Below are 57671 nucleotides of genomic sequence, written 5' to 3' on the forward strand. Positions count from 1 at the left end.
AAAACAGGTTATAACTGTCCCGATACCGAAATAAACCAGTCAGGAAAGCGATGTTGTACTCCGTACCGCCTTACCAACCTCAGTAAAAAGTATAAGTTTTCTTATTTCACAACTCATTGGGCAATAGCACAGCATTCCCTGTCGAAATGCAGATTAAATATGTCATTATCACAGGCCAATGGGAGGTGTTTCACGAAAACCGGGCAAAGCGAATTTCCGCCTTATAAACACCGAAATACGTCTTCCCAGCAGCCGATTTCACAGAGATAAAACCCGGATTTCCATGAAGTAAATAAACGGCAAGCCTATACCCTAAATAATTCGAGTTTCAGGCAGGCGGCAAGAGAATGAGTCCCGATGAGCTTACTCAAGTAAGTGATTCGGGTGAGTGACAAATCTGCAAGAGGCAGGTTTGAACGCTGCTTGCAGCGGCCCCAACGGGGCGAGGTCCACGTAAGTGGACCGAGTAGCGCAGCCAACGCACATGCAACGTGAAGTATGACGGGTATATAGCGAAACGCTGCGCCATCAGTACGATAGCGCAGCGTTTCGTGTTATTGCCTATATTCAGATGAATGCAGTAACGAATGACCTTAATTCTTAACGAACGGCTTCAATTCGATACGTTTAATATCTTTCACGATGAACAGGTAGCTGAAGATCGCAACCAGCGCATGGATCCCGACATACACCAGACCCCCGTTGAAGGAACCGGTCATTCCGATGATGTAGCCAATCGCAATCGGCGTCACGATACCAGACGCGTTACCGAACATATTGAACAGCCCACCGCTCAATCCGCTGATTTCTTTCGGTGCGGTATCGGCCATAACCGCCCAGCCCAGCGCACCAATGCCTTTACCGAAGAAGGCTGCGGACATCACCGCAATAACCACCCACTCGGTTTCAACGTAGTTACAAATCACCATCGACATGGAGAGCAACATACCGAGAACGATGGGTGTTTTACGGGCAAAGGTCAGGGAGTTGGTCCGGCGCATCAGGTAATCGGAAATAATTCCGCCCAGAACGCCCCCGACAAAACCACAGATAGCAGGCACCGAGGCGACAAATCCCGCTTTGAGGATCGACATACCACGAGCCTGAACCAGATAAAGCGGGAACCAGGTGATGAAGAAGTAGGTCAGTGCGTTAATACAGTATTGACCGATATACACACCCAGCATCATGCGAGACTGCATTAATTGCTTGATCTGATGCCATTTTTCGCCTTTCTCAGTCGCTTTTTTCGTCCCTTTGGCGTCCATATTGATCAGTGCGCCACCGGCTTCGATGTAGTCCAGCTCGGCCTGATTCACACCTGGGTGATCTTTCGGATCGTGGATCACTTTCAGCCAGATGAAGCTCAGAATGATACCCAAGCCGCCCATGAACCAGAACACGTGCGCCCAGCCAACTGCCTGCGTCAGCCATCCCATGATCGGTGCAAAAATGACCGTGGCAAAATACTGTGCCGAGTTGAATATCGCGACGGCAGTACCACGTTCTTGTGCAGGGAACCAGGCAGCCACAATGCGGCTATTTCCCGGGAAGGAAGGCGATTCACACAAGCCGACCATAAAGCGCAGGAGGAACAGAGAAATAACGATGCCCGCGCCGCTGAAAACGTCGACAAAGCCTTGTAATAAAGTAAAAAGCGACCAGGTCAAGATACTGTAGAAGTAGACTTTCTTTGAGCCAAAGCGATCGAGCAGCCAGCCCCCAGGTATTTGTCCAATCACATACGCCCAGGAGAACGCTGAGAAGATATAACCCATCCCCACCGCATCCAACCCAATTTCCTTAGACATTGCTGAACCAGCAATGGATAAGGTCGCACGGTCTCCATAGTTAAATGACGTGACAATAAACAACATCACGACAATCCAGTAGCGGGCGTTTGTTCTCTTTTGTATCGCGCCAGCTGCTGAGCTTACTGTATTCATGATGAACTCCTGCTTCAATCGCGGTTCGCTCATTCATTCCGAATAACAGATAACGGTGTAGGGTTATCAGAATGAAGATCAGTGGATAGTTAACATTCCCATTTTTATTTTTTTTGCGAATAGCCAGGCTATATAGCATCAGAGTAATTAGCTGACATCTTCAACTCGCAGGAACATTATAATTTTTACCCGCTGACTGCTCACTAGCTAAAAGCACAACATTAAAAATGTCCTTTTGAATATGTTGGTGCACTTGCACGATATAATGCGAGGTATTTCACGAAAAACACCGCCATTCTCTTTTTACATTTATACACATTATTGTTATTTCCTCCTGAAAAACCGTGCGCAGTCAGAATGTGATCAAACTCACCGAAAATTGGGTCTTCGCCTGATAAATCAGAAACAAAAAGCGCTGGCTTAGGTCAATTGCATAATGTACGAGAAGAGAACCTCACGTATACTCGTTAGCGAGCAATGAAATAATAGCGTGATAATAGTTATCACCGCGTTTCTGATAAACCAATAATAAAGGCTTGCATCATGTCAGATAAATCAGAAAGTAATGCTGCACAAGAGCAGCCACTTTATATTAAGGTCCACGATTCTGATAATGTTGCCATTGTTGTTAATAATAATGGCTTACGTGCCGGAACCCGCTTTAACGATGATCTGGAATTAATTGAGCATGTTCCGCAAGGTCATAAAGTGGCCCTTGTGGATATCGCCAAATCAGGCGCCATCATCCGCTATGGTGAAATTATCGGGTATGCGCTGCGTGATATTGCCAAAGGAAGCTGGATCGATGAATCGCTGGTCGAGTTGCCTCAGGCTCCCGCGCTGGAAACCCTGCCGCTAGCGACCAAAATTCCCCCCGCGCTACCTGCGCTGGAAGGTTATACCTTTGAAGGTTACCGCAACGCCGACGGCAGCGTAGGCACGAAAAATCTGCTGGGCATCAGCACCAGCGTGCACTGCGTCGCGGGCGTGGTCGACTATGTCGTCAAAATTATCGAGCGCGATTTATTACCGAGATATCCCAATGTGGATGGCGTTGTCGCACTCAACCATCTTTATGGCTGTGGCGTAGCAATCAATGCCCCTGCTGCGGTGGTTCCTATCCGTACTATTCACAATCTGGCGCTGAACCCAAATTTTGGTGGCGAGATACTGGTGGTTGGTCTGGGCTGTGAAAAATTACAGCCGGAACGCCTGCTGGAAGGGACGTCTGACGTACAGGCCATCTCCCTTGACGACACCAGCATTGTCCGCTTGCAGGATGAACACCACGTTGGTTTCAGATCGATGGTGGATGACATTCTGACGATGGCAGACAAGCACCTACAGCGGTTGAACAAACGTCAGCGTGAAACCTGCCCAGCCTCTGAGCTGGTTGTCGGCATGCAGTGTGGCGGCAGCGATGCTTTCTCCGGCGTCACCGCGAACCCAGCCGTGGGTTTTGCATCCGATCTGCTGGTACGCTGCGGCGCAACCGTCATGTTCTCCGAAGTGACCGAAGTGCGCGACGCCATTCATCTGTTAACGCCACGCGTCATCAATGAAGAAGTCGGTAAACGCCTGCTGGAAGAAATGGCCTGGTACGATAACTACCTCGACAGCGGGCAGACCGATCGTAGCGCTAACCCATCGCCGGGCAACAAAAAAGGTGGCCTCGCGAACGTGGTGGAAAAAGCGCTTGGCTCCATCGCCAAATCCGGCACCAGCGCGATTGTCGAAGTCCTGTCCCCCGGACAGCGCCCAACCAAACGCGGGCTGATTTACGCCGCAACGCCGGCCAGCGACTTTGTGTGTGGCACGCAGCAACTCGCTTCCGGTATCACCGTGCAGGTCTTCACTACTGGTCGTGGTACCCCCTATGGCCTGCTGGCGGTACCCGTCATCAAAATGGCGACCCGCACCGCACTGGCAAACCGCTGGCACGATCTGATGGATATTGATGCCGGTACCATTGCTACCGGAGAGGCTACGATCGAAGACGTAGGCTGGCAGCTTTTCCACTTCATTTTGGATATCGCCAGCGGCAAGAAAAAAACCTGGTCCGATCAGTGGGGGCTGCATAATGCTCTGGCCGTCTTCAATCCAGCGCCGGTAACCTGATTACCGTTCTCCGCAGGCCAGCGTCATTATCTGGTCTGCGGATAGCGTTATTTGATCTACAATAACTTTAGCAGCAATAAAAATGAAATAAAGGCCGTAATTAAAAGAATAAACAGCAGGGTAGCAACATTTAATTTCATTCATGCAAAGAAAAAATAAAAAAAACTTAACAAGTTATTCTTTTTAGCGTCAAATTCATCAATTCCAAAATACCTATTAAGAATAATCCCTATTTTTTAACACCCACCTATTTTTAATCATTTTTTAGCAATTATTTATTGCTAATAAAATGAATCAATTGACAGATAATCATCCTCATCATAAATTTACGCGTGCTGAAAAAGCGTGCTAACACTGATGACATATTTGTTACAAAAATATATACCCTAAATAATTCGAGTTTCAGGCAGGCGGCAAGAGAGGGAGTTCCGATGAGCTTACTTGAGTAAGTGATTCGGGTGACTGAACGCAGCCAACGCACATGCAATTTGAAGTATGACGGATACAGTTACAAAATCTCCATCACGCACAATATAGGGTCAATAGCCCACTCATAAATAATGCATAACATTATTTTATATAAATGAGTAAGCCACCCAAAAAATTTCAGTATACCCATTTGAATAACTTGAATATTTACACAGCAATATGCCTGACAGATTTCACGGGACGAACCATTTGGCAGCGACACTGCGTTTCAGCCTCTGTAATAACCAGAGCGTCTGAGGCGAGAAAAGCGGCCAGCGTGTCTGAACCTGGAAACTGAGCGGGATACGTACGCCGGGGTTTCTAATGAGATTAAATACACCTGTTACACAGCAGGAGTATCTGTTAGACATGGACACCATATTGATGTCCACGACAAATATTCACAGCCACATTACCTATGCCAACTCTGCCTTCATTACGGTCAGTGGTTTTTCCGAAGAGCAGCTCATCAACCAGCCTCACAATATTGTGCGCCATCCCGATATGCCCGTTGAAGCCTATGCCGACATGTGGTTTACGCTGAAACAAGGCGATAGCTGGACTGGATTAGTTAAAAATCGTCGCAATAACGGTGACCACTACTGGGTTCGCGCCAACGTTACGCCGGTTTATCAGCAGGAGCAGCTCGCAGGCTATATATCAGTACGTAACACGCCCAACGCCGAAGAAATCAAGCATGCCGAAACGCTGTATAGCGCCGTGCAGAAAAAACAGACGGGCAGCCGTAAGTTCTACAAAGGGTTAGTCGTTCGCACCGGACTCTTTTCACCACTGTCGCTCTTGCAGAAATTATCAGTCCGCTGGCGTTTGCGCCTGGCAGTCTTAGCGGTGGGCCTCATTCCCGCACTGCTTGCGTTCACTGGCATGAATCCGCTGTGGCTATTGGCACTGACGCTACTGCTCATCGTCATCATGGATCAGTTTCTGCAAAGGCAAATTGCCCAGCCAATCAGGATGATACTGAAGCAGGCTCAGCATGTGGTATCGGGCCGTAAAGTAAAGCATGTCCACCTGAACCGAGTCGACGAAATCGGCTTGCTGCTACGCTCTGTTAACCAGTTTGGCCTGAACCTGCATTCGCTTGTCGACGACGTTAGTACGCAGGTAAACGGCATCACCAACGTCAGCCATAAGCTGGCGGAAAACAATGTCGACCTGAATACCCGCACGGAAGAGACATCGGCTAATCTGCAACAAACTGCCGCCGCCATTGAAGAAATTACCGTTGCCGTGCAGCAGAGTGCAGAAACAGCGGCACAGGCTACCACCATGGCAGAAGCCGCCAGCAGCACCGCGTTTAAAGGTGGCAATATCATGAAGGAAACCATCGGCATGATGGATTCCATCTCCAGCGCCAGCGATAAAATCGTTGATATCATTGGCGTGATAGACAGTATTGCCTTCCAGACCAACATCCTTGCGCTGAATGCGGCCGTTGAAGCCGCTCGTGCGGGCGTACAGGGGCGCGGATTTGCGGTAGTGGCCGCTGAGGTTCGCAATCTGGCGCAGCATTCCGCCTCTGCGGCCAAAGAGATTAAAACGCTGATCGACGCCAACGTCGAAAGTGTGAAACAGGGCAGCATAATGGTCGAGAACGCCGGCAAACATATCAGCGACATCGTTGATGAAGTCTTGCAGGTCTCCACTATGATCAAAGAGATCAGCAACGCAACGCATGAGCAAACCTCGGCATTGGGCCTGATCAATACCTCTATTGCACAGATAGAACAAATGACACAGCGCAACACCGATATGGTGACGCACTCAACAGAAGCCGCTGAAGGTCTCAACCTTCAGGCAAGGCGGCTAACGAGCGCGATTAACGTGTACGGTAGTTAGCTAACGTCATCTCATCCATTAGGGCAAGGGAGTAGAAAGCCCCTTGCCCCCCTTTCTTTCCCTCCAGCAAGCGCATATCATCCCCGTAGTTTTGTAAATTTTTCGTAAAGAACAGGGCGAGACTGCCGATAATCACTGCAGAATTGACTTATTTCAGGAGGAAGTGATGGCTAATGATATCAGCCGGATTACCATGAATACGGTATCAAACGTAGCGACGGCCTCTACGGCCAGTAAGTCTACAGCTAATACAGATAATAAGGCTGCGTCGGCGGGTGAGAGTAAGTCTGCGCCTGCTGGCAGTAGTGGTGCTCAGCAAAAGATTGCCGCATTACAAAATCAAATCAAACAGCTGACCAAAAAGCTACAAGAACTGGGCACAGATGCCGCCAATGCGCAAAGTGAAGACGAGCGCAAACTTATCAAACAGCAGCAGCAAATGATCTAGGCGCAAATCCAGGCGCTCTATGCCGAAATTGCCCGCATCCAAAAAGAAGAAGCGGAAAAGAAAGCGATGGAAGCCGTATCAAAAACAACATCACAACCAACTGAAAATAAAGCCAAAAAAGGCGGTGTTGATATCTACGTCTAACTACAATATCTGGCGTATTCCCCTCTTTCTTTTCCTCCCTTTCCTGACTGATACATTTTGTTACATGAGCTGTCAGGAAAGTGAGCATTTCATGTTTCATTGCCAACAATATCCCCTTCGAGAAAGTGCTTAAATTGCCGTTGCACAGGCATGTAGCCCAAGTCATTCGGGTATCAACCCTAAATAATTCGAGTTTCAGGCAGGCGGCAAGCGAGGGAGTCCCGATGAGCTTACATAAGTAAGTGATTCGGGCGACTAAACGCAGCCAACGCACCTGCAACTTGAAGTATGACGGGTACATCGGCATCTTTTCAGGAGGGAAAATGTCAAACACCATCAGCAGTATCAGCGTATCGACAACCACGGCAAGCAGCAGTAAAAGCAGCAACACCTCGGAGCAACAGATTGCGCAGCTCACCAAGCAGGTTCAGGCGCTTACCAAACAGGTGAGTAAACTGACCGAATCGGCCTCCAGCGCAGAAAGCGATGATGAACGTAAACTGATCGAACAACAGCAGCAGGCCATTCAAGCGCAGATCCAGGCGTTACAGGCACAAATTGCCCGCTTGCAGAGTGAAAAATCAGAACAGCAGTCTGATTCCTCAACTTCGACTCAAAGTGCTAAACAAGAAGGCGTTAACCGCCCGACAGCAGACAACCAGATTAATATCTACGTCTAGCCTGCGTCAGGGATGGGTAGCCAGTTAACGTGAAAGGTCGCTTCAATGAAGCGACCTTTTTCGTCAGAGGTTACGACAGGAAATGATAATCAGGGACGAGGCCGCTTCAGCGGCGTGACCAACCCTTGCAGACCCTCTATCTTGATTGCCAGCGTAATCTGCATCAATTCCCCTAAGCGACCTTTAGGAAATTCATCCTTGCGGGAGAACCACAGCAGGTACTCTTCTGGTAAATCGATCAGCACTCGCCCTTTGTATTTACCAAACGGCATCTGCATCGTGGCAATGTCTATCAGGTCTTCTTTTTCCATCCGTTTACGCCCCCAATAGTCGGATCATTTCCGCCTCATCGATCACTGGAATCCCCAATTCTTGCGCCTTCGCCAGTTTAGAGCCCGCGGCTTCACCAGCAATCACCATATCGGTTTTCTTCGAGACGCTGCCGCTTACTTTAGCCCCTAACGCCGTTAGCCGATCTTTGGCTTCGTCGCGGGACAGAACACTTAGCGATCCGGTCAATACCACCGTTTTCCCCGCAAATGGGCTGTCGATCTCTTCAGCATTGACGACCTGAACCTCAGGCCAGTGAATGTTGATGCCAGCGGGATCGGTCAATTCGCGGATCACGGTTTGGTTGTGCTCTTCCTCAAGGAAATGGCGCACATGCGCGGCGACGACTTTACCGACATCCGGCACTTCCAGCAGCGCGTCTTCATTGGCAGCAAAAAGGGCTTCCAGCGAACCAAAATGCGCGGCCAGATTAGCCGCCGTCGATTCGCCAACGTCACGGATCCCCAACGCATAGAGGAAACGTGCCAGCGTGGTGCTTTTCGCCTTTTCCAGCGCATTGACCAGATTCGTCGCGGATTTCGGCCCCATGCGATCCAGCCCCGTCATGATCCCTGCACTCAGACGAAACAGATCGGCTGGCGTCTTGACGTACTCTTTTTCCACCAGTTGATCGATGATCTTATCGCCCATGCCTTCCACATCCAATGCGCGACGAGAAACAAAATGCTTCAGTGCCTCTTTGCGCTGGGCACCGCAGATCAGGCCACCGGTACAGCGCGTGACGGCCTCACCTTCTACGCGTTCAACGTCAGATCCACATACGGGACAGGCCGCAGGGAAAACGATCGGGCGCACCGTTTCTGGCCGCTCAGATTCCACGATGCCGACGATCTGCGGGATCACATCCCCCGCTCGACGCACAATCACGCGATCACCAATCTGCAAACCTAGCCGCTCAATTTCATCGGCATTATGCAGCGTGGCGTTGCTGACGATAACCCCAGCCACAGCGACGGGTTCCAAACGCGCAACCGGCGTAATCGCACCTGTACGCCCGACCTGAAACTCAACATCGCGCACCCAGGTCAGTTGCTCCTGCGCTGGGAATTTAAAGGCCACCGCCCAGCGAGGCGCACGGGCAACAAACCCTAACCGCTCCTGCAGTTCCAGAGAGTCAACTTTGACAACGACGCCGTCGATATCAAAGCCTAACGAACTGCGGGTCTGCTCAACCTGACGATAAAAATCGAGTACTTCAGCCGGACCCGTGCATAGTTTAATTCTGTCGCTAACCGGCAATCCCCACGCCTTGAACTGCATCAGCCGCTCCCAGTGGCTCGTAGGCAACTCACCGCCCTCCAGCAGGCCTACGCCATAGCAGAAGAAGGTCAGTGGACGCTTAGCCGTAATGCGCGGATCAAGCTGGCGCAGCGATCCGGCGGCAGCGTTACGCGGGTTAGCAAAAACTTTACTCCCCGTACGACGAGCCTCTTCGTTCAGCTTTTCAAAACCGCTGTGCTTCATAAACACTTCACCGCGTACTTCAACACGACGCGGAATATTGTCACCCTCAAGGCGCAGTGGAATCGCTGCAACGGTACGAATGTTACTGGTGATATTTTCCCCGGTCGTGCCATCCCCGCGCGTGGCCGCCTGTACCAAAACACCCTCTTCATACAACAAGCTGACGGCTAAACCATCCAGTTTCAGTTCGCAGCAGAATGTCAGATCGTCACCGTTTTTAAGCCTGTCGCCAATTCGCTTGCTGAAGGCCAAATAGCTCTCTTCATCAAATACGTTATCCAGCGATAACATCGGCACTTCATGACGTACCTGCTCAAATGCCGCCAGCGGTGCCGCGCCCACGCGCTGCGTGGGAGAATCACTGGTCACCAACTCGGGGTGATCCGCCTCTAACGCTTTCAGTTCCTGCATGAGCTTGTCATATTCGATATCAGGAATGTCGGGCGCATCTTCAACGTGATATTTGTATTCGTGATGGCGTAAGACCCGGCGCAACTCCGCTACCCGCAGTGCGGCCGCATTCACTTCGGCTGGTTCTTTCTTCACTGGTTTCATACCTGTTTTATCTGACGTGTCGCCCTGTCGGCGTCGTGATTGTTATGATTCTCGCTCGTGATCTACCAGAGCGAGAATCATTAGCTTGCGGCCTAACGGTGCCGAAATCTTGCGAGCACCGTCAGTTTTATTTCATTTAAGATTGAGACGTGTTGGCTTTAATCGTGTTGATGATGTTCGTCGTGGAACAGCCGTCCTCAAAGTTCAGGACTTTCACTTCACCGCCGTTGGCCCAGACTTCTTCACTACCGGCGATTTCATGTGACTGGTAGTCTCCACCTTTCACCAGAATGTCCGGCAGAATGCTGGCAATCAGGCGCTGCGGCGTATCTTCTTCAAACGGCACGACCCAGTCGACGGCTTCCAGTGCACCCAGCACGATCATGCGCTGCGGCAGCGGGTTGACGGGACGAGTCGGCCCCTTCAGGCGTTTGGTCGACGCATCGCTGTTTACTGCAACGATTAACCGGTCACCAAGTTTGCGGGCGTTTGCTAGGTAAGACACGTGTCCGGCGTGCAGAATATCGAAGCAGCCGTTGGTCATCACAATCTTTTCGCCACGCTGACGCGCCAGTTCAACGGCATGTTTCAGCTGTTCTTCGGTCATGACACCAAATCCAGTGTCGGCACGGCCGCGGATAGCATTTTCCAATTCAATCGGCGTGACCGTGGACGTACCCAGCTTGCCGACGACGACGCCTGCGGCAGCATTCGCCAGGAAACAGGCTTCTTCCAGCGGGTTACCTGCCGCCAGCGCAGCGGCCAACACACCGATGACGGTATCGCCCGCACCGGTCACGTCGTACACTTCCTGCGCCTGCGTCGGCAAGTGCAGCGGTGCTTTGCCCGGTTGTAGCAGCGTCATCCCTTGCTCGGAACGGGTAATCAGTAACGCGGACAGATCGTAATCGGCCACCAGTTGCATACCGCGCTCAACCAGCTCGTCTTCCGTTTTGCAACGCCCAGCCACCGCTTCGAACTCAGACAGGTTTGGCGTCAGCAACGTCGCGCCACGGTAACGGGCAAAATCCGTGCCTTTCGGGTCGATCAGTACCGGAACGCCAGCCGCTTTTGCCGTCTGAATCATGGTTTGTACATGCGCTAATGCGCCTTTTGCATAGTCAGACAGCACCAGCGCGCCAATTTTTGGCAGCGCCAGTTGAATACGCTCGATGATCGGCTGAGGATCAATCCCTTCAAAGCCCTCTTCGAAATCCAGTCGGATCAACTGCTGATTACGTGACAACACGCGTAGCTTGGTGATCGTCGGATGCGTAGGAACAGCGACAAAGTCACACTTCACGTTCACTTCGCCAAGTTTGGCATTCAGTGCGCGAGCAGCATCATCAATGCCCGTTAACCCCACCAGACGCGATCCCGCGCCCAATGCAGCGATGTTCATTGCGACGTTCGCCGCGCCGCCTGGGCGCTCTTCGATCGTATCAACCTTGACCACAGGCACCGGTGCCTCTGGTGAAATTCGGCTGGTCGGCCCATACCAGTAACGATCCAGCATGACATCACCGACCACTAATACACCCGCTTGACGGAAATCAGGCAGCGTCACTTTCATCCTCTACTCCAGGCTTATTTCGCATAATGCGCGTAATAATATCATAGGCACGTATCATACACGCCACTGCTGTGCGGCTCTAAACCGCACAGCACATTTGACCATATAGATAGGTGGAACTTACGCTCCTACCAGCCACTTATTCCAACTCACCAGCACCTGCTCCCGCTCCGCAACAAATCGATCCTTGCTGACCCGACCGGACAACTCCTGCAAGGCCAGATGGTGCAGTTCATTGCGCATGGTGACGTAGGCCAGCTTGAGCGCATTGGCTTCGCTCTCTTCCATTACGCCATATTGCGCCATCAGTTCCAGAATACGCACGTTGTCCGACCAACGGGTCAAACGCGGTTCCTGAGCGGCGTAACGCAGCATCAGATACTGAGCAATGAATTCGATATCCGTAATGCCGCCCGCATCCGTTTTGATGTCAAAGAGTGCTTTATCTTTGTTCGCCAGATGCTGACGCATTTTTTCGCGCATTTCGCGCACTTCGGTTCGCAGCGTCTCCGCGTCACGCTCTGCACATAGAATGCTGCGACGAATAGACTCAAATGTTTGCTGCACACCGCTTTCGCCGTACACCATACGCGCACGCACCAGTGCTTGATGCTCCCACGTCCATGCCTCATTGCGTTGATACTCATCAAACGCTTCTACCGTACTCACCAGCATACCCGCCGCGCCCGATGGCCGCAGACGGGCATCCACTTCATACAAAATGCCTGATGACGTCCGGGTACTAAACAGATGCATCACTCGCTGTGCGAGGCGCAAATAAAACTGACGACCATCAATACTGCGTTCGCCATCCGTCATCACGTCCGATGGACAATCCAGCAAGAATACCAAATCCAGATCGGAGCTGTATCCCAGCTCCCAGCCGCCGAGTTTGCCATAGGCAATAACCGCAAACCCACGGCCTTCACGATGCTGCAAATGAGACGGCTGGCCATAGCGCGCCACCATCTGTCCCCACGCCTGCTGAACCACGGCCGCGATAATCGCTTCCGCCAAATACGTTAAGTGATCGCTCACTTTCATCACGGGCAGTACACCACCGATATCCCCTGCGGCGATGCGTAGCTGCTGCGACTGCTTGAACTGGCGAACGGCTTCCAACTGCTGTTCTTCATCATCTTCAGGGACGCGCATCAAATACTGGCGTAGCTCATCGGCATACGCACCCGGTGCCGTCGGCTGATACAGCGTTGACGCATCGAGCAATTCATCCAGTAGCAGGGGATAGCGTGCCAGTTGGCTGGCCACCATTGGCGACGCCGCGCACAGGCGAATCAGTTGGCCGAGCGCAGCGCGAGACTCCAGCAGCAGTTCAAGATAAGTGGTGCGTGTGACGATCCCCAGCAGCAGCGGCGTCAGACGAGACAGCACCGTATCCGCTTCCTGACGAGCGCAGACTTCCGCCAGCAAACACGGCATGAGCTGATCCAGCACGTCTCGCCCGCGCGGCCCTATCGTGCGTTTCGCCACATCGTGACGGAATTCCACAATCGTCCGCATCAGCTTTTCACGCACGCTTTCCGAGAGATGCGGCGTCAGCGGAGCCAATTCGCCGCCATCCAGCGTGTCCTGCCATAGACTGCTATAGCTGCTATGTTCGGGGATGTCATTATTGTCCGGCGCATCATCGCCAATCAGGTCATCAAAGACGTGACGCACCGCCTGCATATGCTGTTCCAGCATGGATTGCAGCGTGTCCCAGTTGTCAAAACCCATTCCCCATGCCAGCCGCTGCTGATTCAGCTCATCACCCGGCAAGGTTTGTGTCTGTTCATCGGCAATCGCCTGCAACAAGTTTTCTAAACGACGCAGAAACAGATAAGAGGTACTGAGATCGAGTACCTGCTGCGGCGTTAATAATCCCAGCGTTCCTACATGCTGTAGCGTAGGCAGCAGCGAGCGCCCCTGCAATCCTGGTTCACGCCCGCCACGAATCAGTTGGAAAACCTGCGTGATAAATTCGATTTCACGAATGCCGCCCGCACCCAGCTTGATGTTATTGCGCAGATCCCGTCGACGCACTTCGCGGGCAATCATGCCCTTCATATTTCGCAGCGACTGGATCACGCTGAAATCGATATAGCGACGGAAGACAAAGGGCTTCAGCGTACTGCGCAATTCCTGACTGTAGTCATCGTCCATTCCCCCCATCAAGCGCGCTTTGACCATGGCATAGCGTTCCCAATCACGGCCCTGCTCCTGATAATAATCTTCCATGGCCGCAAAGCTGAGCACCAGCGGGCCGCTGTCACCAAAGGGACGTAGCCGCATATCCACACGGTAAACAAAACCATCGACGGTCGGCTGGTCCAGCACCTTAATCAGCCGTTGCCCCAAGCGCGTGAAGAATTGCGCGTTATCCAGCTCGCGTCGCCCGCCTTGCGTATGACCATTTTCGGGATAGACGAAGATCAGGTCGATATCCGAAGAGAAGTTAAGTTCTCCCCCACCCAGTTTTCCCATGCCAAGAATCAGCAGAGGCTGAGCCACGCCCTGCGCATTGCAAGGTGTGCCCCACTCGCGACAACAAGCTTGATATAGCCAGCTTCTGGCCGCTACGATCACCACCTCAGCCAGCTCACTCAACTGACGTAGCGTGTGTTCCGTCGTACTGGTTTGCAGCGCCTGCGACCACGCAATTCGCGTCAACATATGGCGACGAAACCGGCGCAACGCGGCCATCAACGCATTTTCATCGTGAACATCGGCCAATGCATTGTTCAACCAGTCGGCATAATGCTGCCACTCTTCGGGCTGCGGCGGTTGCTGATGAATCCCTTGCCACCAGTCAGGATGGAGCGCAAGCGCATCGCTGACAAAATCGCTCAATGCCAGCACAGCAGAGTCACTGTCAGTTATCGGTTCATCAGGTGCAGCTTCCCGCAAACGCGACAGAGCACGCTGAGAGTGTTCCGTCAGAAGCACAGGTAAAGCGGGCAAAGGAAGTATCGACATAGGGGTTCCCTTGATGCGCCGCCTATCCTCACTGACAAGCGGCAGTTAACGGTTACTGTGATGGTCCGCCGCTATGTAGCCAGAACGGGGGCAAGGTCAACGCCTCTTTACGGTAGGCTTCCAGATAGGCAGAAGGAGCCTGCCCAGCAGCGAGCCGCTCAATTTCCTGGAGCAACACCCGCCAGTGTGAAATGTAGGCTTCCACCTGCTCCGCCGGATAAGCGCCGGATAAGAGAAAAAACGCGCAAATATTACGTTGCAGACGGGGGATTTGCTGTTCGTACTGCGCTTCCGTCAATTTAGAGGAAAAGGCGCTTTTCAGATCCGCCGTGCTACGGCTTAACATAATGTCGGCAAAGCGTTTGAACGATCCCTGTAGCTTAATACGATCTTTATTATCCATATGGTCACGCCAGCCAGACTCGATCAGCCAGGAAGTCAGTACCAACTTACTTTGCAGGTAGTCAACGCTGTAGCACACTTCCGCGCCGTCAGAGCCTTGTAGCCGGGCCTCCAGCGTCGCGAGTGCAGAGCGAAAAAGCGTGGTGACCTTGCGTAACACAACGCCTCCCACCAGCACCAACATTTCGCGCATCATCGCACTGGCCTCTGGCAGGGCTTCACGGGCAGAGGCATTCCCTCTTACCCACAGTTCTTCGTGGTATTGCCAGTGACTCAACCCCAGTTCCAGCGCCGCGCGGATGGCCTGATCGATATTGGTTTTTGGATCCACAACCAGTCGATTAAGAGCCTGACACTCGCGAACTGGGTTACCTTTAGCCAGATGGTATCCACGCGCCGCCTTACTCAAGCTGCCCTGCCGCATACCACCAAATTCCGCGATTTCCTTTGCCAGCGCCAGCAGATGGGTGGTCTGCCCGACCTTAAGCTCCATCTCGAGCTCGCACAGCGGTTCACTCATATCTCCGGCACGAATCTCACCGCGATCTAAGGCAACTTCAATCACGCTTTGATAGTAAGTAAACACCCACTTTTCACGCGTAAAATCCGTACTAAACAGCGGATTGAGCGACGATTGCAGTGCCTCAACATCGCAATCCTCCGGCCAGACTTCCGCCGGAAACAGGCTGAGATCCAGCTCAGCGTTCTCCAGCTCAACATTATATTCTGGGTGTTGATGCAGCCCGCCAATCACCTTACCGGCCGTTTTCGCCGTCATTTCGTAGCGTTCATTTTCGCCACGAATACGCAGGCCGATGCCATTGCGGCGCAGGTAATTATCCGCTGTTTCATAATAGGTATTGCTCAGACGCTGAGCACGCATGTGCTCATACTGACTATAATCACTCTCCCAGTCAGCCAGTTGCGTCAGCAGCGATTCAACGCTGTCGGGATGAACAATAAACTTCAGCTCAATTTCTTCACTCATAGCATTCACAACACCAAGACCACATTCATTATCATGTCAGTAAATAACATTTTACTTCAGCTTACTACTCTTACCGCACACACTCTTTTTCACCTGCGAACAAGCGCGCATTTCTTATGCAAAGCTGCTATTGGCAGCACCGCTTTCCCCCGCTTAAACACGCCGCTCACCGCCTTCTAAGAACTTATCCCAGCAGGCATTATTGGTGTGAAATAGCCCCAATGGGGAGGTTCTAAGACTGTTCTCATTTCGGTTTATACATTGCCTAGTCAGACTTAAGCCTCTACTATCGGACCACCATTAACGCAACATGATGATCTTATGCAGAAATTAGGCTTACTCTGTTTTACTTTATTTTCGCTCACGCTGAGCTGGAACGCACAGGCGGAAGAAAAACGCTATATTTCCGATGAGTTATTGACGTATGTCCACAGCGGGCCGGGCAATCAATATCGTATCGTCGGCACGGTGAATGCTGGCACTGAGGTCACGCTACTCAGCGTTAATGAAAGTGCAGGCTATGCGCAGATTCGTGATGATAAAAACCGCACCACCTGGATTCCTCTCGACCAGCTTAGCGAGACGCCGAGCCTGCGCACGCGGGTGCCGGAGCTGGAAAAACAGGTAAAAGACCTGACTGACAAACTGAATAATATCGATCAGACCTGGAACCAACGCACCGCGGATATGCAACAGAAAGTCGCCGCCAGCGATGGTGTTATCAATGGGTTGCGTCAGGAAAATCAGGATCTGAAAACACAGCTTATCGTCGCACAGAAGAAAGTCAGCGCGGCGAATGTCCAGCTTGACGATAAGCAGCGCACCATCATTCTACAGTGGTTTATGTATGGCGGCGGCGTTGCTGGCATAGGCTTGCTGCTGGGTCTGCTGTTGCCGCACATCATCCCGCGCAAAAAGAAAAATGACCGCTGGATGAGCTAATCGGAACACGTGCCTGCTGCTTGCAGGCATGTTTCTTTGTGGCCAACGTCGCGGTGCAAAGATGGTAGTATGTGGTGAAATATTGGTTATTGATTCAGGAGCCCGACGTTGAAGATCTACCTTGTCGGCGGCGCTGTTCGGGACAGCCTGCTGGGTTTACCCGTCACCGAGAAAGATTGGGTGGTGGTCGGCGCGACGCCGGAGAACCTGCTTGAGCAGGGTTACCAGCAGGTTGGAAAGGATTTCCCCGTCTTCTTACACCCCGTTAGCCGCGATGAATACGCTCTCGCGCGTACCGAGCGCAAATCTGGCAAAGGCTATACCGGGTTTGTCTGCCATGCCGCCCCCGATGTCACGTTAGAGCAGGATTTGCTGCGCCGCGATTTGACCATCAATGCCATTGCCCGCACCGAGCGAGGCGGCCTTATCGATCCTTATCACGGTCGTCGCGATCTCGAGAATCGCGTGCTGCGTCACGTCTCCACCGCATTCAGCGAAGATCCGTTACGGGTGCTGCGTGTCGCCCGTTTTGCCGCGCGTTTTGCTCATCTCGGCTTCCAGATTGCGGAAGAAACCATGGCGCTGATGCAAAAAATGGCGCATGAGGGTGAGCTGGCTTATCTGACGCCAGAGCGTGTCTGGAAAGAGACGGAAAAAGCACTCGGCACCTCGTCGCCAGATGTCTATTTTCAGGTGCTTCGTGACTGCGGTTCGCTGGCCGTGCTGTTCCCTGAAATCGATAACCTGTACGGCGTGCCCGCCCCCGCCAAATGGCACCCGGAAATCGATACCGGCATTCATACCATGATGACGGTGGCGATGGCCGCTCGTCTCAGCCCTGAGATTGACGTACGTTTTGCTACGCTGTGCCACGATTTAGGAAAAGGGCTGACGCCCCCCGAACTGTGGCCGCGTCATCACGGGCATGGCCCGGCGGGCGTCAAACTGGTTGAGGCACTGTGCCAGCGCCTGCGCGTGCCTAACCCGATTCGCGATTTGGCAAAGCTGGTTGCGGAATATCATGATCTGGTTCATACCGTGCAGGTGCTGCAACCCAAAACCCTGCTGAAGTTATTTGATGCGATTGACGTCTGGCGTAAACCACAACGTCTGGAGCAGTTAGCGCTCACGAGCGAAGCCGATGCCAGAGGCCGTGCCGGTTTTGAAGAGGCTCCGTATCCGCAAGGCGACTATCTGCGTGAAGCCTTCCGCGTCGCCAGTCAGGTCAGCAGTGCGGACGTCGTCGCCGATGGATTTAAGGGCATTGACGTGCGTAACGAACTCGCACGCCGTCGTATTCATGCACTGGCAGACTGGAAAGCACAGCAGCCAGATTCATCAGGCGCATCCTGAAACAAAGAGGCCACGCTAATGCGTGGCCTCTTCTCTTCTATAACGGTCTACCTAAAATCGACGTTCTCAGTCTTACATAAACACCATGTAAACCACGCCCGCGACGATAAAACGGTAAATCGCAAATGGGACAAACGAGATGCGTTTGATGATTTTCAGGAAAGTTTTAATCGCAATCAGAGCCACGATAAACGCCGTCACGAAACCAACGGCAAACATCGGCACATCGGCCAGCGACAGGAAATGCCAGCTTTTATACAGATCCAGAACGGTCGCGCCCATCATCATGGGAACCGCCAGAATAAAAGAGAACTCAGAGGCCGCATAGCGGCTGACGCCCATCAGCATCCCGCCTGAAATGGTCGCTCCCGAACGAGAAAAGCCGGGCCACAGTGCCAGACATTGAAAACAGCCAATCATAAATGCCTGACGATGCGTGATATCATCCAGCCCAACGGCACGCGGCTGCTTTGGCTTGAACCATTCCGCCGCTAACAGCAGGAAGCCACCGATCACCAGCGCATACATCACGTTCTGCGGATCAAACAGCGACTTGATGACGTCATGAAAAATCAGACCAAGCACCACTGCGGGAATCATTGCCAGCAAGATGTGCGTCAGTTTCAGACGCCCAGCGGTTTTCCCCTCGTGCGGAACGTCGCCGAAGTGAATCCCTATCAGACCAAAGAGGCGGCGCCAGAACATCACGACAACGGCCAGAATCGAACCAAGCTGAATGATCACTTCAAACGTCTTGGCTTTCTCATCGGCGAACCCTAACCAATGACCAACGATAATCATATGCCCTGTAGACGATACGGGCAAAAACTCGGTCAGTCCTTCGACCACGCCAAGAATAAATGCGATTAGCAATGAATGCAGGTCAGTCATCTAAAAATCCTTGCCTCTAATAAAAACGAAAATGCAGCGCACAAAAAAGCGGCCGCGTACTTCCGCGAGCCGCTATAACTGGCTTATAGACTATTTGGGTTACGGTTTAGTTGCACGTAAATCAGTATTTATTCTGTTAAATCAGATTTATCGTGTGCCGCGCTCAATAATGACGCCAACCTGACGCGCCTGCGCGACAGCGCCCGGCTTGCTGAGCTTGATCCGCAGCCAGGGAATCGAGAAGCGCTGCATCAGCATGTGCGCGACTTCTTCGGCTACGCGTTCCACCAGAGCAAAGCGCTGGTTTGCCACGTGGGCAATCACCGCCTCGCTGACATCGGCATAGCTCAGGCAGTCGTTGACATCGTCACTGGCGGCTGCCTGACGGTTATCCCAGCCCATTTCGATATCGAACACCAGTTTCTGCTGGATGGTCTGTTCCCAATCGTAAACACCAATAGTTGTGATTACAGTAAGTTCTTCAATAAATACGATATCCATCACGCCATTCTCTGTTTTTGTCGCTGTCGGATACCACTTCCGACGGAATGTGCGTATTATCCACAGATGAGAAGAGTAAAACGACCCTTATTAAACGTCTCTCTATACAAACTAAACGGAATAGCGTTATGAGTGTTACCGCGCTTGGTATGATGTTAATCGCGTATCTGTGTGGCTCTATTTCCAGTGCGATTTTGTTTTGCAGAATTGCGGGGCTACCCGACCCGCGCCAGCATGGTTCCGGGAACCCCGGAGCCACTAACGTATTGCGTATTGGCGGCAAAGCGGCCGCTGCAACTGTATTGGTATTTGATGTTCTGAAAGGCATGCTGCCAGTGTGGGCGGCTTACGCGCTGGGCGTTCCCCCGCTGTATCTCGGGTTAACCGCTATCGCTGCCTGCCTCGGCCATATCTATCCCGTCTTTTTCCACTTTCGCGGCGGCAAAGGTGTGGCAACGGCGCTGGGTGCCATTGCCCCTATCGGCTGGGATTTGACGGGCCTGATGACCGGTACTTGGCTACTGACCGTGCTGCTAAGCGGTTATTCCTCGCTAGGTGCGATTGTCAGTGCGCTCATCGCGCCGTTTTATGTCTGGTGGTTCAAGCCACAGTTTACCTTCCCCGTCGCGATGCTCTCTTGCCTGATACTGATGCGTCATCATGACAATATCCAACGCCTCTGGCGCGGACAGGAAAGTAAAATCTGGAATAAGCTACGCAAGAAGAAGCAGCCAGAAGACGAACAGACGTCCTCCGAAGAATAAGACAAAAAAATTCCCGTTTTCACGGGAATTTTTTTATGAAAGATACCCCTAAATAATTCGAGTTGCGTGAAGGCGGCGACGCAGTGAATCCCCAGGAACTTACTCAAGTAAGTGACTGGGGTGAGCNNCAACGCACATGCAGCTTGAAGTATGAAGGGGGAATTTAGAATCGGCCGATGGCGGCAAATTCCTGCGATTGCACTTTAAACTGAGACATACTTTCTGCCAGCAGACGCGCCTGATCTTCCAGTGAGCGCGTGGCAGCGGCGGACTCTTCTACCAGAGACGCATTTTGCTGTGCGACTTCATCCATCTGCGATACCGCAAGATTCACCTGCCCAATACCATTGCTTTGCTCACGCGTGGCCGTTGAGATCTCACGCATCAGGGATGTCACGCGCGCCACGGCGTCAGAAACGTCATTCATCGTTTCACCCGCCATTTTCGCCATCACAGTACCTTCACTGACGCGACTTTGAGACTCTTCCATCAGCATTTTGATCTCTTTAGCCGATTGCGCACTGCGCTGCGCCAGACTGCGGACTTCACCCGCCACCACCGCAAATCCACGCCCCTGCTCACCCGCACGTGCGGCTTCAACCGCCGCATTCAGCGCCAGAATATTGGTCTGGAACGCGATGCCGTCAATCACCGCCAGAATATCGCCAATGCGTGCGGAGCTACTGGAGATCATCTGCATTTTCTCAATCATGCTCCCCACGGTTTCGCTGCCTTTATTCGCAATATCGGATACATTTTGCGCCAGCGTATGCGCTTGCTCTGCACTTTCCGCATTCAGCGTCACTGTCGCGGTCAACTGCTCCATGCTGGCTGCGGTTTCTTCCAACGAGGAGGCGGACTCTTCCGTACGCGCGGCTAAATGGGTATTACCGGAAGATAGCTCACGCGTACCGACGTCAATCTGCATACCGGCATCACGGACGCGGCTCACAGCGGTTGCCAACGAATGCTGCATGGCCTTCATCGCCTGAATCAGGCGGCCAATTTCATTACCGCCGCCATCGGGAATGTGCTGAGTCAAATCACCACGGGCAATAAACTCCAGTTGACCAACCGTCTCTTCAAGCGGGGATAGGATAGAACGCTTCAATGCGACCCAAGCCGCCAACACCAGCAACAGAACGGATACACAGACAATGCCGATGATCATCAGACGGTTGAATGCGAAGCTTTCCGCTTCTGCGAGCATGTTTTCCCCGACTTCCAGACCGAAATCACGGAATTCGTTCGCGGCCTTATCCATATTAATGCTGAGTGGTGGTAACACGTCCTGAAACAGCACGTAATAGGCTGCAACATCGCCGAGTTTCAGCGCATCCAGCATCGGCTGCACGCCAAGATTCATGTATTGCTCGTAGTTGCTTTTAACCTCTGCCGCCATTTTAGCACCGCGCTCCGTGACGGTACCGTAGGAAAGAAAGCGAGCCATTTCTTTGCGGGAAAGCGCCGTGTAGGCCTCTGCTCTCGCGATCGATGCATTCGCCAGATCGATTTGCCCGATGTCCATCTGACGAGCCGCCAACGCCGCCCCTGTTCTTGCACGCAGTGAAGCGATATAGCTCCCCGCCAGCGCCGTGACTTCTTTGCCCTGAATCTTGTCGATTGTCGTCAGCGACGTAATTCCCTGCTTGATTGAGGTGATGCCAATTCCGCACACCAGCAATAACAGCAGTACCATCGTTCCTAACAAAGCAATCAAGCTCGTCTTGATTGTGATGTTTCTTAACATTTTTGTTTCCCTGATATTACAAATGACAAATAAATGCGGAGAAATGCTCCACATAACGTGATCCAGATCATACTCCTATCGGTAGCAAGCCTGCTTTCTTTAAAGAAATTTTAGTAACGAAAGTATTTTTACTTAAACGACCCGCGCAAGCGCATCACGCCTTGCACACGCTAAAAATCAGGGACATTAAACGCTTTTTGGCTATAATGACGGCCACGCTATTTCAGGTTTAAGAGAAGGAAACCGACATGAGTCTGAACAATGTCCCGGCGGGTAAAGATCTGCCGGAAGATATCTATGTAGTGATTGAAATTCCCGCGAACGCCGATCCGATCAAATATGAAATTGATAAAGATACCGGTGCACTGTTTGTAGACCGTTTCATGTCTACGGCCATGTTCTACCCATGCAACTACGGCTACATCAACCACACGTTGTCTCTGGATGGCGACCCGGTTGACGTTCTGGTTCCGACCCCGTATCCGTTGCAGCCTGGCTCAGTGATCCGCTGCCGTCCTGTTGGCGTGCTGAAAATGACCGACGAAGCGGGCGAAGATGCCAAGCTGGTTGCCGTTCCACACAGCAAGCTGACCAAAGAATACGATCACATTAAAGACGTTAACGACCTGCCTGAACTGCTGCGTGCACAGATCGGCCACTTCTTTGAACACTACAAAGATCTGGAAAAAGGCAAGTGGGTAAAAGTGGAAGGTTGGGATAACGCTGCTGCGGCGAAAGCTGAGATCGTTGCTTCCTTCGAGCGCGCGAAAAACAAATAAGCGCCACACGATATGCCTTAAAGTCCTTACGGGCTCAAGATATCGCATGATCAAAAACACCGCCTTACGCGGTGTTTTTATTTATAGCGACCATGACTTGATTGACGACTCGTCCTCAAGCCCCTTCTTCATCTTCTTCGCTGCGCTTTAGCCAGTCACCACTGGCAATACGCGTCAGCCCTGCAACAGGGTGCTTATACAGATAGATCCAGGCACTGCCCAGAGGCGTCGGAATCAGCTCACGTTGGTATTCGTGGCCGTCCCGCTTTAAGGCATCCAGTTCTGTCAAAATCGACGAACTAATGCGATAGACCTCGCAATGGATCTCTCCATCACCGGGTACCACTGCCGGATAATGGCCGAGATCGTACAGCTCGAAACCTGCGAGCTGACAATCCCCTAACCATTGTGCATTCGTCATCCAATGACTGTTTCCCTGTTTGCGTCGTAAACTGCCGTAAACAATAATTCGCATCGCTAGAACTCAAACTGATAGAGCACATCTAATGCCTGACTAATTCCAGACACCGCTTCCAAGTATAGTTTTGGCATCAGGCGATAACGTAGCGTTAACGTTGCCAAAGAATCGAATATGCCAACACCATATTTCACTTGCAGACCCGGAAGGACGTAGCCGCTGACGACAACCTGAGAATTATCGCCAACACCCTGTGTATCCAGAGCTAAATTACTTACGCCAAAGGCCTCGCCGATTTTACCCACAACTTGACCACTTTGTGCAACCCCTAAACCGACTAACATTGAGGTCATTGCCGAGCTATCTGCTCCACCGCTGTCCAAACCCTGCCCACGCAGCAGATAAGAGAGCGCTTCCTGCTGCGACATCGCCGGATCGGAGAAGACTTCCAGCTTCGGCGTCGTGGCCATGCCAGTAACACGCACGCCAGCAATGACGTCATTCTCCGTGTTGTCTGGGTTACGAATGGCTTCGATATTCAGGATCGGCTGATCCGGCGGGCCGGAGAACAGAATCAGCCCTTTGCGGACGATCAGATCCTGCCCGTAGGCTTTAAAGCGGCCAGATGGAATATCGATCTGGCCGTTCAGCCCTAATCCGCGCTCGTCCTGAACCATTTTTAGGTCGCCCTGTAGGCGAGCCGCCAGCCCGAACGCATCCAGTTGCACATCATTCCCGACGCGGATCGTCAGGTTGCTGTTAATCGGAATCGCGGCGCTGGCTTTCTTCAACGGCTGGCGCTGGGCATCCAGCATCACTTCATCCGATGACACCGCCACCGCGCTTTCCGGCATGTCTTTAACCACAATGCGCGCCCACGGAATACTGACCGATCCGTTTAACGCGAACAACTGCGGCGTGGCTTCGAAGACCATATCCGGTGAGACATCCAGCCGCGCCATCGGCGGGATCGTCACCCGCAGCTTCTGGCCTTTCGCCGCAATGCGCGCACGCCAGGCATCAGGCTGTGACCAGTCCGCATTCCCGCCCAGGTTCAATTGCCCGTTATCCGTTTTCAGGAAGCCTTGCAGCGTTGACGACATCCCACTGAAATGCACCGCCAGCCGCCCGTTGGTCAGATCGACCGGCATCCAGTTGCCGTCAATATCCAACCGCTCCAGCACCATCTGTCCGAAGATCTGAGGACGTGCCGCATCCCCCGCCAGACGCAGGTTCGCATTCAGGATCCCCGCCGCTTTTTCTCCTTTACTCAACGCAGGGTTGAGCAGCGCCAGCGAAATCGTGTTGATCGTGACGCTGCCGCCGAGATTGCGCCGGCCCCGTGGGTCGGTTACCTGAATATCACCGCTGAAGCGTCCGTTCTCGCGAATCGCCATCAGCCAGCCGAGCTGCGCCCGCCCGCGATCGAGCACAGCATTCAACGTAAAGGTATCGAAATCAATCGGCAGCGTGTTGCCCTGCATCTGCTGGCGAACGCTGACGCCGTTACCCACTAGCGACACTTTCGCCTGCGGTAAACCTTGCCCCGCCTGCCAACTGATATCGGCACCACCGGTGAACGTCCCGGCCAGCACGGTATCCGCCGTCAGGAAGGGTTTCAGCATGGCGAGATCGAAGCGGTTCAGTCGAATGCTCGCCTGTCCGCTCGGTCCGGCCTCAATCGCTTTTGGTACGCAGAGCTCTGCATTCGGATTCCGCCAGCAGTGCGTGCCGATAGTAATTTTCTGCTGCGCATTCAGGTAATCCAACGCCATATCCTGCGTCAGACGCCATTCACCCACCGGCGTGTCGAAGCGGGTATTGTTCAGCGTGCCGCGCCAGCGCTGTTCCTGACGATCAAAGCTGCCCGAAAGTGCCAGTTGCCCCGCGACCGGTTCACCCTGCATATTCAGGCGAAGCTGGTGCTGCTTTTCATTGCCGCTGGCATCCAGCGTCAACAGCGCAATATTCAGGCCATCCTGCTTTAGCGCTTCAAGACGCACGGCCAGCTTGCCCTGAATCTGCTGCTCAGAGCGCACATCGCCTTCCACCCTCACACTGCTAATCGTCATCGCCTGCCAGCGCAGGCCGGACGCCGTGATATCCACCAGCATCTGCGGTTCACGCAGATTGCCACGGAGTTTGAGTGTGCCGATAGCACGCCCCACCAGACCGGGCAACATACCGTCCAGCGACGGCGCATTGATGTCAGCATCCAACTGCCACTTATCGCTCAGATCGCCTTTGACGTTCAGTTGGTTGCGGCCTAACGCCAGATTCAGCGCTGGAATTGTCCACTGTCCCGCCGCGTTACCGCGCAGTTCACCTCTGGCCGTGAGCTTATTCGCTTTCACGTTGCCGTCCAGACGCAGTTCCGGCACCTGCAACTGCCAGCTACCACCATAGACGCTGCCGCGTGTCGTTATCTTGCCATCTATTTTCGCGGGCCATTCAGGCCACTGTTTCGCGGTGTTAATCCCGTTCAGCAGTAGCTCGCTGCGCCAGCTTATGGCTTTGCTCCAGTCGATAAGCGCCGTCAGGTCGGCATTCCCCTGCAATGCCGCCAACCGCAGGCGGCTTAGCGTAAACTGCTGTTCGTTACCTTTGCCATCCAGCAGCAGCGTCGCGGGGGGAATGTCCGCCCCACTCAGATCGCAGCGCAGCGACAGCGCATAGTCGGTCGCTTTGCCGTTAAAACGCAGCCTGACGTTATCAGCTTGATACTGCGTCGCGCCCGTCAGCGGCCAGCGCACGCGTCCGGTTTGCAGCGTCAACGCCAGCGGCAGCCCGGCTTCCGCCAGTTTGGTTTGCAGATCCAACTGGGCACGCTGCGGCCCAGAGAGGTTCAGCGCCACATTCAACTGTTCGCGTAGGCCACCTTCAACCGTCAGTTTCAGCTTCTCGCCTTTGATCGGATCGACGTTCAGCACGCCGTTCGCCGTCAGCGAGACGGGCCAGCTCTCGCTGAGCGTCGCTTCACCGCGCACATTCAGTCCGCCCTGCGGCGATTGGACGATCAGCTTGTCCAGACGCAAATGCTGTTGCTGAGTCGAGGCCTGCACGAAAAGGTTATTAATCAACATGTCCCGATCGCCCGTCAGCCGCAGCTGTTCACCGTGAATCTCGACAATATTCAGATCCAACGGCAGCGTGAACTGGGGTAAATCAGGTAATAGCGGTTTGGAGAATAGCTCGATCAGGCGTTCACCTAGCGGTTGTTCAGGCACGGCAGGCTTGTCAGAGGTGCTACCCGTTTTGGATGTCGATTCCGTCGGTATCGATGTCGTGGTAGTCGCTGCCGCAACCGTGTTATTTGCCTCTAGCACTTTATCGATTTGAAGCGTTTGCGATGAGCCTTGTTCCGCCGCCTCGCGTACGTTCGCCGCCGTTTCTTTGATGACGGATGCCATTTCGGCCGCCGTCACTTTGCCATCTTCCAGCACACTAACCGGCGTTTTTGGCAAGGCCACCAGCAGCGCACTAATTTTGGTCGGCAGCAGCGTCAGCGTGCGCCCTTCCCACTGCATTCCCGTACGGAATTCGCCCAGTGAAATCGCCGTGTCATCGACGGTAACCTGAACGCTGTTGAGTACCATCTGACGCAGAGAAATAGGGAAAGGTGCTGAGATCTCCGTGACGGGCTCTGAGGGCGGAGGTGGCTCTTCTGCCACAGGCAGGGCTTTGGTGTCCACGACGACATCCACGCGGTTCGCCGAGAGATCATTGATACATAACTGGCTTTTACGCAGGCACCCCAGCGCAAGCGACAGATGAAATTCATCACTCTTTACCGTCACGCCCGGCATTTGGTAGCTAACATTTTTTAGCGTCAAATCACGCCAGCCGCCGCTTACGCTGGCAATGTCCAGCCCCGGCACCACCCGTGTTGCGGTATTCAGCAACAGATGCAGACCTGGTGTGGTTCCTACCAGCAGACCCAGCCCAACAATAAGCAGCAATAAGAAAGCGACAAACCCAATGCCGACCCTTTTCCACCCGCGCCCTTTTCGTACTGGCGTCGCCGGCGCGTTACCCTGCGCGACGTTTTCTTCTGTTACCGGATCCTGGGCTTTTTTCTCGTTTTTCTCATCCATCATAATTCAGGCCCCAGCGCGATATAGAACTGCACATCGTTCTTCTTCTCTGCATCGCCGATCGGCATAGCAACATCGAGTTTTACCGGACCAATCGGCGAGGCCCAGCGCACGCCAACGCCCGTTCCGGTCTTGAAATTACTGCGTTTGATGTCATTCACTGCTTCACCTGAATCAACAAAAACTGCGCCCCACCATTTTCCCGTGACATTGTATTGGTATTCGAGCGAGCCGGTCGCCAGCTTGGACGCACCGGTCAGTTTGCCGTCGTTGTCGCGCGGCGAAATAGATTTGTACTTGTACCCACGGATGCTGCGATCGCCACCGGCAAAGAAACGCAGTGAAGGCGGGACGCGGGAGAAATTATTGGTTTCAATCCAACCCAGATTGCCGCGCGCGACAAAGCGGTGTTTATCCGCCAGCGTACGAATCCAGACGTTTTGCGCCTGAACCACGGCAAAGTCGATGTCCGAGCCCCAGGTGGTGTCGGAAATGTCGATAGAATAACGTTGCGTATCGCCCCATACCGGCATCAGCCCGCCGCGCTGGCGAGTTCGGTTAATGCTAACGCCCGGATAGATCAGCATCGTGGTATCCGTCACGCTTGCCTGCGTAAAGTGGTCGAGACTCCAGCGCAGGTTAATAGCCCGTTGCCAACCGCTGGAGAGATCCCAATAGCGTGCCACGTTCAGCGTGGTGCCATCAGATTTGGTATCATTGAGATCTTCGCGTTTGAAACCACCTTGCAGCAGGTAATACTGCTCAAGCGGGTTCTTCAGCAAGGGGATTTTGTAGCTAAAATCGAGTGATTGCTCCGGCGCGGACACGCTCAGGCTGCTTTCCAGACTGTGGCCCCGAGAATTCACCCAAGGCTTATTCCAGGTCGTTTTAAAGCGTGGGCCAACATCCGTGGCATAGCCGACGCCGGTCTCAATACGGTTACGGGTTCGTGGCGTCACCACGGCTTCCAGCGGCAGCACCTTATCGCTTTTCGATCGCTCGAAATCAGGTGAGACCACGACAGAATTAAACCACCCCGTCGCAGAAAGGCGGCGGTTTAACTCGCCGAGATCCTCACTGGTATAAGCATCACCTTCGTGAAACGGCACCAGATTTTGCAGATAATCATCGCGGATTTGTGCGCCCTGAAAATGAACGGCGCCGAAGCGATAGCGTTCCCCGCTGTCAAAATCGATATCCCAAAATGCTTCTTTCTCTTCCCGCATCACGCCAAGCTGGCTTTGCTGGAAGCGTGCATCGAAATAGCCTTTGCGTAATGACAAACCGTTCAACCCGCTTTTAAAGCGATCATAATCACTATGATTCAATACCGAACCAATCTCAGGACGATCGTCTTTAACCAGCTGTTGATAGTCTTTATCGTCATGCGCACCACCACGCAAGGTGATGTTCACCCCGGCAATTTTTACCGGTTCGCCGGCCGTCACCGTCGCAATCAGTACGGGTCGCCCGCCGTTAACGGCAGGCCGAAATTCGAAACCAATCTGGGGATCGTAATAGCCGAGCGCGCGCAATCCCTGACGGATCGCTTCATCGACGCGTGAGCGGAAACGCCCATCGGCATTCACCTCATCAACCGAAATGGTTGATAAGCGTGCCCGTACATTCTTTTGTAACTGCCCTTCCAGCCCCATGACTTGCAGACGCACATTCGCTGCCTGGCTCTCTGGGGCCAGCATCAGCAGCGCGCACATCAGGCCAAAAACCCGATATCGTGGCGCACCACAGCCAGCAAAGCTATTTTTTTGTCCTGCTATGCCTCTTTGCTCGGTAACGCTTTTTTTTCCAATGAAACTTTTCGTTGAGATGAAAATAGTCACTGAGCTCCCTGATAGATCGTTTTGTCGCCTAAAACCTTGTCGTCTAAAACCTATAGCATGGCTTTTATCACTTCGCCCGCCGCATTGACGGCCGTCGCTGTACGCTTACCTGACAATTCGCCACGCAGCGCCGAAATCTCCTACCAACTTTGCATGATATTAGTGATAAATACTAATTTTCCATCTTAAGAATAGATTTTCACCTACAAACATCAATATGCGGCATTACAGATAAACATTACCTTAACATTAAACACCATGAAGATATAAAGACAGCCCAACGCTTCTTGGTTATGCTTTCCATGAAAGCGGGTTATTTACCCAGTCTAGCTGGAGTTAACAACGTGATGAATTCAATTGATAAAACGCAGCGGATTACGCAATCCGATGCTTTACCGGGGCGTTCCACCCCCATGCCCGTCGCCAGGTTGCATGTCGTGCATGAACATTCCATGACGCATGTGCCAGACTCGATGTCCGTTGCGATTTTTGCGATGGGCTGCTTCTGGGGCGCGGAGCGTTTATTCTGGCAACAGCCGGGGATCTACAGCACGGCGGCGGGTTACATTGGCGGTTACACGCCCAACCCGACCTACCGTGAAGTGTGCAGCGGGCAAACCGATCATGCCGAAGCGGTGCGTGTCGTTTTCGATCCCGCGGTGATCGGCTACGAGCAGTTGCTGCAACTGTTCTGGGAAAATCACGACCCCGCGCAGGGCATGCGTCAGGGCGGCGATATCGGTAGTCAATACCGTTCCGCTATCTATACGTTCACGCCCGAGCAGGAACAGGCGGCACAGGAAAGTCTTCAGCGCTTTCAGCAAGCAATGCGGGAAAACGGTGACGGCCGCTCCATCAGCACAGAAATCGAGCCTGCGGGTCCATTCTATTATGCGGAAGACGAGCACCAGCAATACCTGTATAAGAACCCGAACGGCTACTGTGGATTAGGCGGTATCGGCGTCTGTCTTCCGCCTCAGCGTTGACCACTGGCGGTAATTTCACCGCTCCTGCTATAATGCGTCCGAACTGGGCAACACGTAGCCCAGTTATAGCCTTCAATAATGATCATAATGTGTTCATTTTAATGTGTTCACTTTTCTGAGCATCGCTGTGCCAATTTCGGTTTATGCAAAAACTTACCTAAAGTAAAAACTATGTTAAACAGTCTATTACTGATTCTTTTTCTTATTGCCATCAGTGCGTTTTTCTCGATTTCTGAGATCTCGCTGGCGGCATCCCGTAAAATTAAACTCAAATTGATGGCCGATGAGGGAAACCTCAACGCCGATCTGGTGCTCAAGTTTCAGGAAACACCCGGCATCTTCTTTACCGTGATTCAAATTGGCGTCAACGCCGTCGCGATTCTGGCCGGTATCATCGGCGATGCGGCATTTTCCCCGACGTTTTCCATACTGTTTGAACGCTTCATGTCACCCGAAGCCGCAGATAAAGTCAGTTTCATCTGCTCATTCGTACTCGTCACCAGTCTGTTCATCCTGTTTGGCGACCTCACCCCGAAACGCATTGGTATGATTGCGCCGGAAGCCGTTGCCGTACGCATAATCAACCCCATGCGCTTCGGTCTATTACTTTTCCGCCCGCTGGTTTGGGTATTTAACGGCCTAGCTAACGTCATTTTCCGCCTGCTCAAGCTGCCGATGGTGCGTAAAGATGACATCACATCCGATGATATTTATGCTGTGGTGGAAGCCGGTGCGCTGGCTGGCGTACTGCGTAAGCAGGAACATGAGCTTATCGAGAACGTGTTTGAGCTGGAATCCCGTACCGTGCCGTCTTCGATGACCTCACGCGAAAGCGTAGTCTATTTCGATCTGCGCGAACAGGAAGACAGTATTAAGGAAAAGATCGCCCAGCAGCCGCATTCCAAGTTTCTGGTTTGCGATGGCACGATCGATCAGATCGTCGGCTATGTGGATTCCAAAGACCTGCTGATTCGGGTGTTGGGAAACCAGAGCCTGACGCTAAGCAGCGGCGTGCAGATTCGTCCAGCGCTGATCGTCCCAGATACACTGACGCTGTCCGAAGCCTTAGAAAGCTTTAAAACCGCGGGCGAAGATTTCGCCGTTATTCTGAATGAATACGCGCTGATCGTCGGCATCATCACCCTTAACGACGTGATGACCACGCTGATGGGCGATCTCGTCGGTCAGGGAATGGAAGAACAGATTGTCGCGCGCGATGAGAATTCGTGGCTGGTTGAAGGCGGTACGCCAATAGAAGACGTGATGCGGGCGCTGAATATTGATGATTTCCCGCATTCTGGCAATTACGAAACCATCGGCGGTTTCATGATGTATACGCTGCGAAAAATCCCGAAACGTACCGATGCGGTGCGCTTCTCAGGCTATAAATTTGAAGTGGTGGATATCGACAGCTACAAGATCGATCAGCTGCTGGTGACGCGTCTGGAAGACCGCCCGATTGTCTCATCAAGCGTGAAGATTGATAGCGACGATTAACCGCCAGAAGACATATTCAACAAACCAGAACGGCCCGCTACGGGCCGTTTCTTTATCACTTATCCCATCTCGGCCTGAAGCCGGATGACCTGGCGATTCACTTCGGACATCACCAGAAGATGCTGCTTATCCTGTTTCTTTGGCAGTAGAATTTTGCCGTAGTCGAACTCAAAAGCACCAACCCCTTTTATGTACAGCCGCCCACGAAACAGGGTTTTCACATACTTGGCAACTTTTAAAGGATTGTAACGTTCGAAGATCCTCATCGTTTTACTCTCCCGTTTTATTTTTTTACGCTCTCCCTTTTGCCAACATGGCCGAGGTTCTGGAGCGCTAATGAGATAACGGATACGACTAATTAGTACTATAAAACGGCATTTAGTTCCCCACTATTCAGTATTCTTAACTGCTTTTACAGATTTTTACAGAGTAGTGTTTAAGGAAACCCCTAGCCATGAGTATAAACCTTCAAAAATAAGGGTTTTGTGCACTCGGGCACAAACCGTTTTATCTCGGAGCAGGACAGACCCGTTTCCTGAATCTACGCTTATTTCATAGCCCGATATTTCCCCTCATTGCCATCGCATCGAGCCCCACACTGAAGGACATACCATGATAAAAATACGCCACTTGCTCCTCGCGCTCTCTATCACGCCTCTGCTGGGGCTCCCAACCTTAGCCCATATGCTGGTACTCAACCAATTGGTTCCCCCCGTCGGCGTCGCAGACAGAGGAGAACTTCAGCACCTTAATAATCAGTTTAGTTATAAAAACTGGAACAGTGCGCAATTACCTGGAAAAGTGCGAGTGATACAACATATTGCTGGCCGCACCTCTGCCAAAGAGATGAACGATCCGCTCATCTCTGCACTGAAAGCCGCTAACCTACCGCATGATTATTACCAAACGACGACAATCGTGAATACCGACGATGCCATCATAGGCACCAGCATGTTTGTGCGCAGTAGTCTGGAGGACAACAAGAAAGCCTTCCCGTGGTCGCAATTCATTGTCGACAGTAACGGCAACGTACGGAAGACCTGGCAGCTACAACCGCAAAGCTCAGCTATCGCGGTGCTGGATAAACAAGGGAAAATCCGTTTCGTGAAGGATGGCGCGTTGAGCGGACAGGAAGTGCAGCAGGTGATGTCCCTGCTGCGCCAGTTGCTGGAAGAGAAATAGGACGATAACTCTACTATTTGACGTTATTAAAACCGAGATACACGGAGCGACCACGGCGTGAGGCACCCCTACGGGAACCTCATCACCGTGTTTCTCCTAAAAATATGCTTAAGCGCTCAATAATATGAGCCATCGCACTAAAGCAGTTAAAACAGGGAGACGCGAAAACCAGGGTTGAGGAAGGATTCACGCGGCGTGTAGGACAGCGGGCGCCCTTGCCAATCGTGAATCTGCGCCCCGGCAGCCACCGCCACCGCATGACCCGCGGCCGTATCCCAAATGTTGGTCGGCCCGAAGCGCGGGTAAAGCTGTGCTTCGCCTTCCGCCACCAGACAAAATTTTAGCGATGACCCAATCGCCACCGTCTGATGCTCACCCAATTGGCTAAGATAATCTTTCAGTTCACTATCAGCATGAGAGCGACTAACCACCACCAGCGGCGGATGTACCTGCTTCACCGTAATTTGCCGACACTGGCCGTTCTCTTCTTTCCAGGCTTTGCCGTCCGCCGCAGAATACATCACGTCGGTGACCGGCACATACACCACGCCCAGCACAGCCTGACCGTTCTCGATCAGCGCAATATTCACCGTAAACTCACCATTGCGGCTAAGGAACTCTTTGGTACCGTCCAGTGGATCAACCAACCAATAGCGCTGCCAGTGCCGACGGATTTCCCACTCCGGCGGATCTTCCTCTGACAGCAAAGGAATGTCAGGATACGCCGCAGCCAGCCCGTCCTTAATAACGCGATGCGCCGCAAGGTCGGCAGCCGTCACCGGTGAGTCATCTTTCTTGTGCGCAACATCGACAGGATGTTGCCCTTCGTAAACCTGCATAATCGCAGCACCAGCATCGCGAGCCAGTTGGCAAACAGTTTCTAACATGATCGACCTCGTCGTTATCGGTTACACGTAACGCAGACTTCATCTCTGTCATTCATTATACATCTGTGAGGCAATCTACGATTATTGCCATTATTGATGTCATCCTCAGCATTTAGAGACGATAATCACTTTAACTTCATCATGATATGAAAGACACCCCCGATCGCCTCACGCGTCGATAATTACCTCACAAGGAGTTACGCAATGAAGCATTCACTGGCACTCAGCCTGCTTGCTACGCTGGTCGCCACGACCGTTCATGCCGCTACTGTTGATCTACGGGTATTGGAAACTACCGATCTGCACAGCAATATGATGGACTTCGATTATTACAAGGATGCGCCAACCGATAAGTTTGGTCTGGTGCGTACCGCCAGCCTGATTCACGCCGCGCGTGAGCAGGCCACCAATAGCGTGCTGGTGGACAACGGCGATTTGATCCAAGGCAGCCCGTTAGGCGATTACATGGCCGCGAAGGGGCTGAAAGCGGGCGACGTGCACCCGGTTTATCAGGCGATGAACACGCTGGATTATTCCGTCGGCAACATCGGTAACCACGAATTCAACTATGGACTAGACTACCTGCACAAGGCGCTGTCCGGCGCGAAATTCCCTTATGTGAACGCCAACGTGCTGGATGCCAAAACAGGCAAACCGCTATTTACGCCTTACCACATTGAAAACAAATCGGTTACGGATCGCGACGGCAAACAGCATACCCTGCACATCGGCTATATTGGCTTTGTCCCGCCGCAGGTCATGGTGTGGGATAAAGCCAATCTGACGGGAAAAGTCACCGTAGAAGACATCACGGAGAGTGCCAAAAAGTGGGTGCCTGAAATGCGTAAGCAAGGTGCCGATCTGGTGATCGTTATCCCTCACTCCGGCCTTTCTGCCGAACCGTATAAAGTAATGGCGGAAAACTCTGTTTACTACCTCAGCCAAATTCCTGGGGTCGATGCGATCATGTTCGGCCATGCTCATGCGGTTTTCCCCAGCAATGACTTTGCGAACATCAAGGGCGCTGACATCAAACAGGGAACGCTTAACGGTGTGCCTGCAGTGATGCCGGGGCAATGGGGTGACCACCTCGGCGTCGTCGATTTCACGCTGAATAATGACAGCGGCACATGGAAGGTAGAACAGGCGAAAGCGGAAGCCAGACCGATCTATGACAAAGCGCAGAAGAAATCTCTGGCGGCGGAAGACGACAAGCTGGTGAAAGTGCTGTCCGATGCGCACCAGAATACGCGCGAATTTGTCAGCAAACCGATTGGTAAATCCGCAGACAACATGTATAGCTACCTGTCGCTGATTCAGGACGATCCTACGGTGCAGATCGTCAACAATGCTCAGCGCGCCTATGTGGAACACTTTATTCAGGGCGATCCCGACCTGGCCGATCTGCCGGTACTTTCCGCCGCCGCGCCGTTTAAAGCCGGTGGGCGTAAAAACGATCCTGCCAGCTATGTCGAAGTGGAAAAAGGCCAGCTCACCTTCCGTAACGCTGCCGATCTGTATCTCTACCCGAACACGCTGGTGGTGGTGAAAGTTAACGGGCAGCAGGTACAGGAGTGGCTGGAATGCTCTGCGGGTCAGTTCAAACAAATCGATCCGAGCAAGCGTGAACCACAATCTCTGCTCAACTGGGACGGCTTCCGCACCTATAACTTCGACGTGATTGATGGCGTCAATTATCAGATTGATGTGACGCAGCCTGCTCGCTATGACAACGAATGCGCGTTAATTAACGATAAATCGCACCGTATCAAAGGGCTGACGTTTAATGGCAAACCGATCGATCCCAAAGCGACCTTCCTGATTGCCACCAACAACTACCGCGCCTACGGCGAGAAATTTGCCGGTACGGGTGAGAAATATGTGGCTTTTGCATCACCGGATGAAAACCGCTCCGTTCTGGCGGCCTACATCAGCGCGGAAACGCAAAAATCGGGAGAAGTGAAACCGCAGGCGGATAACAACTGGCGCCTGGCGCCTATTGTCAGCGAGACACCGCTGGATATCCGTTTTGAAACGTCGCCGTCTGAAAAAGCCACAGCGTTTATCAAAGAGAAAGCCCAGTACCCGATGACGTCCGTCGGCAATGATGAAACAGGCTTTGCGGTTTATCGCCTTGACCTGCAACACGCTAAATAAAGGTGAACCTGCGCCGCCCTTTCGCGGCGCTTTTTTATCCGCTAGTCGCGAAACGATCCCCGCCCATTGCGATAGTACCCCTTCCCCCGCTCATGCCCGCGTCTGTCCCACTCACCGCGATCGTCCACGTAGCGAGGGGGATCAAAGCGGCGCTGATCATAATAGCGCCTGTCGCGCTGACTCTCATGCCACCAGCGGGCATCGCGCCAGCGCCAGCCATCCCAATAGTAACCGTGCTGATTACGTTCACCACGATGGTAACCTCGGTGCTCCTGCCACCAGCGCTCACTGCGCCAGTCATAGCCATCCCAGTAATTACCTCGTCTGTCACGCTCGCCGATATTCAATGTGACGCCGGGCATCAGATCGATGCTGGCTCCCTTAGCCTCTGGCGCTGGCATGACCGCAAACATTCCTACAAACAGGGCACTGATGACGAATGGCTTAAACATAGGGTAACTCCTTGCTCACCGCGACTGCGGCCTGACAGAGATATACGGGGAATTCCCCTACGTCACTATCAGATAAATACTTATTTTCCTGATTTTACCGTTCTTAACGTTTTATCTACGAGTCAGCACAGCATGCTTTTTACCGCCTACCTCGTAAGCGGTATATCCAATGATTAAAGATGTATTTAAAATGCAATTTATAAACTGCATTCGTTGAGAGGCATCATCATGGCATACCGCGATCAATCCCTGGGTGAGTTGGCTATCGCTATTCCGCGCGCGACCAAACTCTTTCGTGAACTCAATCTGGACTTCTGCTGCGGCGGAAAGCAAACGCTCAGCCGCGCGGCGGGCAAAAAAGATCTCAATATCGACGAGCTGGAAGCACAGCTAGAAAAACTGGCCGCGCAGCCTTCTGACGCGCGCGACTGGCGTGAAGCACCGCTGGCCGACATTATCGCGTACATCATCCCTCGCTTTCACGATCGCCACCGCGAACAGCTGCCAGAGCTGATTCTGATGGCAGAAAAAGTCGAGCGCGTGCATCACGATAAAGCCGACTGCCCGCACGGCCTCGCAAACCAGCTGACCGCCATCTATAACGAGCTGTCTCAGCATATGATGAAAGAAGAACGCATCCTCTTCCCGATGATCAGTCAGGGAATGGGCGCGAATGCTGCCGCACCGATTTCAGTGATGGAGCATGAGCACGATGACGCTGGACGTGATGTGGAAGTGGTCAAAGAACTGACCAACGGTGTCGTACCACCGGAAGGTGCCTGCAATACCTGGCGTGCGCTGTATTCCGGTATCAACGAATTCATTACCGATCTGATGGAACACATCCATCTGGAAAACAATTTGCTGTTCCCACGCGCGCTGCGCGGTGAGTAATGTCATTTCAATAAAAAAGTAATTAAAAACAATTTAAGTAGAAACAAAAAAGGCGCTCAGTGAGCGCCTTTCTTTTGTCTGGAGATTACAGAATTTCCAGCAGTTCCACTTCAAAAATCAGCGCGCTGAACGGCGGAATGGAAGCACCCGCGCCACGTTCGCCATACGCCAGATTGTGCGGAATATAGAGTTCCCACTTGGAACCCACTGGCATCAGCGTCAGCGCTTCAATCCAGCCTGGAATCACGCCGCTTACTGGGAATTCAGCAGGTTGACCACGCTGGACGGAGCTGTCGAACACGCTGCCGTCAATCAAACGACCAGTGTAATGCACACGAACGCGATCCTGACGAGCTGGGATCGACCCTTCACCCTGCGTCAACACGCGGAATTGCAGACCCGATTCCGTGCTGTTCACGCCTTCTTTCTGCACGTTTTCGGCCAGGAACTGCTGACCTTCTACCGCCAGCACCTGTTGGCGATCGCGACGTACCGCATCAGCACGCTCGTGAATTTCACGCAACGCACGATGAACCACATCCACAGGCACCGCAGGCGCATTACCTTCCAGCGCGTCACGTAAACCAGCAAGCAGAGCTTCTGGGATCAGGCCTTCAAGACCTGATTCCTGTAACTGTTGACCAACCTGTAAGCCGATGCCGTAACTTGCCTGCGCTTCGACGCTATCAAAAGAAGGATTTGTCATGGATGTTCCTTTTAATCTGTAAAAAACTGAAAGCGCAGCATAACAGCGACGGGGATTGGGGTAAAATCCTGTGTGCAAGTAACCACGTTAACCACACGCCAGCCAAGCCATTCAAGGAAGCGGGGCCTATACTGGTAGTTCTGATGTTGCTATCACACGGGTTGCCTTAATCATCAACGCGTTAACTGGTCAGCCCATGCGGATTATCGTTATACTGGATTGCGTTATTATTCTGATACTGTTTTTATGCCGACGCCGCGTAGCTACTGGTATAGCGTAGTGACTGGTATAGCGTTGTTAGTGACGTCATTTTTATACTGATTGTTTTTATACTGAACTGTAGTAAGAGAGGTCACCATGGGCAGAATTGCGCCCAGGAAGCGGAAAACCACCTGGGATTATCAAACGCTAGTACGCTTCTGCCAGCGAATCATCCAGCGGCAGTCCTCACATGCTGCAATCGTAGAAAATGACGGAGAACGCGAAGAGCAGGAACAACTGCCGTCTCCTTCCCTGCGTGAGCGTCTTGGTGCCATGCTACAGAAAGTCTGGCATCTGCCTGACGGTTATCACTGGATGGAACCGTTGCCGTTCTTCCATCGCCGCGGGATTTTAATCGCTATCGCACTGCTGCTCGTCGTGCTGCTCTGGCCTTACAGCGCCCAACATCCGCAGCCAGCCCGTACCACGCCCGTACCTCTTACGCAGGCAGATAATCAGGCAGCGATGCAAGCCGTGATTATTGAAAACCAGCCTTCCATACCCCAGCAGCGGCCTGCGGCTACCGAGCCTCCGACGTCATCATCAGCACCGTGGCGACAGTATGAGATCGCCTCAGGGCAAACGCTGGCCCAGCTCTTTCGCGATAACAATCTGCCTGTCAGCGATGTGTTCGCGATGGCTCAGGTGGAGGGCCGGGATAAACCGCTCAGCAATTTACGGGCAGGTCAGGCAGTTAAATTACAGCTGAATGCACAAGGCATGGTCGCCGAGCTGGAGATCGAAACCACGGCGAACCAGACGATTCGGTTTACCCGCGGGGCGGACGGTGCCTTTACGCGCACTCGCTAGCGAGCCAGCCGTTCCAATAGAAAATCGCGCAGGACGATAGCATGGTTGTGCTGCGCGTCTTTGCTGCCATAAAGCAGCGTGATTGCCTGCTTCTCTTCAAGTAACGCCAATAGCCTGCCGCACGCCGAGCCCTGCGCTAACTCATTACGATAATAATCCACAAATTCCGCCCAGCGTTCAGGTTCGGCGTGAAACCATTTCCGCAACTCGCTGCTCGGCGCGATGTCTTTAAACCACTCAACGCCCTCCAGACGCACTTTGCCGATGCCACGCGGCCACAGGCGGTCAATCAGAAAAGTATGGGGAGAGAAAGGGGCGTGCGCGTCATAAACACGGATGAGATGAATCAAGTCAGACATGCGGCCTCCGGCCTGCTTTTTAGGTATAGGTAATGATAGGTCATTTCCCGATCCCTAAAATGCAAAACGCTGGCACAAGGCCAGCGTTTCACATGTTAACTAAAGAGTTAATTCAACGATAAACGTGAATTACGCTTCAGCAACAACAACTACATTCAGTTCAGCAAAGACATCGCTGTGTACCTGGAAGCTCACTTCGTGCTCACCCAGAGTACGCAGAACGCCGTTCGGCAGGCGAACTTCGCTCTTAGCAATGTCAACACCGGCAGCCGTTACCGCATCAGCGATATCGCGAGTACCGATGGAACCGAACAGTTTACCTTCGTCGCCTGCTTTAGACGCGATGGTAACGCTACCCAGTTCTTTGATCTTAGCAGCGCGAGCTTCAGCAGCAGCCAGAACGTCAGCCAGTTTGGCTTCCAGTTCAGCACGGCGTGCTTCGAAGAACTCAACGTTTTTCTTGGTTGCCGGGACAGCTTTGCCCTGTGGAACCAGGAAGTTACGAGCATAGCCCGCTTTAACGTTTACCTGATCACCCAGGCTGCCCAGGTTTGCTACTTTATCAAGCAGAATAACTTGCATTACTTTATCCTCTCAAAGTCTCGTTAATGGACAGTGGCCGATTACTGATGACGGTCAGTGTACGGCAACAAAGACAAGTAACGCGCACGCTTGATAGCGCGGGCCAGCTGACGCTGGTATTTTGCACGAGTACCGGTGATACGGCTCGGAACAATCTTGCCGCTTTCAGTGATATAGTTTTTCAGCGTAGCGATATCTTTGTAATCAATCTCTACAACGCCTTCCGCGGTGAAACGGCAGAATTTGCGACGACGGAAATAACGTGCCATGTGGCTAGTCTCCAGAATCTATCAATTCAATCTGCTCGGCATGTAACACTATCTTGCTCAGACCATTGCGCCCTTGATGGCAGCTAATAAATCCGTGCACGGTAAGTTGCGTGCCGACCGTTATACTGTGGGTAACTGCTTGTGACGAGAGTCCGCTGACAATCACGGGCATACGACACCATGCTTGCCGACTCAATCCGGCCTCCTCCTGTGTCGAGCGGTGCTCAAGCACAAACTGACAGTGAGGAATACCTGACGGGCTGACTTTACGAATGGGCGTCTTGCACACTGTGCCGGACAACACCAGACGATTCACCGTCACCACAACAATTACTCTTCAGAATCCCCTGCATCCACATCATCGCCAGCTTCAGCGAAATCTTCACGACGCTCACGGCGTTCGTCTTTCGCTTTCACCATTGGAGATGCTTCAGTTACCGCGTGCTTAACGCGCATAACCATGCTGCGGATAACGGCATCGTTAAAGCGGAAGTTTGTTTCCAGCTCATCGATCGCTTCCTGCGGCGCTTCAACGTTCAGCAGAACGTAGTGAGCTTTGTGCAGTTTGTTGATCGGGTAAGCCAACTGACGGCGGCCCCAGTCTTCCAGACGGTGGATCGTGCCCTGCGCACCAGTGATGGTAGCAGTGTAACGCTCGATCATGCCCGGAACCTGTTCGCTCTGGTCAGGATGAACCATAAATACGATTTCGTAATGACGCATCGAATTGCTCCTTACGGATTATTCAGCCTCCTGTCTGGGTCAACCGCGGCCCGTGGAGGCAAGGAACGTGTATGTGTGCGGCTGAAAAAATGACGCGCAAGTATAGTGCACGACATTAAAGAACACAAGGAAGAAACACAGGCGTTTTCCGCATGGCGATATTCAAACAGGATTACAGTGTCCGCCGGAAGAAATCAGCGCCCGCCTGCAGCGCCGTTGGCGTAATGCGATGCCCCACGCTCGGTTCGGTCAAATACGTCAGATTAGCCAGTTTATCACGCGCCTGTAATGCCTGATAAAGACGGGCGCTTTCTGCCGCCGGCACGACATCATCCGCCTCACCATGCCATACCAGCAGCGGTCGATCGGACAACGCATCCAGACGCGTAGTGACATCATAATCCGCCAGTTTGCTCGCTAACGTCTGTAACACCGCTTGATTTTCCTCGCTATCAGCCGGAACCGGGGGAAACAGCGCGGACGATAGCGTAGAGAAATAGCCCGATCCCATAAACGCCGCCACTGCGGTAATCCAGGGATAACGCGCCATACACCCAAGCGCACTCATTCCACCGAGCGACGCACCGCAAACACCAATCCGTTCACCGTCGATCAGGCCACGTTGGCGATATTCCGCTACATAGCCGGGGAGTTCTTCAATATTCGATTGCAGAATATCCCAGAAGTGGCGCAACCGCCGTGCGTCATCCCCGTCATAGCGCGCACCGTGCATGGCCGCATCGGCCAAAATCACCCGAAATCCAGCCTGAGCCAACGCATAACCAAAATACGAGTACACCTCTTTTGACGACATGTAACCATGGTAGAAAAAAATCGTCGGTAAAGGCTGATCTCTCCTTCCCGCTGGGGCCGCGTGAATCGTTTCAATACCACTACCGAGTTTATCCAGTGACATTTCGACCATATTTCCCTCGTTTTCTGTTCTGTCAGTCTATTCTTATGTAGCGAAATCGTATTTAGCAGAAAGAGAATGGCCTTTTACGATAACCCACTCACAGCCATTTTCTTATCTCTGTGTCGTCACTGATTCCATGCTGGTTTAATTGGCGTATTTATGTAAATAAAAAAATACATTGATATAGATCAATAATTGAAATGAATGTTTACACTCCGTGATTAATTTTTTTTCACTTACTGCCGTTAACGCCTGTGAAGCAAGACTAAAAAATAACCTTTTTTATTATAAGAGACACACATATGTTGGGACTTCCTTTTAAACACTGGGGCCTGGGTATCAAGCTATCCGTTATCGCTTCACTGAGCGTGGCGATACTTTTCATTGCATTCACCCTATCCCTCACTCGATCAGCAGGCAATCAGCTCAAAGCCCTGACCCTTAACGACATGCAGAGCCAGGTGAATGGCGTCACCGACATGATCAACATGTACGATACCAGCCTACAAGCCGAGGTTAGCAACTATACGCGGCTACTGGCGAGCTTTCTGCCGACGCGGTTTTCACTGGATACGGTTAACCCCACGCCTTTTGGCAACACCTCTCACCCAACGCTTAAGGCTGGCGATACGGTATTGAACCTCAACACCGAAGTGCCAGACGACTTTTTGAGTCGTACTCACGCAATTTCAACAATTTTTGTCCGCGATGGAGAGGATTTTACGCGTGTTGCCACATCACTGAAAAAAGAAGATGGGTCGCGCGCGATGGGCACCAAACTCGATCATGAAAGTCCGGCCTATGCGCCAGTGATGAAAGGCGACACCTACAGCGGGTTAGCCACACTGTTCGGTAAACAGTACGTCACCCAGTATCAACCAATACGCGATAGTGAAAACAAGGTGATCGGTATTCTGTTCGTCGGTGTCGACATCACGAAGCAATTTACCGAGATGCAGCAAACTATCCTGAACAAGAAAATGGGTGAAACTGGCCATTTCTTTGTACTTAGCACGAAAAAAGGAAAGGATGCGGGCAACTATCTTTACCACCAAAGCAATGCCAACCAACGCCCTGACTGGTCAGAAGGTGCGTTAGAGAAAGTGCTGGCAACCGGTAATGGTACGATCGAATACGACAACAACACGATGACGGGCGAAGAGAAAACCCGAATCATGGTGTACCGCAGTATTCCGCAGTGGAACTGGATTGTTGCAGGTACGGTGAGCAAAGAAAGCCTGATGGCAGACATTAATCACACCCGTAACTTGTTTTTAGGCGGCGGCATTATTCTGGTTCTGATCTTCGCTGGATTCTTTGTCGTACTGACGCGCAAATGGTTGAGCCAGCCGCTGGTTGAAATCGTCAAAGTGGCGGAACAGTTTTCTGCCGGTAACCTGACCGCTACGCTTTCCAGCAACCGTAGCGACGAAGTTGGCCGCCTGATCGATGCCATTAACGGCATCGGACAAGGGCTAACGACCATTGTGTCGCAGGTGAGAAATTCGTCCGAAGAAATCAGTGCCAGCACCGATGCGCTGGCTGCCGATAGCGAAAATATCAGCGAGCAGATTGCCCGTCAGGCCAGTAGCGTCGAAGAGACGTCGGCCAGCATGGAGCAACTCTCCGCCAGCGTGAAGCAGAACGCCGATAACGTCTCCGCCGCCAAAGATTTGGCAGAGCAGAGCGCCGCCGCAGCACGAAACGGCAGCCAGACCGTCACCGACTCCGTTTCTACGATGAGCGACATCAAGAACTCATCGCAGCGAATTGCTGATATCACGACGGTAATCGAATCTATCGCTTTCCAGACCAATATTCTGGCACTGAATGCCGCGGTAGAAGCCGCTCGCGCAGGTGAACACGGCCGAGGTTTCGCCGTGGTTGCTGCTGAAGTGCGGGCGCTGGCACAGCGCAGCTCCACCGCGGTGAAAGAGATCGAAACCCTGATTGATGAATCACTGGAGAAAATCGAAGCAGGTTATCATTTCTCAGAAAAAACGCAGGCGGTAATGGACGACTTGCGTAACCGCATCTTGCAAGTCAGCACCATCGTGAACGATATCGATATCGCCTCACGCGAGCAGTCCGCCGGTATCAGCCAGGTGAACATCGCGATTGTACAGATTGGTCAGGCAACACAGGAAAACGCCATTCTGGTCAACAATTCGGAAGACACGGCACATAGCCTGCGCCAGAAAGGCCACCACCTCAGCGAGCTGGTTAGCGTCTTCCGTATTTAACCGCCAGTAAAATACCCGCTTTTGTGTCGCTATTTTAATCGCGCTACACAAAAGCGGCCTCTCTTATCAGTCATCGTGTTGCAGATATTGTGCAATGGCCACCACTTGCTACGGGCACAGCGGCGTCTGTTCCACCATCAGATCGAACACGGCAATCCGGCTTGTTTGCCGAGTCGATTAAGTTCATCGCGATGCGAGGCTATCCATTGCTGCTGCAAGGGCTTCAACGTCGTTGTCCGCGCCGCAATGAGCGAATCCAGGAAATCCCGCTCGCCTTCCACCGCCAAATGGAATGCTTTTATCGCCAGTTTATCCCCCTCACTGCCGGTACAGCGATTCATCGCCTGTTCATTCAAATAAACAAGCGCGATGGCTTTATCATCGTTGTTTAACGTCCAGAACCAGTCGTTTTCAGACGGCAGCGCGACCGGGCTATCCTTCCCCCGCTCACGGCACTGCTGATAGATCGAATCTAATTCATGTAATGAAGGCTCGGCATACGCACAGATCAGACTCCTTCCAAAAATTGAACAGCTTCCCTGTTAAAGAGAATGCCATCGGCCCGACGATAGCGCTACACTTCCGCTATCTACTCCTGTCAGGCTGAAACGATGAACATCGTACGGATACTTTTCTTACCCCTAATACTGATGCTGTCCGGCTGCCAGATCATACAAGGTCAGCCTGTCGCGCCACCGCCGCCTGCGGAGAAAGCGCTTGAAATTCGCTATGCGCAAGCCAGCACGCTGGAAAAAATGGGGACGATTTCGGTGAGCATGCGCGGAAACGCAGATGATGTGGATCGCGCCCTTCAACAAAAAGCCGATGCCTCTGGTGCACATTATTATGTGATTGTAATGAAATCCGAGGCTGCCACGCTCCCCAGCATGTGGTTTGCGCGCGCCGTGCTGTATCGCTGAATCTGTGGGGCAGGTTGTAAAAAATACCGGGCGGATTCCCGGTATTGTCCTGCAACGGCAAATTAATACGACATACACGCCGCATTCAGAATCCCGCCACTGAGCGAGGCGGCACAGAGAAAGGCACCAGTGGCGACATCATTATTCTGGATATGCTGGCTGAGGCGCGGCATATACAGGCGCACCGCGAAATAAATCAGTAATTGCACCACCAGCGCGACTGCGCCCCAGGTGATATAATCGACCAGACTCACCGAATTAATCGCCGCACTGGAAAGCGGGATCACATAGCCAATTAACGCCCCACCAAACCCAATAGCCGCCGTAGCGTTGTTTTCTTTAATCAGCGCCCACTCATCATGCGGCGTGATGCGGGTGTAGATAAACAGAAAGGTCAGCACCATGGCAAACCCGATAAAGAAATAGGAAGCGAAAGCGAGTAGCGACGTAACAATAGGCATAGCGATATTCCTTTTAAATGAGCCCCGTTGGCGCATCAGCAATAAATAAGAGGAAGCATGAAGAATATAGATGATTCTTGCATAGCAAAGCGTTTATACATGACTTTACGTGATAAACAACGCAGAAGCCCCAGCGGAGCGCGTTATCCCTCAACCTTCATATCCACGCGAGTCTGCTCACATTTTTTAAGAAAATAGATAAGCATTGCGCCTGAAATGCCGATAACAGATAAGGCATTTTTTATCAGTCAGATAGGTGCCTGTTTCACATTCATCACCTGTTTTTTATGCAAACACACAACAACTAATCCGTTATTGACCTGCCATGACGGTAAATAATTAATGAACGAAAGGAAGAGGTTTATGCTGCGCTGGATGTCATTTCAAAACCTGTCTGTAACGCGCAAGTTATTGGTAGGGTTTGGTTTATTGCTCATCATGGGAGTCATCCTCTCTATGGTCGGCTTTTACGGATTACACAATAGCGACCAATCGTTAAAACGCATCAGCCGTCTTGGCGCCATGTATGACAAGACCGTGGTCGCGCGAGAAGGCAACTTTGGTTATGCGCTAGAACGTAAAGCACAGTATCTGGAACAGCACGACAGTGCGATCGGTAACATTAAGGAAGAGCTGTCCGCGCTGCTGAAAGCGATCGATACGGGCTATTGGCCAGCGGAAGATAAAAGCGCCATTCAGGATATCAGTGCGTCACTCAACGCTTATATTTCACAGCGCCAGCAGGTGATGAGCCCGGATGTCAGCCAACAGCGACTCAGTGAATTGAACGAGCAGATGGCAGGATTGCAGGAAAACATCAATAAGCTTTACTTCACGGAAGAAAGCCGCGCGGGCCATAACGTCATTAGCAGCGACATACAATTGGGCGTGATTACGCTGATTGCCATCATACTCGGTCTGACCACGGCCATCCTTATCTCGCGGCAGATCGTACGCCCGTTGCATCAGGCGTTACATGCCACCCGCGCGATTGCGGAAGGCGATCTCACTATGCAGCTTCACAACGATCGTCATGATGAATTAGGCCAGTTGATTTCAGCCATGGGGCAGATGAACAGCAACCTGCACAGTATGATTGATAAAATTCGCCTCAGCGCGAACCAGATTTCCTATGCCGCTGGGGAAATTTCTGCCGGTAACACCGATCTCTCTTCTCGCACAACGCAACAGGCCGCTGCACTGGAAGAAACCGCCGCCAGTATGGAACAGCTGACGTCAACGGTGAAACAGAATGCGGATAACGCCCATCAGGCCAACCGACTGGTTATGGATGCTTCTGATACCGCGAATCAAGGGGGAGAGCAGGTTTCTAAAGCCGTCCACACTATGCACGATATCGCGCAAAGCTCCCACCGCATTGCTGAAATTACCTCAATGATCAACAGCATCGCGTTTCAAACCAATATCCTGGCGCTTAATGCTGCAGTAGAGGCAGCACGAGCCGGTGAACAAGGACGTGGTTTCGCCGTTGTCGCCAGCGAAGTGCGCAATCTGGCACAGCGTAGCGCGCAGGCCGCCAAAGAGATCGACACGCTCATTGCCGAATCAGTTTCACAGATCAATAACGGTGCAGCACTCGTTAATGGCGCGGGAAAAACAATGGAAGGGATTGTCCAGTCAGTGACGCAGGTCCACGCCATTATGAAAGATATTACTACCGCGTCTGACGAACAGCATCGCGGCATTTCTCAGGTTGGTCGGGCTATTATAGAAATGGATCAGAACACACAGCAAAACACCGTGCTGGTGGAGCAATCCTCATCTGCCGCTCAGTCGCTGGAACAGCAGGCGATCGTGCTGTCTGACGCCGTTTCCGTCTTCCGGCTTTTACAGCCTTCGCAACACGAGGTTCGCAGACTGACATCTGCTGCATAAGCACTATTTAGAACACCAACCAAAAAAATCAACGAGGTGCCTGATGGCACCTCGTTATTATTGATAGCGACGGCAATTATGCGCGCTGGCGAACGGCTTCAAACAGACACACGCCAGTAGCAACAGAGACATTCAGTGAAGACACGCTGCCCGCCATCGGAATACTGATCAGTTCATCGCAGTGTTCACGAGTCAGACGACGCATCCCTTCCCCTTCCGCGCCCATCACCAGCGCCAGCGGCCCGGTCAGCTTACTTTGGTATAAAGTATGATCCGCTTCACCCGCCGTGCCGACGATCCAGATATTACGCTCCTGCAACAGGCGCATCGTACGGGCAAGATTGGTCACGCTAATAACCGGTACAGTTTCTGCCGCACCACAGGCCACCTTCTTCACCGTCGCATTCAGTTGCGCGGAACGATCGCGTGGCACAATCACCGCGTGCACGCCAGCCCCATCCGCATTACGCAGGCAAGCGCCCAGATTGTGTGGATCAGTCACACCGTCCAATATCAGCAGGAAAGGCGTTTCCAAATTGTCTAACATCGCAGGCAGATCGTTTTCCTGATATTTCCGCCCTTCTTTGACTTTCGCTACGATCCCCTGATGCACCGCGTCTTCAGCCTGCTTATCCAGCCATTGGCGATTCGCCACTTGAATGACGATGCCCTGCGCTTCCAGCTCCGTAATAACGGACTGAAGGCGACGATCGTCGCGTCCTTTCAGAATAAAGACTTCCAGAAAACGCTGTGGATCGCGCTCAAGCAGTGCCTTAACCGCGTGGATACCGTAAATAATTTCGCTCATTGATACTCTTCAAATTGTGTAAAGCGAGATAACATTCGTCTTGCGGGTTGTAGAGACCGAAGCCTCTACAACGTCAAGCCGTTCGTTATTCCTCAGATTTCTTCTTTGCTCGTTTAGCCTTCGTCGCGGCGGCAATTTTACGCGTTTTTTCCGCGTTCTTTTTCGCTTTATCGCGGTTCTTTTTCGGCTTGGCTTTTGGCTTATCCGATTTCGCGTTGCTATCGCCTTCTTTGCGGAATGCGGCATCCGGCTCAAAGTTTGCCGGCGCTTTACTGGCGCTGCGACGACGTCGAGCTGGTTTGGCCTCACGCGACTCCGGCTTCTTCACACGGTCGCGCGCCGTTTTACCTTCGCCACGCACCTTACGCGTGCTGGAAATCAGCGCGAAATCAATGTTGCGCTCATCCATATGAACAGCTTCAACACGAATTTCGACTTCATCACCCAGACGATAAACCTGCCCGCGTGATTCGCCGATCAGCCGCTGGCCGATATTATCGTAGCGGTAGTAGTCATTATCCAGCGTGGAAACGTGCACCAGCCCATCGATAAACAAATCTTTCAGGCGTACGAAGAAGCCAAAACCGGTCACACTGGCGATAATCCCCGTAAAGACCTCACCCACGTGATCCTGCATAAAGTCGCATTTCAGCCAGTCCGCAACGTCACGCGTAGCTTCATCCGCACGGCGCTCCGTCATCGAGCAATGCATACCCAGCTGTAGCATTTCGTTAATGTCACTATGCCAGCCGCCCGTTGACGTCCAGCGCTCATGACGATCGCTCAGCAGATACTTAATCGCGCGGTGCAGCGACAGGTCAGGATAACGACGAATCGGTGACGTGAAATGGCCGTAAGACGTTAATGCCAGACCGAAGTGGCCTCGGTTCTCTGGGTCATAAATCGCCTGCTTCATTGAACGCAGCAGCATAGTTTGCAGCATTTCCCGATCGGGACGGTCAGCCAACTCGTTCATCAATTCTGCGTAATCTTTCGGCTGTGGTTTCATTCCGCCTTTCAGCGTCAGCCCCAGTTCGCCCAGTACGCTACGCAGGGCTAATACATGGTCTTCACTCGGCTGATCGTGCACACGGAACAGCGCTGGCTCTTCGTTTTTCTCCACAAATTTCGCGGCGGAGATATTCGCCAGAATCATGCACTCTTCGATCAGCTTGTGTGCATCGTTACGCACCACCGCTTCCACACGCTCGATACGGCGTTCAGCGTTGAAAATGAACTTCGCCTCTTCCGTTTCAAACGCGATGCCGCCACGCACTTCACGCGCGTGTTCAAGTGCCTTGTACATCCGGTGCAGCTCTTCCAATCCACCGACCAGCGGCTTGTAGTGCTCGCGCAGCTCGGCGTCGCCTTGCAGAATATGCCACACTTTGGTGTAGGTCAGACGCGCATGTGAACTCATCACCGCTTCATAGAACTTATAGGACGACAGCTTACCCTGTGCCGAAACGGTCATTTCACAGACCATACACAGGCGATCGACCTGCGGGTTAAGCGAACAGAGCCCGTTCGACAGGACTTCCGGCAGCATCGGCACCACCTGCGACGGGAAGTACACCGAGGTACCACGCGCCCGCGCTTCATGGTCGAGCGGCGTATTTGGCCGAACGTAATAGCTCACATCCGCAATCGCAACCCATAAGCGCCAGCCACCGCCGCGTTTCGGTTCACAGTGCACCGCGTCATCGAAATCGCGCGCATCTTCGCCGTCAATGGTGACAAGCGGCAACTTACGCAGATCCACACGGCCTTTTTTCGCGGCTTCCGGCACCTCTTCGGAGAGATCTTTCACCTGCTCTTCCACTTTAGGTGGCCAGGTGTGCGGAATATCATGGGTACGCAGGGCGATATCCACCGCCAACCCGGTACCCATGTTGTCACCGAGGATCTCGACGATCTTACCCACCGCTTTCGTGCGGCGTGTGGCGCGTTGCGTCAGCTCAACCACCACCACGAAGCCCATACGGGCACCGTTAATTTCTTCTTTCGGGATCAGAATATCGAAGCTCAGGCGGCTGTCATCCGGCACCACGAACCCAACACCGGCATCGACAAAATAGCGGCCGACAATTTGTCCGGTACGCGGTTCCAGCACGCGCACAATGCGCCCTTCACGACGCCCTTTACGATCCGCACCCAGCGGCTGTGCCAGCACTACATCGCCGTGAATCGCCCGTTTCATCTCTTCGGCCGACAGATAAAGATCGTCTTTGCGGCCTTCCACGCGCAGGAAGCCGAAACCATCGCGGTGACCAATGACCGTACCGCGCAGCAGATCGAGTTTTTCCGGCAAGGCATAGCACTGACGGCGGGTAAAAATAAGCTGACCATCACGCTCCATCGCACGCAGGCGACGGCGCAGCGCTTCGAGAGCGTCTTCTCCGGTTAATTGCAGGTCGGCGGCTAATTCTTCTCGGCTAATCGGGGTATCGCGCTTGGCGATGTGCGCCAAAATATATTCACGACTGGGGATGGGAGATTCGTATTTTTCTGCTTCTCGTTCCTGGAATGGATCTTGTGACATTGCGGTTCCTCCGTTGTCATCAGCAGGAGGCTGAACAAAACTCATTCAACCAACAATAATTTATAAAGCGGTGGGTTTTCTTTGACCATATCAGCTAGCGTGTATTGATCCAGCTCATGCAGGAAATTTTGTACTGCCTGTTGAAGCACCTGCTTTAAGCGACAGGCCGGCGTAATGTGGCAAAATTCATGGCTACAGTTAACCAGTGTGAGCGGCTCCAATTCGCGCACCACATCGCCAATTCGGATGGTTTCTGCCGGTTTCCCTAGACGGATACCGCCATTCTTGCCACGCACGGCCATCACCAACCCAGCACGACTAAGTTGATTGATAATTTTGACCATATGATTACGGGACACGCCATACACTTCCGTGACTTCCGAAATGCTGGTCATTTTCCCGCTCGGCAGCGATGCCATATAAATCAGCGCCCGCAAACCATAATCCGTAAAACTTGTTAACTGCACATAAACCTCGGATACCTCTGGGTATCATTGACTGGCGTATTGAGTACGCCCCTGAAAAACCAACGCTATTAACAGATAATAAACCAGGCGTAAACGCTACGGCTAATTATTTATACCCTTTGCGTTGAGAGAAACCTGCGTTGAGAGAAACCAGTGTGAGAAAAGCCTGTGTTGCGGGAGGCCTCTTGGCTACGCTCTTCTTGCCCAATCCTTTTCACGTCTGCCATAGCTTTTTAATTTTATCTCACCGCAACACAGATAACGTATTCTCTTTAGTGACACATACTACACTCAGTGATGACTGGTTTATCACCGACGAAGGCGGCGTAAGGAAAAGGACACCATGAGGTTGAAAAATATTTCTATTCGTACCGGCTTATTAACGTTATTGCTATTAACCACCCTGTTGCTGCTTATCGTCAGCAGCATGGGCGTGGTTGCGATTAAGAAAGACAGGGAAACGCTGACAGCACAAAACCAGATTCAGGGCATTGAGCTGGGCAACCTGATGAGCGGCTATAACCAGACGCTCAGCGCACGTGCCTCGGCAACGCTCGCCGTCAGAAAGATCGAAATCGGTTTGCTGGACGACGGAACCAAGGAAACCGGGGGCGTAGAGAAGCATCTTCGCCAATCGCAGGAAGATATTGAACGCGTGATCCAATCGGCCAATGCCGATCCTAAACAGCAAGCGCTGGCGCAGGACGTGTTGAAAACCTATCAGGCCTATTTTCAGCAGGGCATGACCCCGATGCTAAGTGCACTGCAAAAACAGTATACCGACGAATATTATGACGTTCTGGAAAAACAGCTCGGCCCGCTGAGTGAAGCCTTTGATTTATCAATCCAGAATTTCCGTCAATATGCCCAAGAGCTTTCCGAACAGGGTCTGGCACAGTCCGAGCGCAACGAGCGCATCATGCTGTTGCTCATTGCCATCGCCTGCCTGCTGTCTATCACGCTGGTGGCATTAGCCTGGGTCGCACTGCGACACATGCTGCTCAAGCCGCTGGACTATGCCATTGAGCAACTGGAGCAGGTTGCTGCCGGTAATTTGACCCGCCGCCTGATGCAAGGGGGAGACAACGAACTGGGTCGACTCAATGATGCTATCGGCCGCATGCAGGGTGCGCTGCTGGAGTCGGTCAGTCAAGTGCGCGATGCCAGCACGCAAATCGATCTCGGTAGCCGCGAACTGTTTGAAGAAAACGCTCAGCTTTCCCAACGCACCGAAGAATCCGTTGCTGCACTGGAACAGACGGCTGCGAGCATGGAGCAATTGAGCGCGACGGTGAAACTCAATGCCGATCACGCGGAACTCGCGTATCAGCTTGCCAATAATGTCTCGAACACCAGCAACCGCAGTAACGAGTCTGTCTGTTACGTCATTGAAAAAATGCAGGAGATCGCCACCAGCGCCAAGCGCATCAATGACATTCTCAGCGTCATTGACGGCATCGCATTCCAGACCAATATTCTGGCACTGAACGCCTCCGTTGAGTCCGCTCGCGCAGGCGAACAAGGCAGAGGCTTTGCTGTCGTCGCCGGAGAGGTACGCAATCTGGCGCAGCATAGTTCGCATGCAGCAAAAGAGATTCGTGCATTAATTTTGGATTCCCAGACGCGCGTGTCAGAAGGGCTTGAATTAGCCTCTAAAGCGGGTGAAACCATGGACGAAGTGACCGACGAAATCATCCGTATTACGCAATTGATGCGGGATATCTCCACCGCCACGCAAGAACAGCATCGCGGTATTGAGCAGGTTAACGTCGCCTTCACACAGATCGATAAGGTCGCTCAACACAACGCGCAGCTCGTCAAAGCCTCATCGGCGACGACACAGTCGTTGGAACAGCAGTCTCAACAACTCATGCGGTCTATGGCACTGTTTCAGGTCGAGCCTCGACTTTCCTAATCTACTGATGGATTGCACCGCCTGTGCTCAGCCAGCGCTAAAACGGTGTGAAATAAGCCCATCCCGACAGCGCTGCTGGTAGCTTTGCTCGAACGTTTGCATGCCTGCAGCGGCTCCGGTTTGAATCAGGCTAGGAAGCTGGTGCGTTTTCCCTTCCCGAATCAGGTTACTGACCGCCGCCGTCGCCGTCAGCACTTCATAAAGCGCAATTCGGCCACCTTGAACGGCGGGTAATAATTTTTGCGTCACCACGGCCTGCAAACAGGTAGCTAACTGGCTACGAACATAGGCTTTCTCTTCACCGGGAAAGACGTCAATCAGACGATCGACCGCCTGCGATGCACTACGTGTATGCAGCGTCGACAACACCAGATGGCCGGTTTCCGCCGCCGTCAGCGCCAGCCGAATCGTCTCCGTATCGCGCAATTCGCCCAGCAGAATGACATCGGGATCCTCCCGCAATGCGGCCCGTAGCGCCTGCGCAAAGGACGCACTGTGCGCACCCATCTCCCGCTGTTGAATCAGGCAACGTCGGCTGGCATGGATAAATTCGATCGGATCCTCCAGCGTAATCACATGGCGATCGCTGCTGTCGTTTAACGCCCCAAGCATGGCCGCCAGCGTCGTGGATTTGCCGCTCCCCGTCGCACCGGTAATCAGGATCAGACCGTTCGGTTTCTCCAGCAGCGTCGAGAGAACGGGGGGTGCCTGTAGCGTCGCCAATGAAGGTTGAACGGACGGGATAATACGCAGCGCCGCAGACAGCCCTTCCCGCTGGCGAAATACATTCACCCGCAGGCGTTGTCCATCGGGCAGCATTAATGCCCCGTCCACCTGCCCAGCCTGCCGCAATTGCTCTCTCTGAGCGGGTTCAAGCCAGGCATCGCACCATTGTGCCACCTGATCCGACGTTAAACGTGGTAAGGTATTTTCAGGCTGTAGCCGCCCGTCCACACGCAGCACCGGCGGGTGACCGCTACAAAGGTGCAGATCCGAGGCATTATGTTTTACACTACGCGCCATCCACTCATCCAACTCCATAGATAACCTCCTGAATAACCATGACGATAATCCAGCAGAATCTACAGGACATCCGGCAGCAAATCGCCACCGCCGCAGCGCATTGCGCACGGGCACCAGAAGAAATTACGCTACTTGCAGTCAGTAAAACCAAACCTGTGAGCGCGATCGAAGAAGCGATTGCGGCAGGGCAACGGGCGTTTGGTGAGAACTATGTCCAGGAAGGCGTGGAGAAGATCCATTATTTCCAGAAAAACCACCCAGACACACCGTTGGAGTGGCACTTTATCGGCCCGCTACAGTCAAATAAAAGTCGACTGGTGGCCGAGAATTTTGACTGGTTTCACACCGTGGATCGTCTGCGCATCGCGCAGCGTCTGAGCGAACAGCGCCCGACCACCTTGCCACCATTAAACGTTCTGTTGCAGATTAATATCAGCAGCGAACCGAGCAAATCAGGCATTATGGTGGATGAATTAGCAGAGCTTGCCGCCAGCGTCGCCGCACTGCCCAACCTGCGTCTGCGTGGCCTGATGGCGATTCCGGCACCGGAAACCGATTACGAGAAGCAGTTGGCTGTTTTCAAACAAATGGCCGCGCTGTTGCAAACGTTGTCCGCAAATTATCCGCATATTGATACACTTTCTATGGGGATGACGGACGACATGCGCGCGGCGATTAGCGCCGGCAGCACGATGGTGCGCATTGGTACGGCAATCTTTGGCGCGCGCGACTATTCAGTCAAAAACGCCTAACTGTCAGTAAAAGATCCATAAATAGGAGTACGCGCTGAACGGCACGTCATCTTTGACAGAATACAAACGGAACAGGTGATTAGCGATAATGCAGATGCAACAACGTAAAATAGCGTTTATTGGTGCCGGAAACATGGCGCAGGCCATTATCGCCGGATTAGTCAACGGCGGTTATCCCGCTCAACACATCAGCGTCTGCGCGCCTTCGGGTAAGAATCGCGATGCGCTGGCTGCACAGTATGGCGTGATCAGCAGTGCGGACAATGTCCGCTGCGCTCAGGAAGCGGACGTTATTGTGCTGGCCGTCAAACCGCAGATGATGGCAACGGTTTGCGAACCGTTGCGTGAACAGGTCAATTTCAGCGGTAAGCTGGTGCTGTCTATTGCCGCAGGCATCAACGTCGCGCGTTTTCAGGCGCTGCTGGGCGAACCGCTGAATATCGTGCGGATTATGCCAAACACGCCGTCTCTGGTCGGCAAAGGCATGAGCGGAATGTATGCCCCCGCCTCCGTCAGTCAGGCTGATAAAGATTTCACGGCACAGCTGATGCAGAGCGTCGGTAAAATTTGCTGGGTGGATAGCGAGCAAGGTATCAACGGCGTGATCGCCGCGGCGGGCAGCGCACCGGCCTATTTCTTCCTGTTTATGGAAGCGATGCAGCAGGAAGCCATCCGTCAGGGGTTCAGCCAGGAAACAGCTCGCTTGCTGGTGCAACAGGCCGCGTCAGGTGCTGCCGCGCTGGTTGAAGCCAATCCGGATACGCCGCTGTCGACCCTGCGGGAGAATGTTACCTCTAAGGGCGGCACCACGGCAGAAGCTCTGCGGGTATTTAACGAACAGCAGTTGACGCAAACCGTGGCCGAGGCCATGCAGGCGGCAATTGCTCGCGCACAGGAAATGGAAACGCTTTTTTAACCACCGCGGGTTCCCCGATTCTTTATCTTATAAGGAAAAGACGTACTTATGCTCACCCTGACTTTTCTGGTCAAAACGCTGGTCGACCTCTATGTAATGGTCCTGCTGCTGCGCATCTGGATGCAGTGGTCACGCAGCGATTTTTATAACCCGCTATCGCAGTTTGTCGTCAAAATCACCCAGCCGATTGTCGGGCCGCTGCGCCGCATTCTGCCGTCGTTAGGGCCAATTGACAGCGCCTCACTGCTGCTGGCCTTTATTCTCACGACGATCAAATACCCGTTACTGCTGTTGATTCAGGTTGGCGCGATTTCCCTTAGCCCAATGAACCTGCTAGTCGGGCTGATTTCGCTGATTAAATCCGCGGGCTATCTGGTTTTCTGGGTCATCATCATCCGTTCCATCATGAGCTGGGTCAGTCAGGGCCGCAGCCCAATCGAATATCTGCTGCATCAGTTGACTGAACCGCTGATGGCACCGCTCCGCCGCATTATTCCGGTTATGGGCGGCATTGATTTCTCTGCGATGGCCGTGATTCTGATTCTGTATATGCTCAACTATCTGGGCATGGACCTGTTCCCGGGGCTGTGGTTCCTGCTGTGAGTGCGATTACCCGCCACGGCGATGCGCTGGTGATTCGGCTGTATATTCAGCCGAAAGCCAGCCGGGATCAGATCGTGGGTTTGCATGGCGACGAGCTAAAAGTCGCCATCACTGCACCACCGGTGGATGGGCAAGCCAACGCCCATCTGACCAAATTTCTCGCCAAACAGTTTCGGGTCGCCAAGAGTCTGGTCGTGATTGAAAAAGGCGAACTCGGGCGGCATAAACAGATTAGAATTACCCATCCGCAACACATCCCGGCTGACGTCGCGGACTTCATTGAATAAATACGCAGGACAAGACGATGCAAAAAGTGGTTTTGGCTACCGGAAACCCCGGTAAAGTGCGCGAGCTCGCCAGCTTGCTGGCCGATTTCGGTCTGGACATTGTGGCGCAGACCGAACTGGGCGTGGATTCCGCCGAAGAAACCGGCCTGACCTTTATCGAAAACGCCATCCTGAAAGCACGTCATGCAGCGCACATCACGGGACTGCCAGCCATTGCCGATGATTCTGGTCTGGCTGTCGATGCGCTGGGCGGCGCACCGGGCATTTACTCGGCACGCTACGCAGGCGTGGATGCCAGCGACCAGCAAAATCTGGACAAACTGCTGCTGACACTAAAAGACGTACCGGACGCACAGCGCCGCGCCAGCTTCCACTGCGTGCTGGTGTATCTGCGCCACGCGGAAGACCCGACGCCGATTGTCTGCCACGGTAGCTGGCAGGGTGTGCTGACGCATGAAGCGGCGGGCAGCGGCGGTTTCGGCTATGATCCGATCTTCTTCGTGCCGGAGCTGGGTAAAACGGCAGCGGAACTGACGCGTGAAGAGAAGAACGCGCAGTCTCACCGCGGTCAGGCGCTGCGCCTGCTGCTGGATGCGCTACGCAATGCTTAAGCTTCCCCCGCTCAGCCTGTACATCCATATTCCGTGGTGCGTACAGAAATGTCCGTATTGCGACTTCAACTCTCACGCGCTGAAAGGCGACGTGCCGCATCAGGAATATGTCGATCACCTGCTGGCAGATCTGGATGCCGATTTGCCGCTAGCGAGCGGTCGTGAACTGCACTCGATCTTTATCGGCGGCGGCACGCCCAGCCTGCTGAGCGCGGAAGCGATGCAGGCGCTGCTCGACGG

51 protein-coding genes and 1 pseudogene (1 of these 52 only partly in view) are annotated in these 57671 nt (G+C 52.8%); 24 read left to right on the forward strand and 28 right to left on the reverse strand.

The features are described 5' to 3' along the window. Nucleotides 1–593: 593 nt before the first annotated feature. On the reverse strand, nucleotides 594–1946 hold the full coding sequence (locus tag H0248_RS13530) for an MFS transporter (protein WP_100018243.1): 1353 nt from the start codon (nucleotides 1944–1946) through the stop codon (nucleotides 594–596). A 543-nt stretch (nucleotides 1947–2489) separates the two neighbouring features. On the opposite strand from H0248_RS13530, the gene garD reads away from it, so the two are divergent. The 4 genes and pseudogenes from garD (at nucleotide 2490) to H0248_RS13555 (ending at nucleotide 7664) form a co-directional block, all read left to right on the forward strand. Continuing rightward, nucleotides 2490–4064, forward strand: coding sequence for a galactarate dehydratase (garD, locus tag H0248_RS13535; protein WP_014916496.1), 1575 nt, complete (start codon nucleotides 2490–2492; stop codon nucleotides 4062–4064). Nucleotides 4065–4856: 792 nt separating this feature from the next. Further along, nucleotides 4857–6392 carry a methyl-accepting chemotaxis protein gene (locus tag H0248_RS13545; RefSeq protein ID WP_180786323.1) on the forward strand — a complete coding sequence of 512 codons (1536 nt, stop codon included), beginning with the start codon at nucleotides 4857–4859 and terminating at the stop codon, nucleotides 6390–6392. A gap of 193 nt (nucleotides 6393–6585) precedes the next feature. Next, nucleotides 6586–6984 (forward strand): annotated as a pseudogene (locus H0248_RS22365) (FlxA-like family protein). 323 nt (nucleotides 6985–7307) lie between these two features. Further along, the gene (locus H0248_RS13555) at nucleotides 7308–7664 is read left to right on the forward strand and encodes a FlxA-like family protein (protein WP_110162492.1); all 357 of its coding nucleotides are present in this window, start codon (nucleotides 7308–7310) and stop codon (nucleotides 7662–7664) included. A gap of 89 nt (nucleotides 7665–7753) precedes the next feature. Here H0248_RS13555 and H0248_RS13560 read toward each other — a convergent pair whose 3' ends face one another. From H0248_RS13560 to H0248_RS13580, 5 genes are all read right to left on the reverse strand, one after another. Beyond that, complete coding sequence (locus tag H0248_RS13560; RefSeq protein WP_039465978.1) at nucleotides 7754–7975, reverse strand: DUF3820 family protein; 222 nt, start codon at nucleotides 7973–7975, stop codon at nucleotides 7754–7756. Between the two features lie 4 nt (nucleotides 7976–7979). After that, on the reverse strand, nucleotides 7980–10034 hold the full coding sequence (gene ligA, locus H0248_RS13565) for an NAD-dependent DNA ligase LigA (protein ID WP_180786324.1): 2055 nt from the start codon (nucleotides 10032–10034) through the stop codon (nucleotides 7980–7982). Nucleotides 10035–10170: 136 nt separating this feature from the next. Then, nucleotides 10171–11607 (reverse strand): bifunctional D-glycero-beta-D-manno-heptose-7-phosphate kinase/D-glycero-beta-D-manno-heptose 1-phosphate adenylyltransferase HldE, encoded by a 1437-nt coding sequence (gene hldE / locus H0248_RS13570; protein ID WP_180786325.1) that lies wholly within the window; start codon nucleotides 11605–11607, stop codon nucleotides 10171–10173. A 120-nt stretch (nucleotides 11608–11727) separates the two neighbouring features. Next, complete coding sequence (glnE, locus tag H0248_RS13575) at nucleotides 11728–14583, reverse strand: bifunctional [glutamate--ammonia ligase]-adenylyl-L-tyrosine phosphorylase/[glutamate--ammonia-ligase] adenylyltransferase (protein WP_180786326.1); 2856 nt, start codon at nucleotides 14581–14583, stop codon at nucleotides 11728–11730. A gap of 52 nt (nucleotides 14584–14635) precedes the next feature. Beyond that, a complete protein-coding gene (locus tag H0248_RS13580; protein WP_180786327.1) occupies nucleotides 14636–15973 on the reverse strand; it encodes a CYTH domain-containing protein in 1338 nt (445 codons plus the stop codon). A gap of 321 nt (nucleotides 15974–16294) precedes the next feature. Here H0248_RS13580 and H0248_RS13585 point away from each other — a divergent pair, with 321 nt between their 5' ends. Together H0248_RS13585 and H0248_RS13590 are read left to right on the forward strand one after the other, a co-directional pair. Continuing rightward, nucleotides 16295–16915, forward strand: a complete 621-nt coding sequence (locus tag H0248_RS13585) for a TIGR04211 family SH3 domain-containing protein (RefSeq protein WP_180786328.1) — start codon at nucleotides 16295–16297, stop codon at nucleotides 16913–16915. 108 nt (nucleotides 16916–17023) lie between these two features. Beyond that, a complete protein-coding gene (locus tag H0248_RS13590) occupies nucleotides 17024–18268 on the forward strand; it encodes a multifunctional CCA addition/repair protein (RefSeq protein ID WP_180786329.1) in 1245 nt (414 codons plus the stop codon). Between the two features lie 72 nt (nucleotides 18269–18340). Here the strand turns inward: H0248_RS13590 and bacA are convergent, their stop codons facing one another. Beyond that, nucleotides 18341–19159, reverse strand: a complete 819-nt coding sequence (gene bacA / locus H0248_RS13595) for an undecaprenyl-diphosphate phosphatase (RefSeq protein WP_180786330.1) — start codon at nucleotides 19157–19159, stop codon at nucleotides 18341–18343. A gap of 147 nt (nucleotides 19160–19306) precedes the next feature. Continuing rightward, nucleotides 19307–19660, reverse strand: a complete 354-nt coding sequence (folB, locus tag H0248_RS13600; RefSeq protein ID WP_010287496.1) for a bifunctional dihydroneopterin aldolase/7,8-dihydroneopterin epimerase — start codon at nucleotides 19658–19660, stop codon at nucleotides 19307–19309. Between the two features lie 128 nt (nucleotides 19661–19788). On the opposite strand from folB, the gene plsY reads away from it, so the two are divergent. Next, a complete protein-coding gene (gene plsY / locus H0248_RS13605; RefSeq protein WP_180786331.1) occupies nucleotides 19789–20424 on the forward strand; it encodes a glycerol-3-phosphate 1-O-acyltransferase PlsY in 636 nt (211 codons plus the stop codon). A gap of 163 nt (nucleotides 20425–20587) precedes the next feature. Here the strand turns inward: plsY and H0248_RS13610 are convergent, their stop codons facing one another. Beyond that, nucleotides 20588–22174, reverse strand: a complete 1587-nt coding sequence (locus tag H0248_RS13610) for a methyl-accepting chemotaxis protein (RefSeq protein WP_180786332.1) — start codon at nucleotides 22172–22174, stop codon at nucleotides 20588–20590. A gap of 248 nt (nucleotides 22175–22422) precedes the next feature. Between H0248_RS13610 and ppa the strand changes: the two genes are divergently transcribed. Continuing rightward, the gene (gene ppa, locus H0248_RS13615) at nucleotides 22423–22953 is read left to right on the forward strand and encodes an inorganic diphosphatase (protein ID WP_010278977.1); all 531 of its coding nucleotides are present in this window, start codon (nucleotides 22423–22425) and stop codon (nucleotides 22951–22953) included. Between the two features lie 115 nt (nucleotides 22954–23068). Here ppa and H0248_RS13620 read toward each other — a convergent pair whose 3' ends face one another. The 3 genes from H0248_RS13620 to tamA are packed head-to-tail and all read right to left on the reverse strand — an operon-like array spanning nucleotide 23069 to nucleotide 29180. Then, nucleotides 23069–23428 carry a gamma-glutamylcyclotransferase family protein gene (locus tag H0248_RS13620; RefSeq protein WP_180786333.1) on the reverse strand — a complete coding sequence of 120 codons (360 nt, stop codon included), beginning with the start codon at nucleotides 23426–23428 and terminating at the stop codon, nucleotides 23069–23071. 2 nt (nucleotides 23429–23430) lie between these two features. Further along, nucleotides 23431–27468 carry an autotransporter assembly complex protein TamB gene (gene tamB / locus H0248_RS13625; RefSeq protein ID WP_180786334.1) on the reverse strand — a complete coding sequence of 1346 codons (4038 nt, stop codon included), beginning with the start codon at nucleotides 27466–27468 and terminating at the stop codon, nucleotides 23431–23433. Beyond that, entirely contained in the window at nucleotides 27465–29180 is a 1716-nt protein-coding gene (gene tamA, locus H0248_RS13630; protein ID WP_180786335.1) for an autotransporter assembly complex protein TamA, read from the reverse strand. The genes tamB and tamA overlap by 4 nt, the downstream gene beginning before the upstream one ends. A 473-nt stretch (nucleotides 29181–29653) precedes the next feature. Between tamA and msrA the strand changes: the two genes are divergently transcribed. Together msrA and H0248_RS13640 are read left to right on the forward strand one after the other, a co-directional pair. After that, a complete protein-coding gene (gene msrA, locus H0248_RS13635; protein ID WP_180786385.1) occupies nucleotides 29654–30292 on the forward strand; it encodes a peptide-methionine (S)-S-oxide reductase MsrA in 639 nt (212 codons plus the stop codon). A gap of 171 nt (nucleotides 30293–30463) precedes the next feature. Continuing rightward, nucleotides 30464–31789: a hemolysin family protein gene (locus H0248_RS13640; RefSeq protein WP_180786336.1), complete on the forward strand. Its 1326-nt coding sequence runs from the start codon at nucleotides 30464–30466 to the stop codon at nucleotides 31787–31789. 59 nt (nucleotides 31790–31848) lie between these two features. On the opposite strand, the gene H0248_RS13645 is transcribed toward H0248_RS13640, so the two are convergent. Beyond that, nucleotides 31849–32055: a DUF1107 domain-containing protein gene (locus H0248_RS13645; protein ID WP_005974755.1), complete on the reverse strand. Its 207-nt coding sequence runs from the start codon at nucleotides 32053–32055 to the stop codon at nucleotides 31849–31851. A 346-nt stretch (nucleotides 32056–32401) separates the two neighbouring features. On the opposite strand from H0248_RS13645, the gene H0248_RS13650 reads away from it, so the two are divergent. Continuing rightward, entirely contained in the window at nucleotides 32402–32971 is a 570-nt protein-coding gene (locus H0248_RS13650) for a YtfJ family protein (protein WP_180786337.1), read from the forward strand. Nucleotides 32972–33117: 146 nt separating this feature from the next. Here H0248_RS13650 and cysQ read toward each other — a convergent pair whose 3' ends face one another. Next, nucleotides 33118–33858, reverse strand: a complete 741-nt coding sequence (cysQ, locus tag H0248_RS13655) for a 3'(2'),5'-bisphosphate nucleotidase CysQ (protein ID WP_180786338.1) — start codon at nucleotides 33856–33858, stop codon at nucleotides 33118–33120. Nucleotides 33859–34062: 204 nt separating this feature from the next. On the opposite strand from cysQ, the gene H0248_RS13660 reads away from it, so the two are divergent. Next, the gene (locus H0248_RS13660) at nucleotides 34063–36015 is read left to right on the forward strand and encodes a bifunctional 2',3'-cyclic-nucleotide 2'-phosphodiesterase/3'-nucleotidase (RefSeq protein ID WP_180786339.1); all 1953 of its coding nucleotides are present in this window, start codon (nucleotides 34063–34065) and stop codon (nucleotides 36013–36015) included. 41 nt (nucleotides 36016–36056) lie between these two features. Here H0248_RS13660 and H0248_RS13665 read toward each other — a convergent pair whose 3' ends face one another. Further along, a complete protein-coding gene (locus tag H0248_RS13665; RefSeq protein WP_180786340.1) occupies nucleotides 36057–36467 on the reverse strand; it encodes a DUF2502 domain-containing protein in 411 nt (136 codons plus the stop codon). 228 nt (nucleotides 36468–36695) lie between these two features. Between H0248_RS13665 and ytfE the strand changes: the two genes are divergently transcribed. After that, the gene (ytfE, locus tag H0248_RS13670) at nucleotides 36696–37361 is read left to right on the forward strand and encodes an iron-sulfur cluster repair protein YtfE (RefSeq protein WP_010279034.1); all 666 of its coding nucleotides are present in this window, start codon (nucleotides 36696–36698) and stop codon (nucleotides 37359–37361) included. An 85-nt stretch (nucleotides 37362–37446) separates the two neighbouring features. Here the strand turns inward: ytfE and fklB are convergent, their stop codons facing one another. Then, entirely contained in the window at nucleotides 37447–38067 is a 621-nt protein-coding gene (gene fklB / locus H0248_RS13675) for an FKBP-type peptidyl-prolyl cis-trans isomerase (protein WP_180786341.1), read from the reverse strand. Between the two features lie 357 nt (nucleotides 38068–38424). Here fklB and H0248_RS13680 point away from each other — a divergent pair, with 357 nt between their 5' ends. After that, the gene (locus tag H0248_RS13680; protein WP_180786342.1) at nucleotides 38425–39138 is read left to right on the forward strand and encodes a LysM-like peptidoglycan-binding domain-containing protein; all 714 of its coding nucleotides are present in this window, start codon (nucleotides 38425–38427) and stop codon (nucleotides 39136–39138) included. On the opposite strand, the gene H0248_RS13685 is transcribed toward H0248_RS13680, so the two are convergent. From H0248_RS13685 to yjfP, 6 genes are all read right to left on the reverse strand, one after another. After that, nucleotides 39135–39497 carry a DUF488 domain-containing protein gene (locus H0248_RS13685; protein WP_180786343.1) on the reverse strand — a complete coding sequence of 121 codons (363 nt, stop codon included), beginning with the start codon at nucleotides 39495–39497 and terminating at the stop codon, nucleotides 39135–39137. The two genes, H0248_RS13680 and H0248_RS13685, sit on opposite strands and share 4 nt — an antisense overlap. Before the next feature lie 129 nt (nucleotides 39498–39626). Next, nucleotides 39627–40079, reverse strand: coding sequence for a 50S ribosomal protein L9 (gene rplI / locus H0248_RS13690; RefSeq protein ID WP_010279043.1), 453 nt, complete (start codon nucleotides 40077–40079; stop codon nucleotides 39627–39629). A 41-nt stretch (nucleotides 40080–40120) separates the two neighbouring features. Then, nucleotides 40121–40348, reverse strand: a complete 228-nt coding sequence (gene rpsR, locus H0248_RS13695; protein ID WP_005974788.1) for a 30S ribosomal protein S18 — start codon at nucleotides 40346–40348, stop codon at nucleotides 40121–40123. Nucleotides 40349–40352: 4 nt separating this feature from the next. Further along, nucleotides 40353–40673 (reverse strand): primosomal replication protein N, encoded by a 321-nt coding sequence (gene priB / locus H0248_RS13700; RefSeq protein WP_015841576.1) that lies wholly within the window; start codon nucleotides 40671–40673, stop codon nucleotides 40353–40355. A 5-nt stretch (nucleotides 40674–40678) separates the two neighbouring features. Beyond that, nucleotides 40679–41071 carry a 30S ribosomal protein S6 gene (gene rpsF / locus H0248_RS13705; protein ID WP_005974793.1) on the reverse strand — a complete coding sequence of 131 codons (393 nt, stop codon included), beginning with the start codon at nucleotides 41069–41071 and terminating at the stop codon, nucleotides 40679–40681. Between the two features lie 172 nt (nucleotides 41072–41243). Next, complete coding sequence (gene yjfP / locus H0248_RS13710; protein ID WP_180786344.1) at nucleotides 41244–41996, reverse strand: esterase; 753 nt, start codon at nucleotides 41994–41996, stop codon at nucleotides 41244–41246. Nucleotides 41997–42289: 293 nt separating this feature from the next. Here yjfP and H0248_RS13715 point away from each other — a divergent pair, with 293 nt between their 5' ends. Further along, nucleotides 42290–44230, forward strand: a complete 1941-nt coding sequence (locus tag H0248_RS13715; protein ID WP_180786345.1) for a methyl-accepting chemotaxis protein — start codon at nucleotides 42290–42292, stop codon at nucleotides 44228–44230. Between the two features lie 137 nt (nucleotides 44231–44367). Here the strand turns inward: H0248_RS13715 and H0248_RS22185 are convergent, their stop codons facing one another. Next, nucleotides 44368–44571: a hypothetical protein gene (locus H0248_RS22185; protein WP_240345902.1), complete on the reverse strand. Its 204-nt coding sequence runs from the start codon at nucleotides 44569–44571 to the stop codon at nucleotides 44368–44370. A 270-nt stretch (nucleotides 44572–44841) separates the two neighbouring features. Between H0248_RS22185 and bsmA the strand changes: the two genes are divergently transcribed. Beyond that, nucleotides 44842–45150 carry a biofilm peroxide resistance protein BsmA gene (bsmA, locus tag H0248_RS13725; RefSeq protein ID WP_180786346.1) on the forward strand — a complete coding sequence of 103 codons (309 nt, stop codon included), beginning with the start codon at nucleotides 44842–44844 and terminating at the stop codon, nucleotides 45148–45150. A gap of 62 nt (nucleotides 45151–45212) precedes the next feature. On the opposite strand, the gene H0248_RS13730 is transcribed toward bsmA, so the two are convergent. Beyond that, on the reverse strand, nucleotides 45213–45611 hold the full coding sequence (locus H0248_RS13730; protein ID WP_180786347.1) for a DUF350 domain-containing protein: 399 nt from the start codon (nucleotides 45609–45611) through the stop codon (nucleotides 45213–45215). 363 nt (nucleotides 45612–45974) lie between these two features. On the opposite strand from H0248_RS13730, the gene H0248_RS13735 reads away from it, so the two are divergent. Beyond that, entirely contained in the window at nucleotides 45975–47507 is a 1533-nt protein-coding gene (locus H0248_RS13735) for a methyl-accepting chemotaxis protein (protein ID WP_180786348.1), read from the forward strand. Between the two features lie 76 nt (nucleotides 47508–47583). Here the strand turns inward: H0248_RS13735 and rlmB are convergent, their stop codons facing one another. The 3 genes from rlmB to nsrR all read right to left on the reverse strand — a co-directional run bounded on the left by rlmB (nucleotide 47584) and on the right by nsrR (nucleotide 51324). Further along, nucleotides 47584–48315, reverse strand: a complete 732-nt coding sequence (gene rlmB, locus H0248_RS13740; protein ID WP_040032596.1) for a 23S rRNA (guanosine(2251)-2'-O)-methyltransferase RlmB — start codon at nucleotides 48313–48315, stop codon at nucleotides 47584–47586. Nucleotides 48316–48400: 85 nt separating this feature from the next. Beyond that, nucleotides 48401–50857, reverse strand: a complete 2457-nt coding sequence (gene rnr / locus H0248_RS13745; RefSeq protein WP_180786349.1) for a ribonuclease R — start codon at nucleotides 50855–50857, stop codon at nucleotides 48401–48403. A gap of 41 nt (nucleotides 50858–50898) precedes the next feature. Continuing rightward, on the reverse strand, nucleotides 50899–51324 hold the full coding sequence (gene nsrR / locus H0248_RS13750; protein WP_005974824.1) for a nitric oxide-sensing transcriptional repressor NsrR: 426 nt from the start codon (nucleotides 51322–51324) through the stop codon (nucleotides 50899–50901). Nucleotides 51325–51667: 343 nt separating this feature from the next. Here nsrR and H0248_RS13755 point away from each other — a divergent pair, with 343 nt between their 5' ends. Next, nucleotides 51668–53239: a methyl-accepting chemotaxis protein gene (locus H0248_RS13755; RefSeq protein WP_180786350.1), complete on the forward strand. Its 1572-nt coding sequence runs from the start codon at nucleotides 51668–51670 to the stop codon at nucleotides 53237–53239. A gap of 27 nt (nucleotides 53240–53266) precedes the next feature. Here H0248_RS13755 and H0248_RS13760 read toward each other — a convergent pair whose 3' ends face one another. Then, nucleotides 53267–54280: a type IV pilus twitching motility protein PilT gene (locus tag H0248_RS13760; RefSeq protein WP_180786351.1), complete on the reverse strand. Its 1014-nt coding sequence runs from the start codon at nucleotides 54278–54280 to the stop codon at nucleotides 53267–53269. 20 nt (nucleotides 54281–54300) lie between these two features. Between H0248_RS13760 and H0248_RS13765 the strand changes: the two genes are divergently transcribed. The 6 genes from H0248_RS13765 to hemW all read left to right on the forward strand — a co-directional run. Next, nucleotides 54301–55014 (forward strand): YggS family pyridoxal phosphate-dependent enzyme, encoded by a 714-nt coding sequence (locus tag H0248_RS13765; RefSeq protein ID WP_180786352.1) that lies wholly within the window; start codon nucleotides 54301–54303, stop codon nucleotides 55012–55014. Nucleotides 55015–55108: 94 nt separating this feature from the next. Further along, complete coding sequence (gene proC / locus H0248_RS13770) at nucleotides 55109–55930, forward strand: pyrroline-5-carboxylate reductase (protein WP_039285276.1); 822 nt, start codon at nucleotides 55109–55111, stop codon at nucleotides 55928–55930. Nucleotides 55931–55978: 48 nt separating this feature from the next. Further along, complete coding sequence (locus tag H0248_RS13775) at nucleotides 55979–56533, forward strand: YggT family protein (RefSeq protein WP_010295003.1); 555 nt, start codon at nucleotides 55979–55981, stop codon at nucleotides 56531–56533. Continuing rightward, nucleotides 56530–56820: a DUF167 family protein YggU gene (yggU, locus tag H0248_RS13780; RefSeq protein ID WP_010279110.1), complete on the forward strand. Its 291-nt coding sequence runs from the start codon at nucleotides 56530–56532 to the stop codon at nucleotides 56818–56820. The genes H0248_RS13775 and yggU overlap by 4 nt, the downstream gene beginning before the upstream one ends. Nucleotides 56821–56837: 17 nt before the next feature. Beyond that, the gene (gene rdgB, locus H0248_RS13785) at nucleotides 56838–57431 is read left to right on the forward strand and encodes an RdgB/HAM1 family non-canonical purine NTP pyrophosphatase (protein ID WP_010279113.1); all 594 of its coding nucleotides are present in this window, start codon (nucleotides 56838–56840) and stop codon (nucleotides 57429–57431) included. Next, nucleotides 57424–57671, forward strand: partial view of a radical SAM family heme chaperone HemW gene (hemW, locus tag H0248_RS13790; RefSeq protein ID WP_180786353.1) — the beginning only. It continues 895 nt past the right edge of the window; only the first 248 of its 1143 coding nucleotides appear in the window; it begins with the start codon at nucleotides 57424–57426; the stop codon falls past the right edge of the window. Before rdgB ends, hemW begins: the two co-directional genes overlap by 8 nt.

This window comes from Pectobacterium brasiliense, assembly GCF_013449685.1.
GTDB lineage: Bacteria > Pseudomonadota > Gammaproteobacteria > Enterobacterales > Enterobacteriaceae > Pectobacterium > Pectobacterium brasiliense_A.

Excerpts from the sequence above, each read along its gene's own strand:
- H0248_RS13530 (WP_100018243.1), bottom strand. The coding sequence starts at position 1,946 with ATGAATACAGTAAGCTCAGCAGCTGGCGCGATACAAAAGAGAACAAAC.
- garD (WP_014916496.1), top strand. The coding sequence starts at position 2,490 with ATGTCAGATAAATCAGAAAGTAATGCTGCACAAGAGCAGCCACTTTAT.
- H0248_RS13545 (WP_180786323.1), top strand. The coding sequence starts at position 4,857 with ATGAGATTAAATACACCTGTTACACAGCAGGAGTATCTGTTAGACATG.
- H0248_RS13555 (WP_110162492.1), top strand. The coding sequence starts at position 7,308 with ATGTCAAACACCATCAGCAGTATCAGCGTATCGACAACCACGGCAAGC.
- H0248_RS13560 (WP_039465978.1), bottom strand. The coding sequence starts at position 7,975 with ATGGAAAAAGAAGACCTGATAGACATTGCCACGATGCAGATGCCGTTT.
- ligA (WP_180786324.1), bottom strand. The coding sequence starts at position 10,034 with ATGAAACCAGTGAAGAAAGAACCAGCCGAAGTGAATGCGGCCGCACTG.
- hldE (WP_180786325.1), bottom strand. The coding sequence starts at position 11,607 with ATGAAAGTGACGCTGCCTGATTTCCGTCAAGCGGGTGTATTAGTGGTC.
- glnE (WP_180786326.1), bottom strand. The coding sequence starts at position 14,583 with ATGTCGATACTTCCTTTGCCCGCTTTACCTGTGCTTCTGACGGAACAC.
- H0248_RS13580 (WP_180786327.1), bottom strand. The coding sequence starts at position 15,973 with ATGAGTGAAGAAATTGAGCTGAAGTTTATTGTTCATCCCGACAGCGTT.
- H0248_RS13585 (WP_180786328.1), top strand. The coding sequence starts at position 16,295 with ATGCAGAAATTAGGCTTACTCTGTTTTACTTTATTTTCGCTCACGCTG.
- bacA (WP_180786330.1), bottom strand. The coding sequence starts at position 19,159 with ATGACTGACCTGCATTCATTGCTAATCGCATTTATTCTTGGCGTGGTC.
- folB (WP_010287496.1), bottom strand. The coding sequence starts at position 19,660 with ATGGATATCGTATTTATTGAAGAACTTACTGTAATCACAACTATTGGT.
- plsY (WP_180786331.1), top strand. The coding sequence starts at position 19,789 with ATGAGTGTTACCGCGCTTGGTATGATGTTAATCGCGTATCTGTGTGGC.
- H0248_RS13610 (WP_180786332.1), bottom strand. The coding sequence starts at position 22,174 with ATGTTAAGAAACATCACAATCAAGACGAGCTTGATTGCTTTGTTAGGA.
- ppa (WP_010278977.1), top strand. The coding sequence starts at position 22,423 with ATGAGTCTGAACAATGTCCCGGCGGGTAAAGATCTGCCGGAAGATATC.
- H0248_RS13620 (WP_180786333.1), bottom strand. The coding sequence starts at position 23,428 with ATGCGAATTATTGTTTACGGCAGTTTACGACGCAAACAGGGAAACAGT.
- tamB (WP_180786334.1), bottom strand. The coding sequence starts at position 27,468 with ATGATGGATGAGAAAAACGAGAAAAAAGCCCAGGATCCGGTAACAGAA.
- tamA (WP_180786335.1), bottom strand. The coding sequence starts at position 29,180 with ATGTGCGCGCTGCTGATGCTGGCCCCAGAGAGCCAGGCAGCGAATGTG.
- msrA (WP_180786385.1), top strand. The coding sequence starts at position 29,654 with ATGAATTCAATTGATAAAACGCAGCGGATTACGCAATCCGATGCTTTA.
- H0248_RS13640 (WP_180786336.1), top strand. The coding sequence starts at position 30,464 with ATGTTAAACAGTCTATTACTGATTCTTTTTCTTATTGCCATCAGTGCG.
- H0248_RS13645 (WP_005974755.1), bottom strand. The coding sequence starts at position 32,055 with ATGAGGATCTTCGAACGTTACAATCCTTTAAAAGTTGCCAAGTATGTG.
- H0248_RS13650 (WP_180786337.1), top strand. The coding sequence starts at position 32,402 with ATGATAAAAATACGCCACTTGCTCCTCGCGCTCTCTATCACGCCTCTG.
- cysQ (WP_180786338.1), bottom strand. The coding sequence starts at position 33,858 with ATGTTAGAAACTGTTTGCCAACTGGCTCGCGATGCTGGTGCTGCGATT.
- H0248_RS13660 (WP_180786339.1), top strand. The coding sequence starts at position 34,063 with ATGAAGCATTCACTGGCACTCAGCCTGCTTGCTACGCTGGTCGCCACG.
- H0248_RS13665 (WP_180786340.1), bottom strand. The coding sequence starts at position 36,467 with ATGTTTAAGCCATTCGTCATCAGTGCCCTGTTTGTAGGAATGTTTGCG.
- ytfE (WP_010279034.1), top strand. The coding sequence starts at position 36,696 with ATGGCATACCGCGATCAATCCCTGGGTGAGTTGGCTATCGCTATTCCG.
- fklB (WP_180786341.1), bottom strand. The coding sequence starts at position 38,067 with ATGACAAATCCTTCTTTTGATAGCGTCGAAGCGCAGGCAAGTTACGGC.
- H0248_RS13680 (WP_180786342.1), top strand. The coding sequence starts at position 38,425 with ATGGGCAGAATTGCGCCCAGGAAGCGGAAAACCACCTGGGATTATCAA.
- H0248_RS13685 (WP_180786343.1), bottom strand. The coding sequence starts at position 39,497 with ATGTCTGACTTGATTCATCTCATCCGTGTTTATGACGCGCACGCCCCT.
- rplI (WP_010279043.1), bottom strand. The coding sequence starts at position 40,079 with ATGCAAGTTATTCTGCTTGATAAAGTAGCAAACCTGGGCAGCCTGGGT.
- rpsR (WP_005974788.1), bottom strand. The coding sequence starts at position 40,348 with ATGGCACGTTATTTCCGTCGTCGCAAATTCTGCCGTTTCACCGCGGAA.
- rpsF (WP_005974793.1), bottom strand. The coding sequence starts at position 41,071 with ATGCGTCATTACGAAATCGTATTTATGGTTCATCCTGACCAGAGCGAA.
- yjfP (WP_180786344.1), bottom strand. The coding sequence starts at position 41,996 with ATGGTCGAAATGTCACTGGATAAACTCGGTAGTGGTATTGAAACGATT.
- H0248_RS13715 (WP_180786345.1), top strand. The coding sequence starts at position 42,290 with ATGTTGGGACTTCCTTTTAAACACTGGGGCCTGGGTATCAAGCTATCC.
- H0248_RS22185 (WP_240345902.1), bottom strand. The coding sequence starts at position 44,571 with ATGAATCGCTGTACCGGCAGTGAGGGGGATAAACTGGCGATAAAAGCA.
- bsmA (WP_180786346.1), top strand. The coding sequence starts at position 44,842 with ATGAACATCGTACGGATACTTTTCTTACCCCTAATACTGATGCTGTCC.
- H0248_RS13730 (WP_180786347.1), bottom strand. The coding sequence starts at position 45,611 with ATGCCTATTGTTACGTCGCTACTCGCTTTCGCTTCCTATTTCTTTATC.
- H0248_RS13735 (WP_180786348.1), top strand. The coding sequence starts at position 45,975 with ATGCTGCGCTGGATGTCATTTCAAAACCTGTCTGTAACGCGCAAGTTA.
- rlmB (WP_040032596.1), bottom strand. The coding sequence starts at position 48,315 with ATGAGCGAAATTATTTACGGTATCCACGCGGTTAAGGCACTGCTTGAG.
- rnr (WP_180786349.1), bottom strand. The coding sequence starts at position 50,857 with ATGTCACAAGATCCATTCCAGGAACGAGAAGCAGAAAAATACGAATCT.
- H0248_RS13755 (WP_180786350.1), top strand. The coding sequence starts at position 51,668 with ATGAGGTTGAAAAATATTTCTATTCGTACCGGCTTATTAACGTTATTG.
- H0248_RS13760 (WP_180786351.1), bottom strand. The coding sequence starts at position 54,280 with ATGGAGTTGGATGAGTGGATGGCGCGTAGTGTAAAACATAATGCCTCG.
- H0248_RS13765 (WP_180786352.1), top strand. The coding sequence starts at position 54,301 with ATGACGATAATCCAGCAGAATCTACAGGACATCCGGCAGCAAATCGCC.
- proC (WP_039285276.1), top strand. The coding sequence starts at position 55,109 with ATGCAACAACGTAAAATAGCGTTTATTGGTGCCGGAAACATGGCGCAG.
- H0248_RS13775 (WP_010295003.1), top strand. The coding sequence starts at position 55,979 with ATGCTCACCCTGACTTTTCTGGTCAAAACGCTGGTCGACCTCTATGTA.
- rdgB (WP_010279113.1), top strand. The coding sequence starts at position 56,838 with ATGCAAAAAGTGGTTTTGGCTACCGGAAACCCCGGTAAAGTGCGCGAG.